The sequence below is a fragment of the Paenarthrobacter sp. UW852 genome, from assembly GCF_024608385.1.
In the GTDB taxonomy this organism is placed as follows: domain Bacteria; phylum Actinomycetota; class Actinomycetes; order Actinomycetales; family Micrococcaceae; genus Arthrobacter.
In genome coordinates this window covers 169,734-226,044 of sequence record NZ_JAMSGY010000004.1, presented here as the reverse complement: position 1 = coordinate 226,044, position 56,311 = coordinate 169,734, and the positions used below count along the sequence as shown (strand labels likewise).

Genomic DNA, 56,311 nt, shown 5'->3' with positions numbered 1-56,311 from the left:
TCCAACGCAGCTTCCAGGCCGGCGATGATGGTGACCGGTGCAGTGTGGTGGTAGGTCCGGGCACCGCTGGCCGCGCCGACGTAGCCGCCGAGCAGCCCAATATCGAGGTACCAGGAACGCGGATCCTTGACGCGGCGTTCGAACGCGCGGTCGGACACCGTGAACGGCGACAATCCCGGCGGGACGCCCAAGCACTTCTGCGTGCCGGCGTATCCGACGTCGATCCCCCAGTCGTCCGCCAAGAGCTCCAACCCACCGATCGATGTGACGGCGTCCGTGATCAGCAGGGCGTCTCCCTTGCCGGCACCGAGGGCTGCGATGTCGGAGATCACGCCTACGGATGTCTCAGCGTGGACCGCCGCGATCACTTTGGGATGAGGGTGTGCCGAGAGCACCCGGTCGGCGTCGATGGGCTGGCCCCACTCATGGTCCACGCGGACCACCTCTGCGCCGCAGCGCCGGGCGACCTCACACATCCGCGCCCCGAAAAGGCCGTTGACAGCGATCACTGCCACGTCGCCGTCGGACACGGTGTTCACGAAAGCCGCTTCCATCCCGCCAGAACCGGTAGCACTCAACGGCAAGGTCCGCGCATTGGTGGTCCCCCACACGGTACGGAGGCCCTCGCAGGTGTGGTCGAGCCGCTCGATGAACACCGGGTCCAGGTGGCCTAGCACGGGGTACGCCAAGGCGGCCATGGCTTCGGGGTAGCAATTGCTGGGGCCGGGACCGAACAGGAACCTGGACGTCAGAATGTCTGGCATGTGGAACTCCTTCCGCTGGTAGTGGTCATTCTGCCCCAGCGTGGTGGGAGGCGCGAACCGCACCTGCCGTGGAGCCGGAATTGGCCGATCGGAGCTGGTCGGCACCCCAAATAGCCAGCGCTCCGAACGCGAATGCCGCCCCGAGCACACTGGCACCGGCCCAGCCCCATGCGGCGTAAACGGGCGCTACTGTCGCGGCCCCAGCGGCGCTGCCCACGGAGTAGAACACCATGTAGCTGCCGATGATGCTGCCGGCCGACTCCTCGGCCCCCGCGACAATCAGCGTTTGGCTGCTGACGTGGACAGCCTGCACGGCGGCGTCGAGCACGACGATTCCGACGACGAACCACAGCAGCGACCACTCTCCCAACCACAACGCGATCCATGAGCCAAGCAGCGCGATTAAGCCCGCACCGGTGACCCGTTGGCCCCAACCCCGGTCCGCCGCTGCTCCGGCTTTTGACGCGGCCAGTATCCCCACCAGGCCGGCCAGCCCAAAGAGTCCAATGACCCGGGGCGGCAGGTCCCAGCCGGGGCCACCCAGCAGCAGTGACATCCCGCTCCACAGCACGCCGAAGGACGCAAAAAGAAGCATGGTGATCAGGGCCCGGGTCCGAAAAACGGGATTGCTGCGGGTGAGGACCACAACCGACTGGACTGCCTGCCGGTAGCTGACGCCGCCTCGATCCGGCCGGTCCTGGGGCAACGCCCTGAAAAGGGCGGCGGAGAGGATCACCGCAACCGAAGCCGCCAGGATATAGACCGACCTCCAGCCCCACGCATCCGTCAAGCCACCCGCTACGGTCCGCGCAAGGATAATGCCACTCACGACGCCGGCAGTTACGGTACCGATGTTGCGCCCCCTTTGGTGGGGGCTACTGGATGCGGCGGTGAACGCCACGATGGTCTGCACCACGGACGAGGCACCTCCCAGGAGAACGAATCCAAGGAGCAAGAGGGTGGGCGATGACGCCAAGGTGACAGTGCATGCTCCCACGGCACTGGCCCCGACTTGAAGGGCCATCAGCTTTCGGCGATCGGTTACGTCTCCCAGTGGAACCAAAAGAACCAGCCCCACTAAGTACCCGGCTTGGGCTGAGGCCACAATCCAGCCGATGCCTGCCACGGGTATCCCGACGTCCGAGCCAATGACTTCGAGGAGCGGCTGCCCGTAGTAGAGGTTGGACACCATGAACCCGGCAGCGACTGCGAGCAGCAAGAGTAATCCAGGGCTTAGGCCCTGTGCAGATTTTGTGGCGTTACCCATGGGGCTTACCTCTTTCGTTTGGTTTCGATATGAAACCAAATGAGCGTATGGCAGAATGGTTTCATGCTGCAACCAACCGACGTGGACTGGACAGATCCCGAGTGCCCTGTCGCCAGGGCTACCGACCTTGTTGGCGACAAATGGACCCTGCTGATCATCAGGGATTCGCTGGATGGCAAACGTCGCTTCTCCGAGTTTGAGAAGTCCCTGGGCGTCGCGAAGAACATCCTTTCGGACCGGCTTCGACTCCTGGTTGACAGAGGCATCCTGACGCGGATCCCCAACCCCCGCGGCACGCGGAGCGAGTATGAGCTCACTGATGCGGGGCGCGACCTCTTCACGCTGATCCTGAGCCTTCGGCAATGGGGCGAACGCAACGCTTTCGGCCCCGACGAAAGGCACTCAGTCCTCATCGACACGTCGACCGGACAGCCAGTCCCGCAGCTTCACCCCTTCGGATCCGGCGGAAAGGAACTCGACCCCCAAGAAGCACAGGTGGCCAAGGTGGGCCAGCAGCTTCCCTGAACGCATCCCCAGGATCACCCAAGGTGAAAATGCTAAGGTTGCTCACCAAATACCGAGGCCGCCACGGATAGGGGACAAGAGTGACGACTGAAGGGCAGAAGCAACCGGAAGCCGGCGTCCAGGGCGAAGTAAGCCAGGACCGCTTCGTTGCGGGCCAGGATCTGACGCGCTGGAAATCCCCGATCGGGCGCACCTTGGCCAGGGGCGCCGAGTGGATCACCAGGCTCCTCGGCCCCTATGCAGCGCTCATCATCACGCTGGTCGTGGGCCTAGCGGTGGCATTGTCGTTGGCCCTGGTTTTCGGCGAAGTTTACGAGTCCGTCACGGAAGCTGACGGCGTTGCGGGCCTGGACCATCCAGCACTTGATGCAGCCAAGACGGTCCGTTCCCCCGCCTTGGATGTTGCGATCACTGCTTACACAAACATCGGTGGCACTGTGGGAATGCCCATCATTGCCGTGGTGATCATGATCTTCCTGGCCGTGCGCAGGAAGTCCTGGACACCGGTCATCCTGATGCTTGCCGCCGGGCTCGGCTCACTGCTCATCACCGTCCTCGGCAAGCCACTCTTTGGCCGCACCCGGCCGGACCTCGCCGACGCCATCCCGCCCTACGAGCACTCCCCCTCCTTTCCCAGCGGACACTCCCTGAACTCCCTGGTGATTGCGGGCATCGTGGCGTACCTGGTCATCCTGAGGCTAAAGACCCTGCGCGCGCGGGTCATTACCGTGGCGGTGGCGGCGGCATTTGCCATCACCATGGGCCTGAGCCGTGTCTACCTCGGCCATCACTGGCTGACCGATGTCCTGGCCGCCTGGGCTATTGGCATCTCATGGTTGGCGCTGGTCATCACGGCCCATCGCCTCTATCTGACCGTGCGCACGAGACGCCACACTACGATAGTCTCTTGACACCAGAGTGATCTCTCGGCTTAACTAAATTACGTATGCTGAAATAACAGTTCCATGATGCGGAAGCAGAAGTATCGCGCTTCCTCCTGCTGAACAGCAGGAGTTCCGCATAGCCCACACCATGGATGCCAGCATTTGCCTGAGGATGACAAGCATGGAGCTTGCAGTATTCAACAGCCTTGAGCGGGATGAGGCCGTCAAAACCCTGACACCCTGCCTGGATATCAGCCGCTGGGTCGAAACAATCGTCGACGCCCGCCCCTTCGCAAGCGTGGACGACTTGTTGGCCCACGCCAACAAAGCCGCGCACCCCTTCACGCCGGCCGAAGTGGAGTCTGCCATGGCCCACCACCCCCGGATCGGCGAACGCCCCAAGGCACAAACCACCGAGGCCGCAATGTCGCGTTCGGAGCAAGCCGGAGTTGACCCCGGCGACAACCAGACAACAGCGGCCCTGGCCGAGGGGAACCGTGCCTACGAGGAAAAATTCGGCAGGGTTTTCCTGATCCGCGCCGCAGGCCGCAGCGCCGAGGAAATCCTCGCCACGCTGCAGGAACGCATTACCCACACACCCGAAGAAGAAGACACAATCGTGGCCGGCCAGCTGCGGGAGATCGCATTGTTGCGCCTCTCCGGACTGGTCAGCGAAGGAGTCAACGCATGAGCGTTTCGCAGGTAACAACCCACATCCTCGACACCGGTTCCGGTCGCCCGGCGGCTGGCGTCGCCGTCGTACTTTACGTCCGCGAAGGCGACGACTGGACCTTGGTGGCGAAGGGCGAAACGGACGCCGACGGCCGCATCAAGACCCTTGGCCCGGAGCGGATTCCCGGCGGAGCGTACCGGCTGAACTTCGCCACGGGCGCCTACTACGAAGGCCTTGGCACGGAGACGTTCTTCCCCGAAGTGGACCTGAACTTCACAGTTTCCGATGCCGGCGAGCACTACCACGTGCCCCTGCTGCTGAGCCCGTTCGCGTTCTCGACGTATCGCGGCAGCTAACCCACCCCGCCGAGTTGCCAGCTAATGCCAATGTTCCCTAGGAACATTGGCATTAGCTGTCGTATCGGCGGGGAACGGTAGGCTTTAACACATGGCTTCAAAGGACACCACCCCCAACTCCGCCCGCCGCGAAATCACGGTTCGGCGGGCACCCAAGTTCGTACCCTTCATGATTCTGGGCGCGGTGGTGGGCGCAATCGTGGCCGCGATCATCGCTTACGGCCGCCCGGCGGACCCCGCCTTCGACGCCAGCACCGTCTTTGGTTTCTTCCTGATCGTTTGCGCCGGCGGCGGCGTCATAGTGTTCTCGATCCTCGCCCTGGTCCTGGACCGGGTCAGCGTCAAGCGCTCACAGCGCGCCGTGGTGGAAGCCGTTCCGGACTCGGTTCCGGATGAAGGCCCAGAGCACGACGACGTCCGGTAAGTCGGGCGTTAAGACCCACCTTTCGCGCGGGAGGCACTGTGAGACGTGTCGCATTTTGCCCGTATCGGCGCTGTTCGCGGGGTCACATAGGCTGCGGGGGGACCTACCACGGCCACAACATGAGACAATCGACCAGTGGCACGTGGCGACGGAAAACTTTCTCATGATCTTCTCCCTGGCGAAAAAGGCCCCCAGGACGCTTGTGGCGTCTTCGGGGTTTGGGCTCCCGGTGAAGAAGTAGCAAAACTCACCTATTACGGGCTGTATGCGCTGCAGCACCGCGGACAAGAATCGGCTGGTATCGCTACCAGTGACGGCAAGCGCATCAATGTCTATAAAGACATGGGCCTTGTGTCCCAGGTCTTCGACGAGACAACCCTTAATACCCTGACCGGGCATTTGGCCGTTGGCCACTGCCGGTACTCCACCACCGGTGCAAGCCACTGGGCCAACGCGCAGCCAACCCTGGGTGCGACCGCAACCGGCACGGTTGCTCTGGCCCACAACGGCAACCTGACCAACACCGCTGAACTCCGGGAAATGATCCTTGAGCGCAACGATGGCCAGCTGACCGGTGAGATGAAGCAGGGCAACACCTCTGACACCGCCCTGGTGACCGCACTCCTTGAGGGTGAAGAGGGCAAGACCCTGGAGCAGACCGCACTGGAGCTGCTGCCCAAGATCAAGGGTGGCTTCTGCTTCGTCTTCATGGACGAGGGAACCCTCTACGCAGCCCGTGACACATACGGCATCCGCCCGCTGTGCCTGGGCCGCCTGGACCGTGGCTGGGTGGTCGCTTCCGAGCAGGCCGGCCTTGCCACCGTTGGTGCGAGCTTCATCCGCGAGATCGAACCCGGCGAATTCATTGCCATCGACGAGGACGGCGTCCGTTCGCAGCGCTTCGCTGAGGCTACCCCCGCCGGCTGCGTCTTCGAATACGTCTACCTTGCCCGCCCGGACGCTGCCATTGCCGGCCGCTCCGTGTACGAGGCCCGTGTTGAGATGGGCCGCCAGTTGGCCCGCGAAAACACGCACGAGGCCGATCTGGTCATCCCCGTTCCGGAATCGGGTACCCCTGCGGCTGTTGGTTACGCCGAACAGTCGGGCATCCCGTTCGCTCACGGCTTCGTCAAGAACGCCTACGTTGGCCGTACCTTCATCCAGCCCTCGCAAACCCTGCGCCAGCTGGGTATCCGCCTGAAGCTCAACGCCTTGGAATCGGTGATCCGTGGCAAGCGCATTGTGGTGGTGGATGACTCGATCGTCCGCGGCAACACGCAACGCGCAATCGTCCGAATGCTCCGCGAAGCCGGCGCTGCTGCGGTGCACGTGAAGATTTCCTCCCCACCGGTGCAGTGGCCCTGCTTCTACGGCATCGACTTCGCGTCCCGCGCGGAGCTGATCGCCAACGGCGCCACCATCGAGGAGATTTCGCAGGCCATCGGCGCTGACTCGCTGGCCTACATCTCCGAGGATGGCATGATCGGCGCCACCCAGCAGCCGCGCGAACGCCTGTGCACGGCCTGCTTTACGGGCAAGTACCCGATTGAGCTGCCGCACGCGGACAAGCTGGGCAAGAACCTGCTGGAGCGCACGGACCTGGGCGGCCTGGAACCGGCCGCTGAGTCCGAGTCCGTGGACGACTCCGAGGATCCGGCCGAGAAGCCCGGTGCCACAGGCTGCGATCCGGGACCCGACGCCGAATTCGAAAACCTCCTTACCGACGCTGATCGTTTGACCGACGCCGACAAGAAAGAGTCTGTATGACCTCCGCAACCCCCGCCGCTGACAGCACCCAGAATGCAAACGCCATCACTTACGCTTCTGCAGGTGTCGACGTCGAAGCGGGAGACCGCGCCGTCGAACTCATGAAGGACGCCGTCAAGGCGACCCACAACAACTCGGTGATTGGCGGCGTCGGCGGTTTCGCTGGCCTGTACGACGTCTCGAAGCTGCTGACCTACAAGAAGCCGCTGCTTGCCACGTCCACGGACGGTGTTGGCACCAAGGTGGCAATCGCCCAGGCCATGGACATCCACGACACCATCGGTTTCGACCTGGTGGGCATGGTGGTGGACGACATCGTGGTGGTTGGCGCTGAGCCGCTGTACATGACCGATTACATCGCCTGCGGCAAAGTTGTTCCGGAGCGCATCGCCGACATCGTGCGCGGTATCGCAGCTGCGTGCTCCGTTGCCGGCACCGCCCTTGTGGGCGGCGAGACCGCCGAGCACCCGGGCCTCCTGGGCGAGCACGAGTACGACGTCGCCGGTGCCGCTACCGGTGTTGTCGAAGCCGATGCCCTGCTTGGCCCGGACCGTGTCCGTGCCGGCGACGTCGTGATCGGCATGGCATCCTCCGGCCTGCACTCCAACGGCTACTCCTTGGTCCGCCGCGTCATCAACCACGCCGGTTGGGCCTTGGACCGCCAGGTTTCCGAGCTCGGCCGCACGCTGGGCGAGGAGCTCCTTGAGCCGACCCGCGTCTACGCAGCCGACTGCCTGGACCTCGCACGCACCTTCCCGCTCACGGGTGGCGCCGCAGTTCACGGCTTCAGCCACGTGACCGGTGGTGGCCTGGCCGCCAACCTGGCCCGAGTCCTCCCGCAGGGCCTGGTTGCCACGGTTGACCGCAACACCTGGGAACTCCCCGCGATCTTCAAGCTGGTCTCCGAGCTGGGCAACGTCCCGCTGGCCGACCTGGAGCGCACGCTGAACCTCGGCGTGGGCATGATCGCCATTGTGTCCCCCGAAGTTGCCGACGCTGCTGTTGCCCGCCTCAACGACCGCGGACTGCCGTCGTGGGTCATGGGTACTGTTTCGGCTGACTCGGACTCGATCGACAAGACCGGCCCGGACTACGTCCAGGGTGCCAAGGGTGTCGACGGCGGCGCTGTCCGTTTGGTGAACGCGTACGCCTAAGCGGTCTATCACCTCTTAAAAAGAGCGGCCCTGCAGTTTCGAACTGCAGGGCCGCTCTTTTGTTGTTCGCCAGCTTCCCAACTAGCGTGACGAGACCTGGATCAGGCTCAGGACGCCGCCCTGTGGGTCCTGAATGGTGGCCAGGGATCCGGTCTCGGTGGTTTCCTCGGGTTCCACCAGCACCACTCCCCCGGCAGCTACCGCAGAGTCAACGGCCCGGCGCACGTCCGCGACACCGAAATAGATCTGCCAGGCGGCATCCTCGCCTTCGTCGGCGGGAACGACGCCGGCCACCTCGTCACCGTTGACCATCAGCGTGCTGTAGCTGCCGCCGTCGTCCTGCGGGTATTCGGTGACCTCATGCCCGAAAAGCTGCTGGAAGAACCCGACGGCGGCCTGCGGCTCAGGCGTCAGCAGCTCGGCCCAAGCCAACGCACCGGGCTCGTTGAAGAGGTGGCTGCCGATGTGCGTGCCAGCCTGCCAGACCCCGGTGGTTCCGCCGCCAGGGGGTTCGATGAACGCCAACACCCCGGTGTCCGCCACGGCCTCGGGCCCGAACTGGAGCTTCCCACCGGCATGAACGGCGTCTTCCCCGATTTCTTCGGTGTCCGTGGCCGCAATGTAGATGTTCCACTGGCTGTGGGTCCCTGCGGCTTCCTGGAGGGGGTTCTGCGGGGCGATGACGGCCACGAGATGCTCCCCGATGAAGGCCTGGGAGTAGCTGCGGCCGTCAGGGGTAGGCAGGTCCTGATAGCTCCAGCCGAAAAGGTGCTGGTAGAACTCCTTTGCTGCGGCCACGTCCCTGGCCTGCAGGTCGGCCCAGCACGGCTCACCGTTGGTGTAATGCTTCCGGACCGTCATGCTGTAACTCCTGTCATGATGCTGAACGCTGCCCCTGCCGGGTCCATGAGCACCGCCATGCGACCTATGCCCGGCACGTCGAAAGCAGGGGCGATGACGTGGCTGCCGAGTTCCACTGCCATGTCCACACCGGCATCCACGTTAGCCACGGCAAAGTACGTCATCCAAAACGGCGAGAGGCCCTCGATGGGGAGTGTGAGCGCGCCGGCGATCCGCTTTCCGTCCACCAACAGTGATGTGTATTCCTGCAGGTCCCCTGCCGGCTCTGTCCGGCTGTCGCATCCGGTCACGGCCTTATAGAAAGCCACTGCCTTGGGGACGTCGTTGGTTTGAAGCTCGTTCCAAATCATGGTGCCAGGCTCGTTCACAAGACCTGAACCGGGATGGTTCAGGGCCTCCCAAAAACCGATCTGGGCTCCGGTGGGGTCTGTGGCGAAGAACATGCGGCCGCTGCCGTTGGGAACCGATTCGGGCGGCGAAAGCAACGATCCTCCGGCGGCCTCCACGCCCCGGGCAGCAGCGTCCGCTGAATCCACGGCAAGGTAATTCGCCCAGTACGACGGCATCCCTTGCGGCGCGTCCGGCGACTGCTGCATCAGGCCGGCAACGTATCGCCCGCGAAGCTTCGCCATGTAGTACGTCATACCGTCCCCGGCGTCGCGCGCCTCCAGCTCCCAGCCAAAGAGGTCGCTGTAGAACTTTGTGGACACGTCGATGTCATTGGAGGACAGGTCCACCCAACACGGTGTCCCCTGCTTGTAGCTATCGACCTCCGGCATGGTTCTCCCTTTCGATGCACCCGAGCTCAAGACTACGCAGAAAAGGGCCCCCGGGGTACGCCAAAGATCGGCGTGCCCTGGGGGCCCTTTTCAAAAGATTTACGGCATCCGAAGATGCGCGTTGACCTTGATGTACGACGGCGGTCCGCAACTCAGTGCCAAAGGCACCTGTTGGTCACGACAGCTATCCGATACGGCGGGTGTCTACCTCGTCGTCATCGTCTTCCGCGTACTTGTCCTCGTAGGCCGAATAGTCCGGCTCCGGGGGATCTTCGGGGAAGTGGCTCTTTACACGACTGGACGGACCCGTGAGCTCCCGCTCAAGTGCCGAATAGTCAGTGTTCGGGGAGTAGTACTTGATGTCCCGAGCCTGCTTGGTAGCTTTTGCCTTTTGACGGCCGCGCCCCATGGCGTGACCCCCTTTTGTACTTGGACCGGAGGTGGTCACCTTGGCTATCGGTGAGGCCCCGGAATGTTTGGTCAATTTGTCGTATGTCTAGATTACATGCTTTCGGAGGTGCCTGCGTGCCAACACAACGCGGCGGCACAGCCAACCACAAGCAAAACCAAGGCTGGGCACCTCCAACAAGGGTGAAAATTCGGTAGAGTCTGCCTCAATGCGACCCCAGAGCAGGAAGGCACTCACCGGAATATGAGCCAGGACAACACCCCACCACGTGACGGTTCACCACGCGAACAGGGCGAGAACGCCGTGGACCCTGCGCCCACCGCACCCTCAGGGCTCCCTCCTGCACCGTGGGCCTCACCTTCCGGATTGCAGCCAGACCCTGCGCCCGAAATGGATCCCGACTTCGTGCCCAATCCCGGCGAACAGCCGGACCCCGCGGCCCCGCCGACGGACGGCCAGCAGCCCAGCTACCCCAGCGCATATCCGGGGCAGCAACCGAATGGGTCCGAAGAGTGGCAGCCCGAGCAGCACGGGGACCCGGTCAAGCGGCAGCGGCTGGTCATCGGCGGGATCGTCCTGGGTGTCCTTGTGCTCATCGGCTTGGTGATCTGGGTGCTGCTCAACCTGCTTGGCACCCGCCCGGAAGCGGCAACAACCAGCCCCAGCGCTACAGCAACACTTGGCCCCCTCCCCCGTGATACCGAGGCCAAGGATTTCCAAGTCGGTGACTGCTTTGCCGACTTCGATCCCAATGCTTCCAAAGCGCGGGCCGTGGCGTGTGATACTGAGCACTCGGCCCAACTTGGCGCTGTTTTCACTTACACCGGAGACGAGTCGTTCCCCGGAACCAATGCGTTGCGTGACAAGGGCCGCGAAGTGTGCCGGACAGTGAAGCTCAACGCGGCGGCCGACAAATACGTCCTGCTTCAGCAGAATGTCTACCCCAGCACCACCAGCTGGGACCGTGGCGACCGCCGCGTTGATTGCTTCATCGTGGTGGATTCCGGCAACACCATCAAGGAAAACCTCCTCGAAAAGTAGCTGCCGGGTCCCCTACTTCCTGCGGACCGTCAGGCCGGCACCCACCGGCATTCCGCCGTCGGGCCCTGTCAGCGCCTCAAAGCCCTCAATGGTGAGCTCGTCCAGGTCCGCGGCAGTGTCCACCAGCACGGTGTCACCATCGCTGATCTCCCCTGCAAGGATCTCCTTGGCGAGCCGGTCGCCGATCTCGCGCTGGACAAGCCTGCGGAGCGGGCGTGCGCCGTACGCGGGGTCGTAGCCGGACATAGCCAACCACGCACGCGCGCCGTCGGTGACTTCCAGGCTCAGGCGGCGATCGCGAAGGCGGTTGCCCAGCTCTGCCACATGCAGTTCAACAATCCGGGCCAGTTCCTCAACGGACAGCGGATCAAACAGGACGATTTCATCCAGGCGGTTCAGGAACTCAGGCTTGAAGGATGCCTGCACCACGGCCATGACCGCTTCCCGCTTGGCCCTTGCGTCCAGTGACTGGTCCACCAGGAACTGGCTTCCGGAGTTGGACGTCAGCACCAGGATGGTGTTGCGGAAGTCCACGGTGCGGCCCTGGCCGTCGGTGAGGCGACCGTCGTCGAGCACCTGCAAAAGGATGTCGAAGACCTCGGGGTGGGCCTTCTCCACTTCGTCCAGCAGCACCACCGAGTAGGGGCGGCGGCGAACAGCCTCGGTCAGCTGGCCGCCTTCCTCGTAGCCCACGTATCCCGGAGGGGCACCCACCAGCCGCGCTACAGCATGCTTCTCGCTGTACTCGGACATGTCGATCCGGATCATGGCGCGCTCATCATCAAAGAGGAAGTCTGCCAGCGCTTTGGCCAGCTCCGTCTTACCGACGCCCGTGGGGCCCAGGAACAGGAACGAACCCGTGGGTCGGTTGGGATCGCTAATGCCTGCGCGGGCCCGGCGGACGGCGTCAGACACGGCCTGCACAGCCTTGCTTTGGCCGATCAGGCGCTTCCCGAGTTCCTCTTCCATGTGGAGGAGCTTCTGCGATTCCCCTTGGAGCATGCGCCCCGCCGGGATGCCCGTCCACGCGGAGATGACCTCGGCGATGTCGTCCGCGGTCACCTCCTCGGCCACCATGAGTTCCGGCTTGTTGTCGGCACTGGTGCGGGCTTCTTCTTCGGCCGCGGCACTCAGCTCCCGCTCCAGGGCGGGCAGCTCTCCGTAGAGAATGCGCGACGCCGATTCCAGGTCGCCTTCGCGCTGCGACTTGTCCGCGGCGGAACGCAACTCGTCGATCTTGGCTTTGAGGTCACCAACGCGGTTCAGGCCCGCTTTCTCGGCCTCCCAGCGAGCATTGAGGGCGCTGAGCTCCTCTTTCTTATCGGCCATGTCGGCACGCAGCGCAGCCAACCGCTCCACCGAGGCCGGGTCGGTCTCCTTCTGGAGCGCCAGTTCCTCCATGGTCAAACGGTCGACGGCGCGGCGGAGCTGGTCGATCTCTTCCGGCGCGGAATCGATCTCCATGCGGAGCCGGGACGCGGCCTCGTCCACAAGGTCGATTGCCTTGTCCGGCAGCTGCCTGCCTGAGATGTAACGGTTGGACAGGGTGGCCCCAGCCACGAGTGCGGAGTCGGCAATGGCTACCTTGTGGTGCGCCTCGTAGCGTTCCTTCAAGCCACGAAGAATGCCGATGGTGTCCTCGACACTGGGCTCGCCGACGTAGACCTGCTGGAAGCGGCGTTCCAAGGCCGGGTCCTTTTCGATGTTCTCGCGGTATTCGTCCAGGGTGGTGGCACCAATCAGGCGCAGTTCCCCACGGGCAAGCATGGGCTTGAGCATGTTGCCGGCGTCCATGGCACTCTCGCCGGTGGCCCCGGCACCTACGACTGTGTGGATTTCGTCGATGAACGTGACGATCTGGCCGTTGGAGTTCTTGATTTCCTCAAGGACAGCCTTCAGCCGCTCCTCGAACTCGCCACGGTACTTGGCCCCGGCCACCATGGAAGCGAGGTCCAGGGCGATCAGGGTCTTGCCGCGAAGGCTTTCAGGGACGTCGCCGGCTACCATGCGTTGGGCCAAGCCCTCCACGACGGCCGTCTTACCGACGCCGGGTTCGCCGATCAGCACCGGATTGTTCTTGGTGCGGCGGCTGAGGACCTGGATAACGCGGCGAATTTCGCTGTCGCGCCCGATGACGGGGTCGAGCTTGCCGGACCGCGCTACTGCCGTGAGGTCGGTGCCGAACTTCTCCAAGGCCTGGAACGTGTTTTCCGGGTCGGGCGAATTGACGTTCCTGTCGCCACGGACACCCGGGAGTGCGGCGAGCAGCGCCTCATGGGAGGCACCGGCGTCGCGCAGTAGTTTCCCGACGGCGTCACTTCCGGCCGAGAGCCCCAGCAGCAGGTGCTCGGTGGACACAAAGGAGTCGCCGAGTTTGTCGGCCTCGCCTTGGGCGGCCTGGATGGCCTGCATGGACTGGCGGGAGAGTTGCGCCTGCTGGACCGAACTGCCCGAGGACGACGGCAGCGCCTTGATGGCAGAGCTTGCCTGGACGCTGACGGCATCCGGGTCCGCGCCCGTGGCACGCAGGAGCGCCACTGCGACGCCTTCGCGCTGGTCCATGAGTGCTTTGAGCAAGTGTGCGGGCTCGAGCTGCGGGTTGCCCGCGGTTGAGGCGTTCATGGCGGCCGCAGAAAGGGCCTCCTGGCTTTTGGTAGTGAATTTGACGTCCAAAGAGTGCACCCTTTCTGGTGAGACCGATTCTTTCAAGTTGAGTCTACTACGCTCAACTTTGAAATATGGGGCCCTGTCTTCCATGTTTGCCCACGGCGAAACCAGTGTCCAGAGCCTTTGGGTTGGGGAGGCGCTTAGGCTGGGGGCATGGACACTATCTCCAGCGCGGAGGAACTCGAAGAACTCATTGGACGCCCCTTGGATCGCGTACGGAAGAAGGTGCGACGGCAGCTCAGCGCTTTCGACCGGCAATGGCTCGCCGCGAGCCCCTTCTGCGTGATCTCCACTACCGATGCCCAGGGCCGTGTGGATGCCTCACCCAAGGGTGACCCCGCCGGCTTCATCCACGTGCTGGACGACAACACCATCGCCATTCCCGAACGGCCCGGCAACAAGCTCGCCTTCGGCTTCCACAACATCCTGGAAAACCCGAACGTCGGCATTCTGTCTGTCGTCCCGGGGCGCACCGACACCTTGCGGATCAACGGGACCGCGCGCATCGTCAGCGACGCAGACTTCTTTGAACACATGGTGGTCAAGGGGCACCGCCCACGGGCCGCCGTCGTGGTGACCGTGGAGGAAGTGTTCACGCACTGCGGCAAGGCGTTCATGCGCAGCGGACTCTGGCAGCCGGAAACCTGGGAGAGCGGCGATTTGCCGAGCATTGCCGTGCTCGCGAAGACCTACACCCAGCCCGAAGCCCCGCTGGAGGAACTGGAGTCCTACTACGGACCGTCCTACGCCGAGGGAATGTACCGGGACTGACCCGTTACGCCGGGTAAACCGACACCAGCGCGGACTTGACCACGAACCGCACGTTCATTCCTGGCACAAGGCCGAGGTCTGCCGACGCCGCGGGCGTGATGTCGGCGGACAAGGCTTGGGCTAACGCGCCCGCACTGGCCCGGACGCGGATCTGGTCTCCGTGCGGCTCAAGGTCCGTGACGGTGACGGGGAACGCGTTGCGCGGACTCCCGTGGACGTCGCCCAGGAAGACGGAAACGCTCGACGGCGGGAAGGCCGCCACGCCAGCGTGGCCGGGCACAGGTGACCAGTCAGGATCGTGCTGGCCGGCGAAAACCCGGCCATCCGGCGTCGTGATTCCATCCCTGGTGATGATCCCGGAAACGAGGTTGAGCCCCGCGAGGCCAGCCGCGAATTGGCTTCGTGGGCGTTCCAGGACTTGGCGCGTGGGCCCTTCTTCGGCGATGCAGCCCTGCTCCACCACTATCACCCTGTCGGCGAGCATGTAAGCGTCCAGGACGTCGTGCGTGACGATAATGGCCTTCCTATCCTTCAACACCCGTTTGAGCACGCGGCGGAGCAACGGTGCCGCATGGATGTCCAACGCCGCCATGGGTTCGTCGAGCAAGAGGAGTTCGGGCTCGGCAGCCAACGCACGGGCCACGGCGACGCGCTGCGCTTGCCCGCCCGAGAGTTGGGCGGGTTTTCGATGGGCAAGCGGCAGGGCGTCCACCTCCGTCAGCCAATGTTGGGCCGCTTCCCGAGCAGCCGCCTTGGATGTTCCGGCACTGCGGGGACCGAAAGCCACGTTGTCCAGCGCGTTCAGGTGCGGGAAAAGCAGCGCCTCCTGGGCAAGCAAGGCAGTCCCGCGCTGGTGCGGTGGGCTCCAGTGGCGGGAGCCGCCGTCGAGGTTGAACAGTTCTTTATCGCCGATCCGTGCGGCGCCGGAATCGGGCCGCAGCAGTCCCGCGATCACTCCCAACAGAGTGGATTTGCCCGCCCCGTTGGGACCAAGGATGGCCACGGTTTCGCCATCGCGGAGGCTCAGGGACATGTCGAAATTCCTGGCGCGGAGACTGGCCTGCAGCTCGAAGCTCATGGCTGGACCGCCACAGGTGCACTGCTCCGGCGGGCACCATAGCTGAGCCCCACCACCGCAACTGCCACCGCCACCAGGACCAAGGACAGCGCGACGGCGGCATCGGCGTCGGTTTCCCGTTGCAGGTAGATTTCCAGCGGTAGCGTCCGGGTGACCCCTTCAAGGCTCCCAGCGAAGGTCAGCGTGGCCCCAAATTCACCCAGGCTCCGCGCGAACGACAACACGGCCCCGGAGGCCAGCCCGGGCAGGACCAGGGGAAGGGTGACCCTCCGGAGAACCGTGGTGGGCCGGGCACCGAGTGTCGCAGCCACGGCTTCATACCTGTTTCCGGCCGATCGCAGGGCACCCTCCAGACTGACCACCAGGAACGGCAAAGCTACGAACGTTTGGGCCAGCACCACCGCGGTAGTGGAAAACGCAATCTGGATCCCGGCCACTTCCAGCGACTTCCCCAGCAGGCCCTGGCGCCCGAACGTGTACAGGAGCGCTATGCCTCCGACGACGGGTGGCAGGACCAGCGGCAACAGCACAAAGGAGCGCAGGAGCCTTTGTCCGGGGAAGTCGCCACGGGCCAGCACCAACGCCAGCGGGACACCCAGCACGACGCAGAGGACGGTGCTCGCCGCCGAGGTCCGCAAGCTCAGCCCCAGTGCGGCCAACGACGAATCGGACGTGATGAGCGGAATGAACTGCGGCCAGTTCACTTTGGCCACCATCGCGAGCAACGGAAGGACCACCAGCAGACCGCCCACAGCTGCGACGGCAAAGATCCAGCGCGGGATGCCTTGGTAGCCGGTGGCGGTCTTCATGGTCTCCTCAAAGTGGTGCGGCGTGGTGCTTAAGGGCTCGGTGCTTAAGGCGCGCCGAATCCGGCGTTGCCCAGTACCTTCTTACCCGCCTCGCTGGTCACCGAGCCGATAAATGCCGCGGCCAGTTCCTTGTTCTGGCTGGAGCTTACCGTGGCTATGGGATAGGTATTGACCGCCTTGTCCGACTCCGGGAAGGCGATGCCCTTGACCTTGTCTCCGGCGCCCTTGACGTCCGTGACGTAGACCAGCCCCGCATCGGCCTCGCCCGAGGTGACTTTGCCCAGGACATCGGTCACCGATGACTCTTCGCTGACCGGATTCAGTGAGACTCCCGCAGCCTTCTCCACGGTGTCCGTGGCCGCGCCGCAGGGAACCTGGCTGGCGCACCTCACAACCTTTACGCCGGGCTTGGCGAGGTCGGCAAATGAAGAGATCAACGCCGGGTTGCTGGGTGGGACGGCGATCTCCAGGACGTTGGTTGCGAAGTTGGTTGCGGTACCGTCCAGCAGCTTGGCATCGGCAAGCTTGGCCATGTTCTTGGTATCGGCCGAAGCGAACACGTCCGCTGGCGCCCCTTGGGTGATCTGGGTGACCAGGTCCGAGGAACCGGCGAAGCTCAGTGTCACCTTGGTGCCGGGGTTCTTGGCTTCGAAGTCCTTGGCCAGCTGGGTGAAGGTGGACTTGAGGGACGCCGCAGCGAAGACGGTCACTGTTCCGCTCAGCCGGGACGCGCTGCTGCTGCCCGATGGAGTGGTTGCGGGGGCCGTTGTGCCGCAGGCTGTCAGGGCGCTGGCCAATCCCACAGCGACAGCCGCGGCCACAATGCCCTTCTTCATGCGTGTCCTCATATGATGCTCTTTCCCTGCGGGGTTTCGATAATGACGGTGGTTGCCTTAACCACGGCGGTGGCCACGGATCCGAGTTCCAGGCCGAGTTCCCGGACGGCCTCGCTGCTCATGAGCGACACCACCCGGAAAGGCCCGCATTGCAGCTCAACCTGGGCCATGACCTTGTCCATGGTGATCCCCGTAACCAGGCCGACGAAGCGGTTCCGTGCCGAACTTCCCGAGCGGGAGGGGTCGTCAGGGAGATGGGACTGGTCCCTGGCAAGCGTGGCGAGCTCAAGCCCGTCCACAGCAAGGCGGCCCGCTCCGTCCTTCTGCGGTGTCAACGTTCCATTCTCGGTCCAACGCCTCACGGTGTCGTCACTGACTCCGAGGAAGCGGGCGGCCTCGGAAATTCGTATTTGCGGCATGGAGCCAGTGTACTTCCGCAGATACGGTTCAGATCTCCAGATTGTTCCGCAAACCAAATATGACGCATGGCCGCCCCCCACACCCCGAAGGCGGCAGGCCGCCGTCGAACTCTGGCCCATCGGCGGTCCTCAGCCGTACCCTGTTCTTGGGGAGCCTGAGCCCGCCAACGGTCCACCGCGCTCCTTCCCGGTTGCCGTGATAACCACGGGCACTGACGCCCGTTTTCCGGGACGGCAAGCACGGCGGTAGACGTCCTGATGACCGGCAGCCGGGAAGGATCGTTTCGGTACACTTTGGCCATGGCCATCTACGTCGATCCGCCTCTTTGGCCGGCTCATGGGACCGTTTTCTCGCACCTCGTTTCAGATAAGTCACTGAAGGAGCTCCACGCGTTCGCGGCCGCTGCCGGAGTTCCGGAACGGGCCTTCGACGGCGACCACTACGACGTTCCCGAACGCCGTTATGACGACCTCGTCGCAGCCGGCGCCATCCCCGTGGAAGCACGGATCCTGGTCCGCAAACTCATCGCCAGCGGGCTCCGCATCCCCGCCCGTGAGCGAAGCAAGGCACTGACGGTGCCACTGATGGAGCGTTGGAACAGCATTTACCCCGGCCACGAAACCCTGGGACTTGAGCTGCTGGAACGCTGGGGAGAGGACGGCCGGAAGTACCACAGCCGCACCCACCTGCTAGCGGTCCTCGAAGCCTTGGACACCCTCACAGAGCCGGCCCTCCCGGCCCGAACGGTATCCTTGGCGGCCTGGTTCCATGATGCCGTCTATGAGGGCGTGGCTGGCCAGGACGAGGAAGAATCCGCTCTCCTTGCCGAGGCCCGACTATCCGCGGAAGGCTTGGCTCCCGACGACGTAGCTGAAGTTGCGCGGCTTGTCCGGCTCACCTCCACGCACGACCCCCAACCCGGCGACCACGCCGGCGCCCTGCTCTGCGATGCCGATCTCTCCGTGCTCGGCGGCGACGAATCATCCTACGCGCGCTACCTGGCCGCCGTCCGGGAAGACTACGCGCACGTCAGCGACGACGACTTCGCGAAGGGGCGCGCCGCCGTCGTACGCCACCTGCTGGGCTTGGAGCCGTTGTTCCACGGCGAACGCGCCAAGGCGCTGTGGCTCGAAGCAGCCCACCGGAACCTCACCAGCGAACTTGGGTGAACAGCGTGCTGAGCGAACCCCGGGCGCCGCAACGTCAACTGCCGTACTCGGTACGGTTCGAATGGGGGCTCGACGGCGCCCGGTCGGTTGTTCCGGGAGCTGACCTTGCGATAGTGGTTGACGTCCTTTCATTCACCACGTGCGTCAGTGTCGCCGTGGATCGCGGGGCACTGGTTTTTCCCTACCCTCAGCGGGATGCGGGGGCCAGCGAGTTCGCCGCCCATCACAGGGCTGCGTTGGCGGGGGCGCGGGGGTCGGAGGGCCTCAGTTTGTCCCCTGTAAGCCTTCTCTCTGCCCACCTGCTGGACCGCGTGGTACTGCCCTCTCCGAATGGTTCGGCAATCAGCCATGAGCTCGCAGCCTCGGCCCGGCAGGTGGTGGCTGTGTCGCTGCGGAACGCCGCCGCTACAGCCGACTGGGTCCACTCCACCCTGCCCGAGGGCGCGGTCATCGCCGTGATCGCAGCGGGTGAGAAGTGGGCTCACGGGGCACTGCGGCCGGCGTTGGAAGACCAACTCGGGGCTGGCGCGTTCATTGCAGGGCTAGCAGCGGCCGGGCGGCACAATTTCTCCCCGGAGGCGGCAGCGGCGGCGGCGGCTTTCGACGCCGCTGAACCGCAGCTCGCAGCTGTTCTGCGTGGGTGCTCCAGTGGGAGGGAACTCGTGGATGCCGGTTACGCGGACGACGTCGAGATCGCCGCCGGGCTGGACGCCAGCTCTACTGTGGCCCTCCTGCGGGACGGGGCTTTTCAAGGCGTCTAGCCGAGCCCCCTTAGACTGGGAGGTATGACCTCCTACCTCCAACCGTCACAGGGCCATTCTCCACTAGCGGAACCGTCGGTGGAGCACGTTCTGGCTGTTCGCGGGGTGGGCGGATACCGCCAGTACCGCATCCCGGCACTTGCAGTGAGCACCCGGGGAACAGTCCTGGCTGCCTACGACGGCAGGCCGAACCTGGACGACCTGCCCAACCCCATAGACCTCCTTCTGCGCCGCAGTGAGGACAACGGGAACACCTGGGGCCCTCAGCAAGTGGTCCGCACAGGATCTGGGCTCCAGGGTTTCGGTGACCCCAGTTTGCTGGTCGACGCAGCGACAGGCCGCATTTTCATGTTCCACGCGGCAGGAACGCACGCGGGATTTTTTGAAGCGGTCGCCGGTAAGGAGCCGGACGACGACGTCCAGCACGCCGATCTCAGCTACTCAGACGACGACGGCGACACCTGGCAGCACCGCAGGCTCACCGCCCAGCTCAAAACAGGCCGGATCACGGGGCTTTTCGCGGCCGCCGGCCAAGGAATCCAAATGCATACCGGCCCCTACAAGGGCCGACTGGTCCAGCAGTTCGTCGTGCTGGTGGACGGTGCCATCATGGCCGCCTCGGCGTTCAGTGACGATCACGGTGAAAACTGGGCCCTGGGAGAACTGATCGGCCCTGGCGTTTCAGGCATAGGACCCAACGAAAACAAGGTTGTCTGCCTCGACGACGGCCGACTGCTCCTACACTCGCGGGCAACCCCCCACCGCTTGTCTGCGTTTTCGAAGGACGGCGGGGTTTCCTGGAGCCCGCTCCAGCCCATCCCGGATATGCCGGATCCGAGCGACAACGGATCTGTTGCCCGCTTTGACGGACTTCCCTCTGTGGTTTCCGTTGCCGAGCCATCCGCTTCCCACCCGGAGCATTCCCGGTGGCTGATCGCGAGCAACAACCAGGATCCGCATCTTCGCCGCAACACCGTCCTGAGCCTCTCCCCGGATAACGGTGCCACATGGCCGGCAAAGCTCGTCGTGTGCCCCGGAAGCTCGGCGTACTCGACCGTCACCCGGCTACCCGACGGAAATGTCGGGGTGCTCTACGAGCGGCAAGGGTACCGGGAGATTGTTTTTGCTTCGATTCCGGCCGGGCAACTGACGCAGCGGCTGGCTGGCCGGGTCCGGGCCCGGCTTTGGTGGCTGCTGGGGCGTCTGCTGCGGAGGTGTCCACTGCTGGTGAGTCCGCGGTGGAATCCGGCGGCTTGGTCTTTCACATGGAACTGCGCTCCATCACTCCGGGCCGTCCCGCTGTCTGGCAGAATGCCGGCGACTTTCATGTGGTCCCTTCCAACAGTGACGGCCAATGGGATGTCCAAACGTGGAAGGAAATCGGCCAGGGCTATACGGACCAGGACCAGGTTTTGGGCACACGAGAAGCCCAGGACCTGAACTACGGGGCCATCATCCCCGGCTATAAGGCCGGGGACATCCTGGCCTTCACCGGACGGGTCGGCAACGTGGGCACACAGCCGGCTACCGGCGTCGAACTTCTTGGACCGCACGGCAACGCCGAAGATTTCCCACCCACGAAGCTGCCGCCAGGCGGCCATATCCTGTACTTCACGCCGACGTACACCATCACCGATTCAGACCTGCTGCGGGAGACGCTGGACCTCGTCTTCACTGTAGAGGCCGACGCCGGGTCCGGACCTTCGGCAGGCCCGGTGCGTTTGGACCGGACGTTCAGTTTCGATCTGCGCACCGGTGCCGTGAAGGTGTCCTAGCGGTAGTTGCTGACGAACGGCTGGTTGGTGGGCACGATCTGCTTGCCAAGCGGCATCAGCGAAACCGGGATCAACTTCAGGTTGGCGATGGCCAGGGGTATTCCGATGATGGTGATCGCCATGGCGAAAGCCGTAAGTACGTGGCCGATGGCAATCCAAATACCCGCAACCAGCAGCCAGATGACGTTTCCGAGGAGCGCGAAAACCCCTGATCCGCCTGACTTCTCCACCACCATCTGCCCGAAAGGCCACAGGCAGTAGGCGCCGATCCGGAACGAGGCGATGCCCCACGGTATGGTCACGATGAGCACACAACAGATGATGCCGGCGGCGAAATAGCCCAGGGCCAGCCAGAACCCACCGAAGACAAGCCAGATGACGTTAAGGATCGTTTTCATAGTCCTCATTCTCCCCTCTGGGTCAGACAAAACGCCTAGGGGTCTGCCCTGAATCTTCCCTGACTTGTGGTGCAGCCCCATACCGGGCCGGGATGTGAGGGAGGGTTGGCCTCAAGCGGGTGGGATGTGAGGGAGGGTCAGGCTTTGGCGGCCTCGACGAACGCGCGGATCTTCGCCAGATCCTTCACGCCACGCGATGCCTCAACACCCGAGGAGACGTCCACACCCCATGCTGCGGCCGCGGTGGCAGCGAAGGCCACGTTTCCGGGTTCGAGGCCTCCTGCGAGCAGCCAATCCCTGCCGTCAAGCCCCTTCTCCTGCACGGACGCGTAATCCCAGGCCTCCCCGGACCCCGGAACTGCGGCATCGACCAGGAACAGGTCCTCGCCCAGATCAGCGAACTCGTCCTGGCCCGCACCCATGGTGACGGCCCTGATGAGCCGCATCCCGGCGTCGTGCACTGTTTTGACGTCGTCGGCGGTCCGCCGACCGTGCAACTGGACCCAATCGAGCCCGGCGGCGCGTGCCGTTTCCACGGCGTCAGCGGCGGACTCGTGGCGGAACACTCCGACGGCCTTGACCGAGGAAGGAACCAACGGCAGCAGGACGCGGACCTGGTCCGGGCTGACTTCGCGGGGACTCGAGGTCAGGACGAAACCAACCGCATCCGCTCCGGCGTCCACGGCTTCGCGCACGGACTCGGGCGTGCTCAGGCCGCACACTTTGACGAACATTCCCGCGCCTCCAGCCATTTTCGCAACGTTTTCCACATATGACGTTAGCAAGCCGGATCGTCAACGAAGAAGCGCTGTCCACCACTAGGCTGGTCGAATGGAGATCATCCGCTTTGCCGACATCCGTCCTGAACCGTGGCGCAACGGAGGCGGGGTGACGCGCGAACTCGCCAGCCATCCGAAGGCCGCTTCGGCGCAGGACGGCGCCTGGGATTGGCGCGTCAGCATCGCCGATGTCGCAAAAGCCGGTGAGTTCTCCACCTTTCCGGGCATGGAGCGGGTCATCACCATCATCGACGGCGAACTGCTGCTCCTCACGGTCGATGGCGCCGAGCACCCCTTGGAGAAGTACCGGCCATTCCGCTTCTCCGGCGAGGCTGCCTCCGCGGCGACGCTTCCCACCGGCGACATCCGGGACCTCAACGTCATTGCACGGACCGGGGCTTTCAAGGGCTATACGTCCATTGTCGAAATTTCCAAGAAGCGTGCGCATCCTGTCTTCGAGGGCCAGTTGGCTGTCTTGTTGGAGGGAAAGGCCACCGTTGCTCCCGGCGCCGCTGCAGAGGCAGAGTCCGACGGCGACGCCCCGGCAACCGCCGCCAGCGAACCTGTCGAGTTGTCCCGCTACGACACCGTAGTGGGCTCGGACTCACGCAGCCCGGAGATCTCGGGCAGGGGCTTCGTTGCAGTCATCTCTATCGACCACGTCGAACCGTAACTGGTGACGTTAACCACCAGAAGTGGCCACCCTGCGCGGGAGTTGCTAGCCTGAAATGAAGGTTCCGCTCTGGAACCTCCGGACGACGGTTCAGTACCCGGCACGCGACAAGACTGGCCAAAGGAAATGTCATGTCGTGGTTAATTCTCATTTTCTCCGGTGCGCTTGAGGCCGTCTGGGCCGCAGCACTCCACCGTTCCAAGGGCTTCCGTAAACCCATCCCAACTGGTGTGTTCCTTGTGTCCGTGATTGCCAGCATGGCCGGACTCGCGATCGCCATGCAGTCCATTCCCACGGGCACTGCCTACGCGGTGTGGGTTGGTGTTGGTGTGGTACTGACAGCGACGTACGCCATGGTCACCAAGGTAGAACGCGCGACGACCGCCCGGCTGCTCCTGCTCGCCGGCATCGGCGCGTGCGTGGTGGGCCTGAAGGTGGTGGCATAGCCATGACTAACACCAAGAACACCGGCATCTTCTGGGGCATCCTCCTGGCATCGGCCATCCTTGAAGCCGTCTGGGCCACCGCTTTGGGCCTCTCCAACGGCTTCACGCAGCTCGCACCCACCATCGTCTTCGCTGTTACTGCCCTCCTGAGCATGCTCGGACTGGGCTTCGCGGTGAAACGCATCCCCCTGGGTACCGCCTACGCAGTGTGGGTTGGCATCGGCGCAGCTCTGACCGTGGGCTGGGCCATGATTACCGGCGTGGAGTCCGCGAGCCCGCTGAAGCTGCTCTTCATCGCGGGCATCGTAGGCTGTGCTGCTGGTTTGAAGGCCCTGCCTACCGAGAAGCCTGTGGCCAAGCCCGAGTAGGTGCCCCTGCCGCACCGCTCCTTCCCAGTTGCCTCCCCCCGCACCCCGCCGACTGCACGCGGAAACCCCGGAATGACGGGAGCCCGCGTCCAAGGTGACCGGGCATCACCGGACCAACTGGGAGGGAGCGCAGGAATACCCATGCGTCGCGTCAGGTTCATGCCAAGGAGAGCACTGATAAAGAGCACCCCCACGCATTGGAGACGTTCATGACTGCAGTTCAACTAGGCGATGGCTTCACTGTCAGCCCCCTCGGTTTCGGCGGGATGGCCCTGACCCCGGTGTATGGGGGCATCGATCCTGAGGAAGGCCTCAAGACCCTCAGACACGCGGTGGATGCGGGGATCACGTTCATCGACACCGCAGATGTTTATGGCGCGGGCAGCAATGAGGAACTTGTGGGCAGGCTGCTCAAGGATCGCCGGGACGAGATACAGCTGGCCACCAAGTTTGGAATTGAGGGCAACCCCGCGGACGGGTACACGGGAGTCCGCGGGGATGCGCCCTACATCAGGCAAGCGGCGGAAGCGAGCCTCCGCCGCCTGGACACTGACGTGATTGACCTCTACTACATGCACCGCCGCGACCTCCGCGTTCCGATAGTGGAAACCGTGGAGGCCATGGCAGAGCTTGTTCGTGAGGGCAAGGTCCGGCACCTTGGACTGTCCGAAGTGACAGCCGAGGAACTCAGGCAGGCCAACGCTGTCCATCCCATTGCCGCGGTCCAGAGTGAATGGTCAATCTGGAGCAGGGATGTTGAACTCAACGTTGTTCCAGCAGCCAAGGAGCTTGGCGTTGGGTTCGTGCCGTATTCGCCGCTGGGCCGGGGATTCCTCACCGGCACCATCAGCGCGAGCGACCTCGGCGAGAACGATTTCCGCCACAGGGTCCCCCGTTTTGGTGGCGAGGCACTTGATGCGAACCAGGCCGTCGTGGCCGCGGTTCGCGAGGTAGCCAGTGGGCTGGATGCAACTCCGGCCCAGGTAGCCCTGGCTTGGCTGTTCACCCAAGGTCGGCGCCTTGGGATTCCGGTGGTTCCCATCCCCGGCACGCGCAAGGCGCACCGGATCGACGAGAACCTGGGCGCACTGTCCCTGCAACTGGGAGCAGCGCACCTTGAGCTGCTTGACCAGGCCGCGTCCGCCGTCGTCGGTTCACGATCCGCCGACCCCAACTGGGTATCGGAAGGCCGCGAAGCCGGCAACGTAGGCTGAAGGCATGGACTCGCTTATTCATTCACTCCGTGACGTCACCATCCGCAGCATTTCGGTCAGCGAGATGAACAATAACGTCTACCTGTTGACCTCAAAGTCCACGGGAACACAGGTGCTGATCGATGCCGCCGATGACCTTCCCGCCATCCAGCAACTCCTGAGGGACAGCGCGGCTGATTCGTCGGCCCCCACCAAACTGGCGAGGATCGCCACCACCCACCAGCACTGGGACCACGTCCGAGCGCTGGAGGAATTGGTGGCCGCCACCGGGGCAACCACCTCCGCAGGAGCGGACGACGCCGATGCGTTGCCCGTTCCGGTGGATGTCCGGCTCGGTCACGGCGACGTTGAGCGGTTCGACGACCTGGAGCTCACAGCGGTCCATTTGCGTGGACACACCCCGGGCTCGATCGCTTTCGTTTACCAGGATCCGGACGGGCCGGCCCACATTTTCAGTGGAGACTCGCTGTTTCCGGGAGGCGTCGGCAACACACAGAAAGATCCTGCACGCTTCACTTCTCTGTTGAACGACGTGTCGGAACGACTGTTCGACGCCTATCCGGACGAAACCCTGGTGCACCCCGGCCATGGATTGCCCACGACCCTCGGAGCCGAGCGGCCACACCTTGAGGAGTGGCGCGCCCGAGGCTGGTAATTGTGGGGCCTGCTCTGCGTCCTAAATCTCAGGAATAGCGCGCAGCGCGGGCCTCGCAATGCCAGAGATTAGCGGCCGCGACGCTCGTTCGAGGCCGGAGCAGAAGCACGACGCGGGCCGCTGCGTGCCGGACGACCTGCGCCCGAGCCACCGCGACCGGAGTTGCCGGAACCCGAACCGTAGGATCCCCCGGACGTAGCGCCCGTAGCAGAGGACCATACGGCCTTGTTTCCGCCGGTACGCGTAGAGGTAGTGGACGCCGTGCGCGGAGCCGAGGCTGAGCGCTGGCCGGTAGCCGGACGGCCACTGCGGCCACCCTGCCCCTGCGAGCCGGGAACGTCGTTGCGGTGAGTGGAGGCAGACTTGCCGCGACCGCGTGAGCTGCGGGCGACGTCGTCGTTCATTGCTGCGCGGCGATCCGCACGGTTGGTGTCCGTACGAACCGGCTCAGCAGCAACCTTGCCGCGTCCGTTGCGACCACCACGGCCACCCGCGGTGGGTGCGCCCTGGGTGGAACGGCGGGCGCGCTTGCGCTGGGCGTTGGCCCCGGTGGAGGTGCCGCCACCCTGCGGGGCTTTTGCCGCGAGGAGGGCCGCACGGGTGCGGGGATCGACCTTGTCGGCAATGTCGCCCACAAGCTCGGCTACCAGCGGCGAGTTGGCGGTAACGCGTTCAAACGAAACATCAACGCCGGCGGCCTTCATGAGCTTCTTGACGTCGCTCTGCTGCTCGGGAAGCGTCAGCGTGACCACGGTGCCATCGGAACCGGCGCGGGCCGTACGGCCCGAGCGGTGCAGGTATGCCTTGTGCTCTGTGGGCGGGTCCACGTGGATGACGAGTTCGACGTCGTCAACGTGCACGCCGCGGGCTGCGACGTCGGTGGCCACCAGGACGCGGACGTCACCGTTGGAGAACTCGGCAAGGTTGCGGTCGCGGGCGTTCTGCGAAAGGTTGCCGTGCAGGTCGACGGCGGGGATGCCGGCGTCGGTGAGGGTCTTGGCAAGCTTGCGGGCGTGGTGCTTGGTCCGCATGAAGAGAACGCGGCGGCCGGCGCCGGAGGCCAGTTCAACGATGAGCTGCTTCTTGACGGTCTGGTCGTTGACCACCAGGACGTGGTGTTCCATGGTGGTGACAGCGGCCTGGGGATCGTCCACAGAGTGCGTCAGCGGGTTGGACAGGTAACGGTTGACCAGCTTGTCAACACCGTTGTCCAGCGTCGCGGAGAAGAGCAGGCGCTGACCCTGGGTGGGGGTCATGTCCATGAGCTTCTTGACTACGGGGAGGAAGCCGAGGTCGGCCATGTGGTCTGCCTCGTCCAGCACGGTGACCTCAACGGCTTCGAGAGTCAGGATGCGCTGGCGGATCAGGTCTTCGAGGCGGCCCGGGCAGGCGATGACGATGTCGACGCCGGCGCGCAGCGCCTTTTCCTGGCGTGCCTGGGAGATGCCGCCGTAGATGACCGTGGTGTTCAGGCCCATGGCCTTGGCCAACGGCTCGATGGTGGCGTTGATCTGGGTTGCCAGTTCACGGGTGGGTGCAAGGACCAGGCCCATGGGGCGGCCCGGCTTGCGGAAATGCTTTGCTTCGCGCTCGGCCAAGCGGGCCACGAGCGGGATGGCGAAAGCGATGGTCTTACCGGAACCGGTGCGGCCACGGCCCAGCACGTCGCGACCTGCGAGGGTGTCCGGGAGGGTCTTCACCTGGATGGGGAATGCCTCTTCGATGCCATCTGCGGCCAGGGATTCAGCAATGGGCTTGGGCGTGCCAAGGGCAGCAAAAGTAGTCATAAACTTCATGTCTTTCGGGCGGTGTCCAATTGCGGACATCGGCCCCCGACGCCGGTTGGGCCAGGGGTTCGCCGAGGAAAAGTCAGGTGGTCTACCGATTCGCTTCAACAGCGGTGGCCGGGACCAAATAGAACGCGTTCATCGACGCAGGATGTGCCTCTCACATGAAAAATGCCCCGCCGCGTAGCCTTTCAGGCCACCTGCTTCAGGGCGTCACCGCACATCAAGTAAACCCATCTTAGCAGCATCCGGGCGCGGGACTCGCATCGGGGCAGGTCAGGGGTGCGTTGCGAGGCCCGCTTTGCACGCTTCCGGGCTCGAATACCGTGCAGAGCAGGCCTCACAACGCGTCCTCTCGGCGTTGCGGGGCCCGCTAAACAGGGTTAGCGGACGGAACACCCTGCAGAGTAGGCCCCGCAACGCGTCAGGGGCGGCGTGTGAGCTCCGGTTGGGGATCCGCGGCGCCCGGAGCGTCGGAGGAGCCCGGGCGGGCGGCGACCCGCGGGGCCATGACAACCCCGACGACGGCGATTACCGCCGTCAGCGCGAAGACGGCAGCGAAGGGGCTGGCTGAGAACGCCGCGAAGACCAGCCCGGTGGCGGCAAGGGAGAGCGCCCCGCCCAAGGAGTCGGAAATAGACATGGCCGCGCTGTTGAAGCCCTGGTTCTCCGGCGTGGAGAGGGCCAACGTCATGACGGAGAGCCGCGGGTACATGAGCCCCATGCCACCACCGGCAAGGATCCACCCGCCGATGGCTACAGCTGCGGGCAACGCGAACGCCGCCGTCGCCAGGGTCGAAAGAATAGCGACCAAGACCAGCGAGGCACCGATCTTAATGGCGAGGTCGTCAGCCAAGCGGCCGCCAAGCCGGCCTTGGATCGCCGACGCCCCCGCCCACGCGAGCGCAGCCCCGGTCAGCGTGAGGCCCGCGAACGTGGGCGTGAACGCATACCGCTCTGTCAACAGGTACGGCAGGTACACCTCGGCACCGAAAAACGCGGCCGACGCCAGCCCACGAACCAGGATCACGCTGGGCAATCCCCGGCGGGCCGTGAGGGTCCCCTGCGGCACCAAAGGTCGCAAGGCAACCAACGCAAGGACAAGCGCGACGGCGGCAATCACCCCGCCAACGCCCGGCACCCCTGCGGACAAGTTCAGTCCCAGAACGGCGACGGCCGCCAGGGCTGCCCATCCCATGCGTCCGAAGGCCCACGGAACGGGGTCCCCAGGGGGTTCGGAGTCCATTCCTCGCACTGCGGGAACCACCATCAACAACGCCGGGACAACCAGGCCCACCACGCCAAGGAACACCCAGTGCCAGCTGCTCAGCTGGGCGACCACACCAGCAGCGAAGGGACCCACGAGGGAAGGCACCACCCAGGAAGCTGCGAAGGCCGCGAAGATTTTGGGGTGCAGGGCAGGCGGGTAAACGCGCGCTACCAACACGTACAGCGCCACTGTCATTGCGCCGCCACCGAGTCCCTGGACCAACCTGCCGAGCACCAGGATCTCCATGGACCCCGCGGTCCCGGCAATAAGGAGGCCGAGGACAAAGAGCGCCACCGAGGAGTACAGCGGCGCCGCCGGGCCACGACGGTCGGACCAGTTTCCGGCACCCACCATGCCCATCACGCCAGTAGCCAGCGGGCCGGCGAAGGCCAGCGCGTAGAGGGCGGCTCCGTCCAGGTCGCGGCTCACGAGCGGCATGATGGTGGTCACCGCCAGGGACTCGAACGCGCTGAGGAAAACGAGCGCGCAAGCCCCCACGGTGGCAAGCAGGTATTGACGGCCGAGTATCCCGGCCGTTTGAGTGTCAGTGGTCATGCACGCTACCCTAGAACCTCAACTATTGTTGAGGTCAATCCACCACACCCTTTCCCCGGAGCAACACATGACACCCGTTGAGACGCACCGGCCCCTCAGCATCGGCGAGCTTTCAGAACGAAGCGGAGTGTCGCCGTCGGCCCTGCACTTTTATGAACGCAACGGGCTCATCCACGCCGAGCGGACCGCCGGAAACCAGCGGCGGTACCGGCGCGATACGCTCCGACGGGTCGCGTTCATCAAGACGTCCCAGCGGGTCGGTCTGCCACTGAAGGACATCCTTGAGGCGTTGAATTCGCTGCCGGAGGGCCGCACCCCCACCAGGCACGACTGGGCCAAACTGTCGCTGCGCTGGCGGAAAGAACTGGACGAACGGATCGCGGCCCTTCAACATCTGCGCAACGATCTGGATGGCTGCATCGGCTGTGGCTGCCTCAGCCTGAAGTCGTGCACGCTGCAGAACCCGTCCGATGAACTCGGCGCTTCCGGTGCGGGAGCCCAGCGCTGGAGTCAGCTCGTCAAACCAGAGCCGTCATAACATTCCAACCAACACCTGCCCGCTGCCTGGGCTGATAGCCGCCATAAAGAGTTCCTGGGTAAAGCCACAGGACGCCTGCCGAGTCCCGGGCCAGGATGTCCGGCAGGTCATCGCCGTCGAAGTCGCCGGGTGTGGCCATCGCCGTCATGACGTTCCACTCAACGCCCACCAGCAGCCGGAAGGGCACCCACCCGCCCGAGTTATCCCCCTGATATAGCCACAGGGTTCCCCACTTGTCCCGGGCGACTACGTCACGTCCTTGCTGGTGCGTATCGCCCGGACCCAGGATGGCCGTCATGTCGTTCCAACCTGTTCCTACCTTGGTTCTCGGAAGCAGGGCCCCTCTACCGTTACCCGGGTAGAGCCAAAGATCACCTTGGGCATCGCGCGCCAGAATGTCGCCGTGACCGTCACCGTTGAAGTCGCCGGGGGTCACGACGGCGGTCATCACGTTCCAGCCACCGCCCACCTTTGAGCGTGGCAGCCAGTCAGAGCGACCGTTCCCCGGGTACAGCCACAGATCGCCTGCTTGATCCCGGGCAAGAACGTCCGATGACCCATCGCCGTTGAAGTCGCCGGGGGTCATGATCAAGTTCATGGTGTTCCAACCGGTTCCAACCCGCGAGCGGGGAAGCCAGTCACCCCGGCCATTGCCGGGATACAGCCACAACTCACCTGCGGTATCACGGGCGAGGACGTCAGTGCGGCCATCGGAGTTATAGTCCTTCCAAATATTCGCCGACCGCGGAGTGGGAATCACCCAGAGGTAGTTCCCTTGATCCGCCGGCGCCACATATCCCTTTTCCCCGTTCGGAAGAACTGTCAGCAGACCCTGCAAGTAGTCGCCTTGAGGGGAAATATGCCTTGCCACTACAAGCGTTGGGACGTTGACCACCATGATGTAGGTGCTGACGACGAAGAGACGCGAACCATCGTGGCTCAACCGGACCGTAAAAGCTCCCAGGTTCATGGTCGGCGGTCCCGAGGGTTGAAGATCCACCGTTGTCAGCGAATTGCGTTGGAGATCGATTTCGGCCAACGAATACTCATCACCAGTCTGGTCAACGGTGAAGGCACGGGACCCGTCGGGAGTAAAGATCGGGGCTGTGGCCACGGCGCGCGTCGGAATTTCACCGATCACAGCACTCTTGAGCGCTGACACCACGGCGATGCCGCCATCGCCCTTGGGGTAATACAAATGACTTCCGTCTGGAGATATAGCCCCCTCCATCGGAGCACCGCCCAAGGGAATTTTGCTTCCTACGGTGCCTGTCGAGGTGGCTATGACTGTGACGGACCGGTCGGTGGCGCTGAGGATGTAGATCTTGTCCCCGGCCGGGGCAACAAGGATCTGTGAAGGGTCGTGGCCCACCGGAATTGTCATGCGGATTCGTGCCGTAGCAACATCGATAACGGCAATGGAGCCGAGAGGGGACCCAGACACGGCGGCATACAAGGAGGAGCCATCAGGTGAGACGGCCAGACCACGCACAGGGCCTTCCGTTGGTATGACGGTTGGCTCTTTCCACGGAAGGGTCACAAGAGTCACGCCATACTTCTGCTGTTGGCTCGTGGCGAGAAAGACTCTCAAACCGTCAGGACTGACCACCATGGAAGACACGTTTCCCACTTTGAGGGTCGCCGAGACCTGGTCCGTGGGCACGTTTATGACAGTGAAGTCACCTTTTTCGGACGCTGCGAAGAGCCGAGAGCTATCCGCGCTGGGTTCTACGAATCGGGGGCTGGTCACATCAATCTTCACAGGATCAAGATTCGGAACAGCGGCCGCACGCACCGCGTCCTTGGCACTGGTCCAAGCCTGAGCAGGCACTGCCGCGCACGGGAGTCCGGACGCCAAAAGTCCGCCGACCGCCAAGACACCCACGATTCCCGTCCGTCCGCGGAACCAACGCAATTTTCGCCTAAGAAACATCATGAATCCCCCGGTTCATGCGCCGCGAGACCAACAGGGGCGCTGTCCACCTGAGGGTAGCCACCATCGAACCAAAAAACCATGCTTTGGGGTAGCTTGCCGATTCGGCAACAGGCGTTGCCTTCGGGACGCGGCGCACGGCACGCTTGTCCCATGACTGAAAACCTGCACGACGCCGACACCCACCAGCACGGGCATTCCCACCCAAGCGCGGAGCAGCGCGGGCTCAACCTCCACGAAGACGCTGACAATGCCGTGGACACGTGGGACGGCATGTACCGGGAGCGGGCGAAAATCTGGAGCGGGAACCCCAACCCGCAGTTGGTTGCCGAGGTCACGGGTTTGCAGCCGGGCAAGGCCTTGGATCTGGGCTCCGGAGAGGGCGGGGACGCGATCTGGTTGGCAGCGCAAGGCTGGACCGTTACGGCACTGGACGTGTCCGCCGTCGCGCTTGATCGGGCAGCAGCCCACGCTGCGGAAACCGAGTATGCGGACCGCATCAGCTGGCAGCAGCAGGACCTCACGGAATGGGCGCCGCAGCCTGAATTCGATCTGGTGTCAGCCCATTTCCTGCACTCCCCCCTGTTGCCGTGGCAGGACTCCGCGGCAAAGGCCGCAGCTGCTGTGGCGCCCGGCGGAACGCTGTTGATCGTGGGGCACCATCCGCAGGGGCTGCCGGAGTGGAGCCATCAACACGATTCCGGCATGTTCTTCACCCCGGAGCAACTGGCCGCTGAGCTCGGCATGAACAACAGCGACAACTGGCAGCTAGAGGTGGTGGACGAAAGGAAGCGCGCAGTGTCCGGGCCCAACGGCGAAGCCGGAACCACCTCGGACGCCGTCCTCAAGGCCACGAAACTGGGCCAGGGACGCGGCTGACAACGAAGCCAGCGGGCTAAACGCTTATACGCCCGAGAGAAGGGGTGGACGTCGCATCACTCTCGGATCTGTGGACTCACGAGAAGGTGGATATGGAGGCCCATCCGGCTGTCAGCAGCAGGAGGGCGCTGGCCGAGAGAGCAATCGCGGTCAGCCTGCACCGATTCAGCACAGAGGGAACGCGCGCTGTCGGAGGTTCTACTTTCCAGTCTCAGTGGGCGCGGCGCTTGCTTCCTGCCTATCGAGCTCTTTGTAGATGGCGTGTTGGTCTCCTGCGACGCAGACGGTGTCCATCCCCAAACTGGAGCCCAGTACGTTCGCGGTGAAGGACACCAAGTGTCCGCCGTTCTGATTGGCGTAGAGGTCGATGAGACCCGGGTCCTTGGGGTTGGTTTCGACTCGGGTGGTGAAGCCCCTGGATTCCCAAAACTTCTTGACAACTTCTACGGACGCTTCCAGATCCACGGGATCGAGGGTTTGACTCAGGATGCGGTAATTCACCCCGTCTTTGCCGTCATCGGTGGTGCACGAACTGTTCCGGAGGTTTTTGTCTTCCCATTTCTGGGTTCCGATGGTTTGTTGGGTTTCGGTTTTGAAGGCGTGGAGGTCGGTGAGGGCTTGTTTGAGTTCTTCGACTTGGGCTTTGACGGTTGCGGGGTCGCTGGGGTTGTTTGAGCCGGTCATGGGGTTCTCCGTGGTGGTGGGGGTGCAGGCGCTTAGCGCGATGGCCGTGAAGACCACTGCGGCGAGGATACGGCCGGTCTTGTGCCGGTTTTTTGGTTCGTGGGGCATGGGGTTCACTCTTCCTGGGTTGTTTATCGGCCGGCAAATCCGGCCGGAGGCGTTACGGGTCGTGCGCCTGGCAGGATACGGTCGCCGTTGCCGGTGGTGGTGAGGGCCGCTTCATAGAGGGCGGTGGTGTCTTTGTCGAGGTAGCCGTAGCCGCTGTTGTCTGTTCCGTGTACCAGTGTGTTGTGTTCGGTGGTGCCGTGGTATTCGGTTCCGTCGATGATGGCCGTTTCTGATGAGAACACTTTGGCGTCGAAGGATTCCATCCGCGGGTCCTGACGTTGGAAGCGGCCCAGGTCAGCCAGCCCGTCACCTGCGGCTTCGGTGGCGTAGACCTGTCCGGCGGGGACGTGGAGGTCCGAGGTGTTCCGGATGTCCTTTTCGATGCCGGCGGAACCGAGCATCGTGAAGGAGGCGACGTTCAAGTGCGCGGACGCGAGGGCGTTGGAGGTCACGGTGGTGCCGTAGGAATGGGCCAGCACGTTCAAGGTCTCGGGGGTTCTGTTGCCCAGACTGTCTCTGACGGCGTTGAACCCTTGCAGGTCTGCGACGAATCGGTCCGCACCGGCATGGGCGGCATCGCCGCTGTTCACGGTCGGGACTGTTGGTGGTTCGTAGTTGATCCACGCCACCACAGCGAACGATTTCCTCGGGTCGTGTCGCCCTTGTCGCTCCTGGAGGTTGGCGGCGTTTGTTGCCCAGTCGTTAAAGCCGCTTTGAGGGGTGATGAGCATGCCGGACACGGCGTAGGTAACGTTGTCAGCCGTGTCGGGGTTACCCACAGAGACCTGTGCCTTCGGGGAACCGTTGGTGAGGTCAAAGCCGAGTAGGACAGCGTTGACGCCGCCCGCGTTCCTTACAGCGTCGGTGATGCCATCAAGGGCCTTCTGCTGCGTTTGCAGCCGTGTCCACGCCGGGTTGGTGATGGACAGGCCTTGACTGACGGGCAGAAGTTGAGGCGTCCTGGCGAGCTCGGCTTTGATACGTTCCTGCTCAGTGACGAGGCGTATCCGGTTGGCTTCGTTCCGGGCGGTGGCCGTGATTCCGTTCAGGTTCCCGATTATTCCGGGGAAGGTCTCGATCAGAAGCTTCTGGCTTGCGCCGGGTTCAAGAGAGCCGTCTTTGGCGATGGTGTGGCCGAGCCCAGCCCACCAAGTCGCTATTACCGCGGGGTCCAGTCCTGGTTGCTGCAGGAGCCCTTGGAGCCGGTCTTTGTTCGCGGGGGTGGCGAGCCAGGCTTTCAGCTGTGCGTTGTTCAGGGCACCGATGTCATTCAACCCGATTCGCCCCGGCGGTGCGTACCGGATGAGGGCGCTGTTAAGCACGGTCTCGGTCAGGGTGCCGCTGCCGGCTGATTCGAACGCGCCCGCTATCTGCTCGATCCAGTCAGAGTCGGCGGTGTTCTCGGCCAGCAGCTGCTCGCAGCCGGCCACGAATGTCACCGCGCCGTGGTTCACCCAGGAACACGCTGCGGCGAATCCGGCCCACGCGTTCCGCACGTGGCCGAGTTCGTTGTTGAGGATGTTCGAGGAGGCACGGGACTGGGCTGCGAATCCCCGCAACGCTGCGGGGTCCGCTGAGCTTATTCCGTTCCCGGATCCGCCGGCGAACCGGTTCCTGTCCCTCGGAGAGAACACCGCGGTGATGCTCGGTGCCGGGACAGGGGTTTCCTCGGGTCTGGGATCGTGCGCCATCTCCAGCATGGCCGCGGACTGCCGTGCCGCGTCCAGAGAGGCCAGGTCCTGTTGACGGGCATCGGCACGTAGCCGCCGAGCGGTGAGATGTTTTTCCCGGGCTTTTTCTTCTCTTGCCCGGACTTTCGCGCCGCGGACGTCTTCGGCGAGCCCGGCGAGGACACCGGCCAGTGCGCCGCGGTCATCAGCTCTCGTGGCGCAGGCTTCGATGAACAGCTGCGCGTAACCGCCTTTGAAGTCCTGCATCGCCTGGTCAATGGCACCGCCCAGGAACCAGCCCTCGGACCGCAGGATCTCCTCCGCGGCCTCGGCGGCACTGATCAGAGCATCGGCCGCACCCTCATCAAAGGCAATCCCCACTCCGCTCCCCTTCACCACCTTGGTTAATCCAATGATTAGCATAAACCTTCGCCTGATCCGCCTTTGGCGCGTCAAATCCTGATTACCTGGTGCACTGCATAAGCGGGCTACAGCAACAGAACGGAACGCCCGGCGATGAAACGACGGAACATTCTGCGCATATCCGCGTTGGTCCTCGTGTTCGCCGCCTCTTCCTCCACGACATCGTGCTCGGCTCCGATTCCTCACGTACCGATCGTGAACAAGTGGTGGGGATATGGAAGTTCTCCCCGTCTGAAAGCGATCCCCTGAGGAAGACCGACTTATCCTCGGCCATCGTGGATCTACGGTCCGAGGGAACGGTGACCATCCAGGATTTTCCTAATTCCAGCTTCTCTGAAGATGCGATCTTTGGCGCAGGACACTCCACCCCCGGAACCTGGGAGACAGTTCCGAGGCTGGGCAAGTACATCGCCGGGCGTTCCGTTCTGTTAGCGGCGCCGAGGGTCGAGACTGACTGCGGGACCAGATTGCCGGACCGCGGACTGGACCGAACCGTTGGCAGCAGGGAGTGCTCGCTCGGCACCCGCTGAGAGATGCCTTATCGTTCAGCAGGCCCTTGGTACTCTGGCGCCATGACTCATACGTTGCTCGAGCTTGAGCGAGCATTCCGCCTATCTTGGGGCGCAGATACGACCTGCCTCGACGCAAAGGGCCTTGCGGAGTGGAACCCTGACAACCCGGCACACGGCCAGTGCGGACCCACAGCTCTCATCGTTCAAGATCTGCTCGGCGGTGATCTCCTCATCGCGGACGTCCACGGCGGCAACGAGGAGGACGAAGTCCATTACTGGAACCGATTTTCTTGCGGCCTCGAAATCGACCTCACCCGAGAGAACATCTGATTCATTCGCTTATTGAACGCCCGGTTGAGCATCCTCAAGCATGCAGCTGCCTTGATAGTTGTGGCGGGTTGGTATGGCAGCATTTAGTTATGAGCGCAGCTTGAAGTTCCAAGGCTGTGCGTGCACGCCAAACAGCGCTGCAAAAGACCGCCATTTATCGCCGAAAGTCACAGCTAAACGCCGCCCGGAAGCAGCTCTCCATAGGCCGGAACCACTTGCCCGGTGGCAGTGGAGTCGGGGTTGAGCATCCAGCCGACGCGCTTTGCTGTGTTCAACATGACCACGCTTTCCACCAATTCAATGCCCGGAATGCGCTGTTGGATGATGAGCTCCAACTCCATGACATCGGCCAATGAACGCAGCCACATGATCATGGTGAAGTTGGTGCGGCCCGTGGTGGATGCCGAAAAGCGGGTGTTCCTGATGGCCCGGAGTTCCGTGGCGGCGGCTTCGTGTTCTCCCGCTGGAACGTTCGCGAACCATTGAACCGTGACAGGGAAACCGGAGAACTGCTGGGCAATTTCGCAGCGGAAGGACAGCATCCGGCTGGCCAGCACACGCCCGAGTTGTCGCTGGACGGTGGCTGGATTCCGACCCAAGGCGCGGGCGATTTCCGCCGCGGTAGCGCGTCCGTCACGTGCGAGGAACGGGATGAGGGCCAGGTGGCTTTCCGGGAGCGGGACCACGATCGCATCCTGCGCTGAGGGGTTGGCCGACTCGGGCCCCGCGAGACTCCGCAGTGCCTGTTGCTCCGCCTTGGTCAAGACGTTGAGCCGCCAAGCGTAGCCGCTGGTGTGGATCCGGGTGCAGAGGGCCGTTTGGTATTTGGTGAGCCCCTGGATTTCCTTGAGCTTGGGCAGCAGCAGCGTACTGAACTGTTCCAGGTCCTGGGTGATGACGGTGAGCGTAAGATCCCGGTTGCTCGCCGCCTCTTCCACGGTGATGACCTCGGGGAGCTGGGCAACGGCGGCCGTGACGTTGGGCCTGAGGTGCATTTCGCAGTCGATGTCCACCATGGCCAGGCACATGTCCTTCGGATCACCCATGAGGTGGGCCGTGGTCCAGGCTGCTCCCGCCGCCCGTAGGCGCTCCCATCGGGCAGCCAGCGTGGTCCCGTGGACGCCGAGTACCTGACCGGCGTCGGACCAGCTGATCCGGGGCGAAATCTGGAGTGCGTTGACCAGGCGCAGGTCTTCCTCGCTGAGTTCCATGAGTCCATTATCCAGAACCAGTGCATGATTCCTGCAATTTGGTGCGATTCGGTGCATATTTTCAGATGTTTAGAAGCATGTGAACCACGTCACCACACAATGGCTTAAGGAACCCGCCCCCAAGCACCCAGGAGCACAAATGACCATCGTGGCCGACGCCAAGGAAATGCAGGACGACATCGTCCGACTCCGCCATGACCTCCACCGCGAACCTGAGATCGGCCTGCATCTTCCCCGCACCCAGGAAAAGGTGCTCAAGGCGCTGGACGGACTCCCCTACGAGATTACGCTCGGCAAGGAAACGACGTCGGTCACCGCGGTTCTGCGCGGCGGCGCCGCCCACGCCTCAGCCGAGAAGCCCGTCGTGCTGCTGCGTGCGGACATGGACGGACTTCCGGTGCATGAACGCACCGGCGTTGATTACACGTCCCGGGTGGACGGCGCCATGCACGCCTGCGGCCACGATCTCCACACCTCCATGCTTGCCGGCGCGGCAACAATCCTCGCGGAGCGTCGCGACCAGCTGGCCGGAGATGTCATCCTCATGTTCCAGCCCGGCGAGGAGGGCTACGACGGTGCAAGCTACATGCTGAAGGAGGGAGTCCTGGACGCAGCCGGCCGTCGTGCGGACACCGCCTACGGAATGCACGTCTTCTCCTCCCTTGAACCCCACGGCCAATTCGTCACCAAGCCCGGCGTCATGCTGAGCTCCTCCGACGGCCTAGTGGTCACGGTGCTGGGCGCGGGTGGCCACGGTTCGGCCCCGCACTCGGCCAAGGACCCCGTGACCGCCGCGGCCGAGATGGTCACCGCACTGCAGGTCATGGTCACGCGCCAGTTCAACATGTTCGATCCCGTCGTCCTGACTGTCGGTGTCCTGCACGCCGGTACCAAGCGCAACGTCATCCCCGAGACTGCCCGCATCGAAGCAACCATCAGGACCTTCTCCGAAGCGTCCCGGCAGAAGATGATGGAAGTGGTACCCCGGCTGCTCCAGGGCATCGCCGTAGCCCACGGCTTGGAGGTGGACGTGCACTACCAGGAGGAATACCCCCTCACCATCAACAACGAGCACGAAACCACCACTGCGGAGAAGGTCATCGCCGGAATGTTCGGCGACTCCCGCCACACCCGGATGGCCACACCGCTCAGCGGCTCCGAAGATTTCTCCCGGGTTCTCGCCGAAGTTCCCGGGACATTCGTGGGGCTGAGCGCCGTTGCCCCCGGCGCCGACCACACGACGTCGCCGTTCAACCACTCGCCTTACGCAATGTTCGACGACGGCGTCCTCACCGACGGTGCCGCGCTGTACGCCGAACTCGCCGTGTCCCGCATCGCTGCCCTCGCCGGCAACTGACTCCCAGCCCCTCCCCCACTTGGAGAATGACATGACCGCTACCGTAGGAACGACCCCCGAGGTCAAAGTCCACAAGTCCCATGTGCGAACGCTCGTCGGAACGGGCATTGGCAACGCCGTCGAATGGTACGACTGGGCCATCTACGCCACATTCTCGCCCTTCATTGCGAGCGCTTTGTTCAGCCAGTCGGACCCCACGTCAGCCGTTCTATCCACCTTGGCGATCTTCGCCGTCGGGTTCGTTGCCCGGCCGTTCGGCGGTTTCGTCTTCGGCTGGATCGGCGACCGCATTGGCCGTAAAACCTCCATGACTTTCGCAGTGGCATTGGGAGCCGTGGGCAGCCTCATGATCGGTATCGCACCGACGTTCGCAGCTGTGGGCGCGTTCGCTTCGGTGATGCTCCTGGTGGCCCGCCTCATCCAAGGCCTGGCGCACGGTGGTGAGTTGCCGTCGTCGCAAACGTATTTGTCTGAAATGGCTCCAAAGGAAAAGCGCGGCTTCTGGGCCACCCTCATCTACACCTCCGGCACGGCCGGAATCCTCGCGGGAACGTTGCTGGGCGCTATCCTCACCGCTGTCCTGAGCAAGGAAGAGATGAGTGCGTGGGGCTGGCGGATCCCGTTCCTCGTTGGTGGTGCGCTGGGTGTCTACGCCCTGGTTATGCGGGCCAAGATGAAGGAAACCGAAGCGTTCGAAGCCGAGGCCCCCAAAGAGAAGCGACTGCCGGTCTGGCCGCAGATCGTCAAGTATCGCAAGCAGGCGCTGCAGGTTATCGGCCTCACCGTTGGCCTGACCGTTGTGTACTACATCTGGGGCGTTGTGGCTCCGAGCTATGCGGCGACTTCATTGAAGATGGACCGCGGTGCGGCCCTGTGGGCGGGTGTGATCGCGAATGTTGTCTTCATCGCAGCCCTGCCGTTCTGGGGCAAACTGTCCGACCGGATCGGCCGTAAGCCCGTCATCATCGCTTCGTCCGCGGGCGCCGCACTGCTGCACTTCCCCATGACGTGGCTGCTGAAGGATTCACCATGGCAGTTGGCAGTGTCCATGTCCGTGATGTTGTTCTTCATCGCAGGCAGCGCAGCCATTGTTCCTGCTGTCTACGCGGAGCTGTTCCCGACGCACATCCGCACCATCGGCGTCGGCGTCCCGTACTCCATCTGCGTGGCCGCCTTCGGTGGCACGGCTCCGTACCTGCAGACCTGGCTCGGCAGCATCGGGCAGGGCTACCTGTTCAATGTCTACGCGGTGGTCCTCTTGCTGGTGGGCATCGTGTTCGCCTTCTCGATTCCGGAAACGAAGGGCAAGGACCTCACCGTCTAGGCTCTCTTTCGTTGCGAGGCCCGCTCTGCACGCTTACCCGAGGTTTTGGGACGCAGAGCGGGCCTCACAACATTAAACGAAGCGGTCGCGGCCAGCGCGGTAGCCGAAGAAGGCGGCGAGTGCCCCGATCACCAGGAAGAGGATCCCCGCTGCAGCAAAGCCGCCCGTGGCCTGGTGAAGCTGGCCCACCATCAAGGTCCCAACAGAACCCACTCCGTAGCCCACGCCCTGCATCATCCCGGAAAGATTCGCTGCCGTGTGGGCGTCCCGGGTGCGGACCATGATCATGGTCAGCGCCACGGCAGTCAGGGAACCTTGACCCAGGCCGTTGAGCCCGGTCCAGACCCAGATGAGTTCCGTCGGGCCAAAGATCGTCAGCGCAAACCCGCCACCCGTCATGAGCGCCACCACCGTGTTGATGATCCGTTGGTCCTTAAAGCGTGTAGCCAGGGCCGGGGCAAACAGCGAGCCAAGCATCTGGAGCACGATCGACACCGACACGATCAACCCGGCCGTTCCGCCGTCGACTCCCCGCTCACGCAGAATCGGCGCCATCCAGGCGAACACGCTGAAGGACATCATGGCCTGCAGCACCATGAACAGGGTGACCTGCCATGCCACCGCTGAACGCCAAACGTTCGCGCCACTGCGAACGGCCTGGTGTTTTACCGTGGGCTGGCGGATTGCCAACGGCAGGAAAAGCAAAAGCACGACGGCGGCTGGAACCGCCCAGAACCACAGTGCCGACGTCCACTGCCCGGTAGCCGCAAACACCGGATACGTGAAGCCCGCACCAAGTGCGGCGGACGCGCAGATGGCCGTTGTGTAGAGCCCACCCATCAGGCCCAGCCGGTGCGGGAAGTCCCGCTTCACTACGCCGGGAAGAAGCACGTTGCACAACGCGATGGCGGCACCGCACGCCGCCGTGCCGATCAAGAGCGTAGGGAGATGGCCCGCGCTTCCTATGTCGGCCGGACGCAGGAGCAACCCCGCGGTGAGGACAACCATGGCCCCGAGCAGCACCCGCTCCGCCCCGAACCTGCGGGCAAGGATGGGAGCCAGAGGCGCGACGACGCCCAACAAGGTGACCGGCACGGTGGTGAGGACAACCAGCGCCCAGCCCGGCAGGCCGACGTCGGACGTAATTTCCGGAAGCACCGCAGAGAAACTCGAGAAGACCGTCCGGAGGTTCAAGCCAATGAGCACCAGGCAGATGGCCAGGTAAACCAGGCCTCTCTTGCCGCGCAACTGCGTGGGGTCAGCGGGTGGTTCTTCGTTGGTTTCGGCGTCCACCGCGATTGAAGGCGGGACTTGATCCTTGGGGTAGCCGAACTTCTGGGAGGAGGTCACACGTCCTATTCTGTCAGCCGGCGCTTACTGGGCCTCAGCTGGCAGCCATTGCCCGTGATGTGACCCGATCTCAGGGGACAACTTCCAGTCCGTGCCAGGCGCCGTCGTCGCGGGTGAACTGCCAGCGGATGTGGGGGTCGCCCGAGAGGTCCAACCAGTCCAGATCCGTCATGTCGATCCTGATCCAAGCGAAACGCTCCATTGCCGTCTCATCATCATCGGGGCCATCAGCAGGCCGATCCGGGAGGGGAGTTCTCGGAACCAGGCGGGACGCATAAAGGTGACGGCTGCTCGGGCTGAACCGCTCCCAGGCCCGGCGTCGTTCCTTCTCATCGTCGACCACCGCAGCGTCACCTCTGATGCGCAACTGAACTCCGCGGTCGTCGTCGTAGAAGGTCAGTGCCACCCGTGGCTGGTGGTCAATCTCGGCGACCTTACGGGACAGGGAATTGGTGGCCACCATGAGCCGGCCAGCCGCGCGGTCCACCTCCCGGACGATGACCGCACGGACCCGTGGTCCTCCATCCGCTCCCGTGGTGCCCAGGAAACCGAGCGTAAAAGGGGTGCGCCCTTTCGTTGCCGCCACCAAGGATCCCAGGACCCGCTCCAGCGTCTCCTCGCTTGTATTCATTGCCCTGGACAACTATGAGACGCAACGCAGCATTCACAGTTCGGGCGGATCTCCAGCATCAGGCAACTCTACCCACAGGGGCACAACTCCCCATGGCAAGACGGCGGAGCGGCGCTGGTGGTCTGATCCGGAACGCAGAGAATCCTCGCATCCGAACCAAAGTATTCTGGAAGGGATGAGTGAAACCCCAGATTCCCCGCGACCAGTCACGCCCGGCACCCAGGCTTCGTTCGGCACATACGGCGGCCGCCCGGTCAGCTTTGTGCGCCGGGGCACCCGCTTGCAGGGCCGCAGGCAGGCCGCTTGGGAAGAGCACGCCGAGCGCTGGGCCATCCAAGTGCCCCGCCACGTCGCCAACACCTCGGTCCACCCGGATTACACGTTCGACGCCGAGGCCGTGTTTGGTCGCAAGGCTCCGCTGATTGTGGAGATCGGTTCGGGACTGGGTGATGCGGTGGTTCACGCAGCCGAGCAAAACCCCGATAAGGACTTCCTTGCCGTCGAGGTCTACACGCCAGGACTGGCCAACACCATCATCAAGATCAACAGCCGCGGGCTGACCAACGTACGCGTGGTGGAAGCCAACGCTCCCGAGGTTCTCGAGTCCATGCTTCCACCCGGGTCGGTCAGCGAACTCTGGGTGTTCTTCCCGGATCCCTGGCATAAGGCACGGCACCACAAACGCCGCCTGATCCAGCCGGCGTTCGCGACCGTCGCGGCCAAGGCGCTGGAAAAGGGTGGCTACTGGCGCATCGCCACGGACTGGTCCAACTATGCCGTGCACGTCCGGGAAGTCCTGGCCGATTCCAAGGAGTTTGAGAACATGCATGACGGCGAGCGCAGTGGCGAGGAAAGCCCACTGACGCAAGTCTGGCAATCCGGCGTCGAGTCCGTTGTGGGTGGCGCTCCGGTCCGGGAGGGCCGCGCCCCGGTCAGCACGGAGCACACGGGCCCGAACGAAGGCGTGGACCAGGAGGGCGGCTGGGCTCCGCGCTTCGAGGGCCGCATCCGGACGAGCTTCGAGAACAAGGCCCATGAGGCCGGCCGCATGATTTTCGACCTCACATACCGCAAGATCTAGCCAGGACTTATTGGGGGAACCATGAGCTACCAGCCACCGGTCGATTACTACCAGCAAACCCAACGGTCCGGTAATCGTGGCCTGGGTGCCGGCATCACCAGCATCATCTCCGCAGTCCTTTCACCCATCGCGGCGGTAGTCAGCATCCCCCTGGGTATAGCAGCCGTCGCTTCGGCGGTGAGCCGCTACAACCAGGGCAACGATGCCTGGTGGTTCGGCGCGTTGGTGCTGGCTGGTGTCGCTGTCCTGCTCGCCATCGTGGCCGTGGTCTGTGGGCTGATCGCTGTGTTCCGGGCCGGGCGAATGAACGCGGGCCGCATTACCGGCATCATCGGGCTTGCGATCATGGCGGTCAACATCTTTGGTGTGGTCTTCATGGTGTTCCTTGTGGTCGGCGCGGGGCAGGGGAACTGAGATGCCGCAGGTCCGCGCCGAGCGCCTCATCCGCTTGGATCCCGAAACAGCTTTCGCGCTCTCCCAAACCACTGGCGCCTTCCGTCTCAAGTGGGACCCGTTCATCTCGGCGCAAGGCTTCCTGGACGGCGCCACGACGGCCGGCAAGGGTGTGCGCACCAGGACTGTGTCACGCATGGGCCTGAAAATGGTCAGCGAATACGTCTCGTACACGCCACCGCGCAACGTGGGCATGACAATGGTTTCCGGGCCTTGGTTCTTTGAGAACTTTGGTGGTGGTTGGCGGTTCACAGCGGACGACGGCGGAACCCGGGCAGTCTGGAAGTACACCTTTTCATGCCGCCCGGCACTGGTGAAGCCGGTGGCAGAGCGGATCGGCAGCTGGCTGCTGGGCCGCGAAATCGAGCGACGCATCGAGGCATTCGCCAAGGCCTGCGAGGATCCCGTCCTCGTGGCAGAACTCCGATCGCAGGAGGCCCCGGAGCGCTGAGGCCTAAGGCACCGAAATCGATGCCACGGTCTTCTCGGTATCGTCGCGCAACTCAACACCGGCAATGCCCGCCAACTGCACCGGGGTTGCGCCGGTGATCTTGATCCGGCCGCTCGGTGTCGCTGTCCAGCCACAGGTTCGTTCCTCGGCCCCGTCCCTGCCCTTCACCCACAAATACAACGTCCCTTGGAGGGGCATGCTCCGGCCCTCCACCTCTAGCTCGGTGCCCCAAGTTTTCTTCACCATGCCCACCGTCAGCTGTAATCCGCTGTCCGACTGGACCGAGTAGCTCGCATCAGGCTTCGGTGCCTGGTTCAGCAGCGGCCCGGCAAGGAACCCAACTGCCAGGCAAGCAGCGGCGACTGCACTCACCAGAGCCGCCCACCGGCGTCGTGATTTCCGCCTGCGGACCGACAAATCGACCAGCACCTTCTCCGGAAGCGCTTCGGGCAGTGGTTCCAGCGGCGCGAGGGCGCCGGCACCCCCCGCCGCGGTGAGGGCGACAGCGTCAGCCGCGGGGACGGCGTCGAGCAAGGCGGGGAGGCTTTCCAGTTCCTCCAGCTCGTGACGGCAGTCGGCACAATGGGCGAGGTGGTCCCGGAAGGCGGCCTCCTCTACGGGGTCGAGCCCGCCCAAAAGATAGGCGCCCAGCAATTGGTGGACGGAGTTGCCGTTCATCGTTCCACCCCCATTTCGTCAAGGATTGTTCGGAGGGCTTTCACAGCATAGAAAGCCCGGGATTTTACGGTTCCCGCCGGGATGTTCAGCTGCAGTGCTGCCTCACTGACGGTGAACCGTTGGTAGTGCAAGGCCACGAGGACCTCGCGGTGTTCGTGGCTGAGCCGGAGCAGGGCCTCCTCCATGAGGACCCGGTTCAGCAGCTCATCGACGCGTTCGGTGGCGGCATGGTCGGGAAGGTCGTGCTCTCCGGTTTCGGCAGGACGGCGCTGCGCCTTCCGATAATTGTCGATGATCACGTTGCGTGCCGTCCGGAAGAGGTAACTGCGGAGGCTGCCCGTGATTTGTGGGGCATGCTGCCACACCTTCAGGATGGTCTCCTGCACAACATCGTCGGCTTGGTGGGCGTCCGGTGTGCAGCTGAGCACAAAGCGCTTCAGGGCCGTGCCATGGTCGCGATAGATCGCAGCCACCACGTCCTCATCCAGCGGCATATCCACCCCTTCCCGGTTGCCCCTTCGCTCATACGACGCCTGCCGCGCAGAAACGGTTCAGTCCCGTGAACCATTCTTCCCCCATCCGCGTCGTAGGGGTTAGCGCCGACTCATCCCGGCCGGCCGAGCAAAGGAGCTAGAGATGACAACACGACTCAGCCTTGGAATCGGAGCGTTGCTGTTGAGCGCTGCACTGGCGGGGTGTGGCGGAAGTCCAGGAACCACCACGTCGTCCGCTCCCCCGCCTGCTTCGTCCGCGGCGCCGTCGTCCGCCTCCTCGGGATCAGCGACCGCCTCCTCCATGGCCACCTCCGCGGCTGCGGAGATGAAAACCGCCTCGTCCAGTGCCGGCCAGATCGTGGTGGACAGCAAAGGGATGAGCCTCTACTTCTTCACCAAGGACGTTAAGGACTCAGGTAAGAGCGCCTGCGTAGACGCTTGCCTTACTGCGTGGCCGATCTTCACCACGACGTCGGACGCGCCCGCCGTTGAAGGCGTCACGGGCAAGGTGGGAACCATCAACTCGCCGGACGGCAAGAAACAGGTAACCCTCAACGGCATGCCGCTCTACTACTACGCCAAGGACAAGGCTCCCGGTGATGTGACCGGCCAAGGTGTTGGCAGTGTCTGGTACCTGGTCAGCCCTACGGGTGAGATGGTCAAGGGCGCCGCGGCCTCCGGTTACTGAGTTTGGTGCGCCGAAAGCCGGGGAATCGTGCGAGATCGCTGGAGCCGCTCCGCGATCTCGCACCGTTCCAGCGAATTCGGGGTCCGTTAGACTGCAGGCTACTCATTGGGGAGGGAAGATGGCACAAAACGGCACCAAGAATCCGCCCAGCCCGGCGTTCCTCGTCGTACAGGAAGTGGCCTGGGCCCTGGGTTTCACTGCGATGGTAATCAACGCCACGAACGGTGGCCTCGACTGGATCTGGGTCGGCTTACTCGCCTTCTGGCAGGCGACGATCATCTGGGGCTTCATCCAACTGAAACGAAGGCCCTCCAGCTAACCCAAAACCCAGCCGGCCAGCGGGCTATGCGTCAGCGAACTCGTCGGACTCCTCGAACTCCACGGCCGCGATGATTTCCTTCGTCTCGGGGTGGATCATGAAGGCCTCGTCGTCGTCCTCCACCATGATGTAGTCGCCGTGGTCGGTGGAGAAGTGCCAGGCGAGGGTGGTGACGCCGTCGTGCTGGTAGTTGGGGTCGCCCATGGTGATCTTTTCCAGGGCGTAGCCAGCCACGTCGCACAGCTCGCGGATGATGATCTCGAACTCGGGGGCGTTGGCGAGGGCTTCTTCCTCGGCTTCGGCCTGGCGCTCGGCAAGGTCAGGAACCTGCGCGATCCGCTCGGCGATGTGTGCCTCGATGTCCTCTTCAGAGAGGACCAGCAGTTCGGACTGGTCACGGAGGTAGGTGGCGTTGAGGTCGATGATGTCCTCCTCTTCGAGGAGGGCTTCGAACTCGCCGTCCAGTTCATCAAGGAGCGCGACAGCGGGAACCGGGGCTTCGGATTCGTCCAGTTCGCCGTCGAGGTAGGCCTCGGCTTCGTCCTCGGTCAGTGCATCGAAGGCGGCCGCAGTGCGGTTGAACAGGTCCAAGTGACGGACCGCGCCCATTTCCGAAAGTCCTGCCCGGACGTACCCGTCCACTTCTTCACGTTCCGGTGCGGTGAAGACGTACTGGGCGAAACCGCCGGCCAGTGCCTGGGTCAGGTAGAAGTCCACGAAGTAGCTGTTGAGCGCAGCGGTGGCGATTTCGTCGCTGTTCAGGAGTTCCTGGTACATCTCGTTCACGACATTGACGTTGGAATCCACAACATCCGCATTGCCTGCTTCGAAGCTGGTCTTGTTCAGGACGACGGGGTACTCGTTGGTAGTCATGGGGAATCCTCACTGCTGAAAGCTGATGGTGCTCCGGACTCTTTCAACGTACGCGTGGGAGCTGCGCCGCAATCGAGGTTGAGGTTAACGGAGGGCGAAGTTTGGGAGCCGTTTTCTGCTGACTAAGATTGAGCAGATAACCTCCTGCCGAAAGTAGCCCGACGCATGCCGTCCCACACAGACGAAACCTGGGAACTGGCCATTCAGACTCCTGCCATCAACGACCGCTCCCTGGCGGCCGGATTGGCGTATGCCATGGGCAGCCGAGTGAGCGGGATTTCTTTCGACGCGGCTACGGGGCTCCTCCTCGGCAAGGTCCGCGGAAACGGCCCCCAGCCCTATTCGACGTCGGCAAAACTGGTCCGTAAGCCCAGCGGCTGGAGCTGCACGGTAGGTATCTGCAGCTGCCCGGTCCGCAAGGATTGCAAGCACGTCGCCGCGTTGCTCTTCACTGCCGAGGATCACCCCACCATCCGCGCGCAGCTCCTTTCCCAGGCACCCGGCATCCAGACATCGCGTCTGGGCTCGGGCCAGCAGGGCGGCACCGCCCGTCCGGCTTGGGAACAAGCCCTCAACAGGCTGATCACGAAGCCAGGCACTGCTCCGAGCGCGGCAGGCATTCAGCTCGCGCTCCAGTTCGAGGTGGAAGAGCCCGCCGCGCACTTCTCCTACACAGGCCGGCGCGACCCCATGCGCAGCGTCCGCCAGCTCAAGGCCCGCCCCGTCATGATGGGCGCGAAAGGCAAATGGATCCGCGGCGACGTCTCCTGGAACAACCTCAGCTACATCAGTTTCCGGCGCGAATTCAACGAGATCCACGTCGAATGGCTGCAGACTTTCCTCGCGGCCCACGGTTCCAGCAACGGCCGCCAGCAACCGTCGGGCGCCATGTGGCTGAGCCTGAACGACTTCGCTGCCAAGAACCTGTGGACCCTCCTTTCCGACGCCGCCAAAGCCGGCATCCCACTCATCCACTCGGCTGGGAGCGAGCCCGTCCGCGTCGAGACCCAACCCGCCGTCGTCGGCCTGAGTTTGGCGCGCTTGGACGCGGGCCGCAGCGGCACAGAACAGGACACGCACGACGGCGGCCTGCAGCTCGCGCCGTCAGTGACCGTGGGCGGGGAGCCCGTTGATGCCGGGACTGTGGGCTTCCTGGGCAAGCCAGCCAACGGGATTTTCTTCACGCATTCGGGCGCCACCCTGCCGGGCGTGCCGCAGCAGAATAACCTGATCACCCTGGCCCCGATCGAGGGCGATGTCAGCGATGAGCTCCTGGAGTTCGTTACCGATGGCCAAACCCTTCAGATTCCAGCCGAGGATGAGAGCCGCTTCCTGACCTCGTTCTACCCGAAGCTGCGCCAGTCCACACCGGTCAAGGCCGCGGACAAATCTGTGGAACTGCCCACGTTGGCTGTCCCCACCTTGTCCCTGCTGGCAAACTACGGCAACGACCACAAGGTCCGGCTGCACTGGGAGTGGCACTATAAGTCCGGCACGCTGGTGACCGCGCAGCCCCTGTGGCGGCATCCGGACGACCGCGGCTACCGCGACGATCCCGAGGAAGCCCGGATCCTCGAATCGCTGGGCCGTCCATGGGATGTGGTGGCTGCGTTGGCGGAGTCGGCAACGGGTGGTTGGGGTGCTCCACGGCTCGCGGCCTCTGCCGAGCTCAGCGGTTTGGACACCCTTGCGTTCACCGAGGAGGTACTGCCCGCGCTGAAGGAACTGCCCGACGTCGTGGTGGAAACCTCCGGTGACATCGCCGACTACCGTGAAGCAGCCGAAGCTCCCGTCGTTTCGATTTCCACGAAGGAGACTGCCAGCGGCGACTGGTTCGACCTCGGCATCGTGATCACGCTCGAAGGCGAACCGGTGTCCTTTGCCGCGGTGTTCTCGGCCCTGGCCGCGGGCATGAGCCGCATGTTGCTGCCCAGCGGCGCCTACTTCTCGCTCGACCTGCCCGAACTCCACCAGTTGCGCGCCCTGATCGACGAAGCGCGCTCCCTGCAGGACAACCCGGACAACAAGGACGGCACCCTGCAGATAAGCCGCTTCCAGGCCGGGCTCTGGGACGAGCTGGCGCAGCTCGGGATCGTTGACGAGCAGGCCGCCGCGTGGCGCGAAGCTGTGGGCGGATTGCTCGACGACGGCGTGACCGGGCTCCCGCTGCCGGCCAGCCTTAACGCTGAGCTGCGTCCGTATCAGCTCGAAGGATTCAACTGGCTGAGCTTCCTGTACAAGCACAGCCTCGGTGGTGTGTTGGCGGACGACATGGGCCTGGGTAAAACCGTGCAGGCGATCGCGCTGATGTGCGCGGCCAAGGACCTGGCGGCGGAGAGCGTTACTGCCGCCCAAGGGCCTTCCGCGGACGTGACTCCCCGTGCGCCGTTCCTGGTGGTCGCGCCCACAAGTGTGGTGAGCAACTGGGCCTTGGAGGCGCAGCGGTTCGCGCCGGACCTCGTGGTCCGCACCGTCGGTGAAACCTTTGCCAAGAGCGGCCTGTCACCGGTGGACGCGTTGGCGGGTGCCGACGTCGTCATTACCTCCTATGCGCTGTTCCGGATCGATTACGATGCCTACGCGTCGTTCCAGTGGGCCGGGCTGATGCTGGACGAGGCACAGTTCGTGAAGAACCACCAGTCCAAGGCGTACCAGTGTGCACGCAAGCTGCCGGCCCGTTTCAAGCTGGCCATCACGGGCACGCCCTTGGAGAACAACCTCATGGAGTTCTGGGCCCTGACCTCCATTGTGGCGCCGGGGCTGTTCCCCAGCCCCAAACGGTTCGCCGAGAACTACCAAAAGCCGGTTGAGAAGAACGGTGACTCCGCGCAACTGGGTAAGCTCCGCCGTCGTGTCCGTCCGCTCATGATGCGCCGCACCAAAGAGCAGGTCATCAAGGACCTGCCGCCCAAGCAGGAGCAGATCCTGGAGGTCGTGCTGAACCCGCGCCACCAGAAGGTCTATCAGACCCACTTGCAGCGCGAACGGCAGAAAATTCTCGGCCTGATCGATGACGTGAACAAGAACCGCTTCACGATTTTCCAGTCGCTGACGTTGCTGCGGCAGCTGAGCCTTGACGCGTCCTTGGTGGACTCTTCACTGTCCGCCGTGCGGTCGTCCAAACTGGATGTGTTGTTCGAACAGCTGGAAGACATCATTTCCGAAGGCCACCGGACCTTGATCTTCAGCCAGTTCACCGGCTTCCTCGGCAAGGTCCGCGACCGCATGGACGCCGAGGGCATCGAGTACTGCTACCTCGACGGGTCCACCAGGAACCGCGGAGACGTGGTGAGCGAGTTCAAGAACGGCTCGGCCCCGGTGTTCCTGATCTCGTTGAAGGCCGGCGGATTTGGGCTCAACCTCACTGAGGCGGACTACGTGTTCCTGCTGGACCCGTGGTGGAACCCGGCGTCCGAGGCCCAGGCCGTGGACCGAACCCACCGCATCGGCCAGGCCCGCAACGTCATGGTCTACCGGCTGGTTGCCAAGGACACCATCGAGGAAAAGGTCATGGCGTTGAAAGCCAAGAAATCGCAGCTGTTCGCGGACGTGATGGAAGGTGACGCCCTGGCCGGTGGTTCGTTGACGGCGGAGGACCTGGCGGCGCTGTTCGCGGAATAGGTTCAGCTCAGTCGTCCAGCCGCACCCCGCGGAGCAACAGCATGGTTCCGCCAACAGCCACGGCGGATGCCAGGAACACCCCTGCCGCTCCAAGACCTACCGCCACCACCCCGATGGCACTGGGGAGGACCACCTGGCCCACCCTGTTTCCCGCGAGCCTCAAAGCCAGTGCCCGTCCGCGCTGCCCTTCCGGCGCCTGGGCTGAGAGCCACGACATGGTCAGGGGCTGGCCAATTCCGAGCCCCAGGCCCAGGAAGGCCATGACCACAAAGAGCAGCCACACGGGCATGGGAATGGCAGCCACGGCCAGTGCAACCGTGGAAACGGCCAGGCTCAGGATCAGCAGTTTCATGCGCCCCAGTTTTCGGGTCACGCTGCCGAGTCCCAGCCGGGAAATCATGGAGAACACCGCCCGGACGGTCAGCATCAGGCCCACGGTGGCGGCCGTGAGGCCGCGTTCGGCGCCGAGTGCAGGCAGATAGACCACGGTCAGGTCCACTACTGCCAGGACGGTGGCGCTGGTGGCCAACGCGCGGACGACGCCGGGAGTCCGGAGAAGGGCCAGTGAACTGCCCTTGGTACCCGTGCCCTTGGCTGTGCGCCTGCCCCGGCTGACCTTCGAAGAGATCACGAACGTGGTCAGGAACATCACCAAGCTCATGGCGGTCGCGAGGAGGAAGATCGCCTGCGTGTTCGGTCGAACGGAAGCACCGCCCACCACGGAGATCGCCAACGGTCCGAGGGCTTGGCCCAAGGACGCGGCGAAAGTCAGGTAACCAAACGCCGAGTCGAGCCGGGAAGCCGCAGCATTGTTGGCCACCACCGCCTGCTGACCCACCACGCAAGCCAGCTGGCCTGCGCCCAACAGCGCCGTTCCAGCCACCAGCGCGGGGACTGACGTCCCCCAAAACAACAGAAAAGCCGAACAACCCAGCACGACGGCGGCTCCGATCGCCATGAGCCGACGCTCACCAAGGCGGTCCACCAGTCCGCCGATGGGCAGGGCGAGCAGCAGGGGAAACACTGCGTAGCTGGCGGCGAGAAGGCCAAGGGCGAACCCGGGAACATCCAATTCGAGTGCGCGGTACGTGGTAGCCGGGCGGACCAGGAATGTGACGGCTTGGATGAGCGCCGAATGGACCAGGAGTGCGGTGGACGAGCGCCGTCCGAGTTCGCCGATCATTCGATGACGAGGCCGGAGGCGGAAATGACCCGCAAGGTCTCCTCCCGCGCGCCGATCACGTGGTCGAAGGCAACCTTTGCTGCCTTTTCCGCGTCCTTGGAACCGATCGCCTCGACCAGGAGCCGGTGATTGGCGAGTGCTTCGTGGCGGCGTTCGGGAGCGTTGTTGGTGAAGTACCGGTAGCGCTCAACCTGGCTGGCGATCTGGCCATGGAAGCGTTGGGCCCAGGAGTTTCCGGCGATTCTGGCGATCGCGGCGTGCAGGGCAACCCCGTACTTCATGGCTTCGTCGGGAAACTCCACCATCGCGGCATTCCGGGCGACGATTCCCTGAAGTTCTTCCAGATCTGCCGCGGTGGCATTGGCGCACGCTTCGCGGGCCATCAGGGATTCCAGGGCGGCCCGGACGTCGTACAGCTCTGAAATCACCTTCTCATCCAGCGCCGGCACCAGCACTCCCCCGGTGGGCTGCTGCTCAAGCAGGCTCTCCGAAACCAAGCGACGCATGGCCTCGCGGAGTGGAGTGCGGCTGACCTTCAGTTCAGCCGCCATGGCTGGTTCGTAGATACGCTCACCCGGTTTCAGTTCGAGGCTGAGGATCCGGCGCTTCAGCTCGCCATAGACCAAGTGAGCCCCTGTGTTGCGTGATTGTGGATCTGCCAAGTGATGCCGCCCTGCCGAGAAGAAGGTGTACTTGTATACATCTATACATGGTTGGGGAAGTGGCGGGCAATCTTGTTACCCCTCTGACCACATCCGACCAACCCCGTTCGAGCCTGTTCGAGTGCCTTGTTTACCACCCCAAGAGCCTCATAGTCTCGGCTTGCCCGGCCTTCCCCGAAGCCCGGACAGCACCCAATGAAACCCCGACGATGAGGTCCACCCATGGCGTTTTCCGCGCGAAGAATCCGACGGCCAGTGGCAGTCCTGGCGGCAGCCGTTACAGCAGCCGCGAGCCTGGCACTCATGCCCGCAACCACACTGCAAGCACACGCAGACGATGCAACAGCCGTCACCATCACCCCGAACCCCGCCACCCGCGGCGAAGCGTTCGAAGGGTGGGGAACCAGCCTGGTGTGGTTCGCGAATGCGACGGCGGGCTACTCCCCCGAGCTGCGGGAGGAGCTGTACCAGAAAGTTTTCGGGGAGGACGGACTCAACCTCAACATCGCCCGATACAACGTGGGCGGAGGCAACGCGTCAGACGTAGCCAACTACCTCAACGATGGCAGCGCTGTGGAGGGATGGTGGAAGCCGGTGGCCGAAGCGCAACCCGGCCAGCCGGCGTCGAACCTGTACAACCCGGATGGAACCGTCGACAAAGCGCAGGCCAACAAGCTCGCGTTCCTCAAGGCATGGAACCCGGACGATCCCGCGTCCTACAACCCCGACGCCGACCAGAACCAGCGCTGGTGGGTGGAACGCCTCGCCGCGGATCAGCAGATCACCCATTGGGAAGCGTTCAGCAACTCCCCGCCGTGGTTCATGACCAAGAGCGGATATGTTTCCGGCCAGGTCAACACGGCCAAGGGCGAAAATCTCCTGCCCGAAGCCGAAGCCAAGTTCGCCGCCTACATGAGGAACGCCGTCGAACTTCTCGAAAAGGGAAGCGGCATCAAGGTCAATACCATCGATCCCTTCAACGAGCCGAACTCGGGCTACTGGGGCACGGACATCAACGCCACCACCGGCAAACCGCCCACCACCTACACGCAGAAGCAGGAGGGTGCGCTGATTTACCCCGCGGCCCAGGACCGCGTGACCAAACTGCTGTCCGCTGAGCTGGAGAAGGGCACCACGGGCGCCGTCATCTCCGCGATGGACGAGACCGACCCCACCAAGTTCATGACCAACTGGAACGGGTACAGCCAGGAAGCCAAGGACGCCGTAGCGCAGCTCAACGTCCACACGTACGGCACCAATGACCGCCGCCGCGTCCGGGACCTGGCCAGCTCCACGGACAAGCCGCTGTGGATGAGCGAGGTGGGCGGATTCTGGCCGGGCAACCCTGCGCTGGGCGACTCCACCAGCGGCTGGGACCGCTCCAACATCACCAACGGCCTGGGCATCGCCAGCCGCATGGTCAACGACCTCCGTGAGCTCGACCCCAACGCCTGGGTCTTCTGGCAGCCTGTGGAGGACACGTACAAGCAGGAGAAGGCTGATAAAGGCTGGGGTTCCATTTACGTGGACTTCGACTGCAACTACGCCGGCCGGGAAGGCTACTCAAACCGCAGGATCAACGACGGCGCCACCTTGGATAACGCCAAGTGCAAGGTCCTGACCAACCAGAAGTACAACACCACCCGCAACTTCACCCACTTCATCCGGCCCGGCGACTTCCTGATCCAAAACGACAACGCCAAGACCGCCAGCGCCCTCCGTGCCGACGGCAACGGCGCCACGCTGGTCCACTTCAATGACACCCCGACGCCGGAAAAGGTCACCATTGATCTCAGCCGCTTCGGCAGCATCGCGCCGGGTGCCCAGGTCACGCCCGTGGTCACCACCAAGTCGCCGCTGGATGACATCGAGAAAAATGCGCTCGTGAAGGGTACCCCGGTTACAGTCGACGCCGCGGCGAAGTCCGCGACGCTCGAGGTTCCTGCCGCATCAGTGGTGACGTTCGTCGTCGACGGCGTCAGTGGAGTTTCGGACGACGCCGCACCGGTGCAGGACGGCCACAGCTACCACCTCAGCGGTGAAGCGAGCGGCAAGTACCTGACCGGGCGTACGGATGGATCTGCCTCGATTGAAGGACTGGGCACGGACGCTGCCGGGGTGGCTCCGCAGATGTGGACGTTCAACGCCGTGAATGGCAAGGATGGGGTCGCCAACGATCGCCGCTGGGTTGTCACGAACAAGGATGGCCGGGTGCTCACGGGCAATGGTGGCGTGCTGAACGGTAGCCAGAGCGGTGCGGCAACACTGGCTTCCCTGACATTGGACCAGGCGAAAGCCACTCCTTCTGCACAGTGGATAGTGACCACTGAAAACGGCAAGCAGTGGTCCTTGGTGAACGCCGGCGCGGCGATTGCGCTGCAGGTTTCGGGCAATCAAACGGCTGCTGGAACATCGGTGGCCCTGGCGTCGTCTACCGGAACTACGGCTACCGCTACCGCCAGCCCACATCAGGCGTGGGCCTTCACGGATATCGCTGACTTAAAGCTCTTGGGTGTTTCGCCCGTTGACTTGAGCACACTCACCGGCGTTGCGCCAACCCTCCCTTCGACAGTGACTCCGCTGTATAAGTCGGGTCCGGGCAAGCCGCTGGCCGTTACCTGGTCCGCAGTTGATCCGTCGGTCTGGCAGAAGGACGGCAAGGTAACCCTCCGCGGTTCCGGCGTTGACCCTTACGGGCAGGTTTTTGACGACGCGCTCCTCACTGTGACGGCGGGGCAGTACGTCGCCACGGATCCCGCCACCGTGACAGTTGGTGTTGGCTCTACCGTCGCTGCCGTGCAGGCTGCTGCACCTGCAACCGTCCCCGGACAGATCGGCGACGGACCTGCCCGCAACCCGATTCCTGTGGTGTGGGACTGGGCTTCCTTGTCTGACTCTGCGTTGGAATCCGTTGGTTCCGTGACCGTTCCTGGCAAGGCCGGCTCCCTGCCCGCGACACTCACCATCGTGGTAGTGAACCGGGTTCCCAGCATCAACATCTGCAAGGAGGACCCCACCACAGCCGCCACCGCCAGCTACACCGAAGGCTCGTACATCGCGAAGAACACGTGCGACGCCAATGCCTCTACGCGATGGTCCAACTGGGTGAGCGGCGGCCGGGCCGGTGACAGCCTGAATTACGCCTTTAGCCGCGACTACACCGTTTCCTCCGTGACCGTCACGTCTGCGGAGAAAGCGGCGCAGAGCCTTAAGGTCCAGTACCAGGACGCGACCGGAGCGTGGAAGGACACCTCCGCGGGAACCATCACCGGCCTGTCCACTTCTTCACCAGCGACGGTTCGTTTCGACCCCGTCACCACCCGTGGGATCCGGGTGTCGTTTGTGACCACGGCTTCGTACACGAAGATCGCAGAGGTAGCCATCGCCGGATCCCGCTTGGCGGACAGCAGCCTTGCCGACCTCGGCCGCCTGCTGGTGAACCAGGCATCCGTAGTGGGCTTCGCTCCGGCGACCACCGACTACCGGGTGTTGTCGACGTCGGCGACTCCCGCCGTCGTCGGCT

55 protein-coding genes and 1 riboswitch (2 of these 56 only partly in view) are annotated in these 56,311 nt (G+C 63.8%); of the genes, 30 read left to right on the top strand and 25 right to left on the bottom strand.

All coding sequences use genetic code 11. The features are described 5' to 3' along the window. Window positions 1-764 carry the 5' portion of an alanine--glyoxylate aminotransferase family protein gene (locus NEK97_RS09230; RefSeq protein WP_257369539.1) on the bottom strand. Its footprint begins 331 nt before the window's first position, so the window shows 764 of its 1,095 coding nt (coding positions 1-764); its start codon is at window positions 762-764; its stop codon lies off the left edge, out of view. A gap of 25 nt (window positions 765-789) precedes the next feature. Continuing rightward, window positions 790-1,983, bottom strand: coding sequence for an MFS transporter (locus NEK97_RS09225; RefSeq protein ID WP_257369538.1), 1,194 nt, complete (start codon window positions 1,981-1,983; stop codon window positions 790-792). Window positions 1,984-2,094: 111 nt separating this feature from the next. Here NEK97_RS09225 and NEK97_RS09220 point away from each other — a divergent pair, with 111 nt between their 5' ends. The 7 genes from NEK97_RS09220 to purM all read left to right on the top strand — a co-directional run bounded on the left by NEK97_RS09220 (window position 2,095) and on the right by purM (window position 7,814). Then, entirely contained in the window at window positions 2,095-2,556 is a 462-nt protein-coding gene (locus tag NEK97_RS09220) for a helix-turn-helix domain-containing protein (protein WP_257369536.1), read from the top strand. 80 nt (window positions 2,557-2,636) lie between these two features. Continuing rightward, the gene (locus NEK97_RS09215; protein WP_257369535.1) at window positions 2,637-3,467 is read left to right on the top strand and encodes a phosphatase PAP2 family protein; all 831 of its coding nucleotides are present in this window, start codon (window positions 2,637-2,639) and stop codon (window positions 3,465-3,467) included. 154 nt (window positions 3,468-3,621) lie between these two features. Then, window positions 3,622-4,131: a 2-oxo-4-hydroxy-4-carboxy-5-ureidoimidazoline decarboxylase gene (gene uraD / locus NEK97_RS09210; protein WP_257369534.1), complete on the top strand. Its 510-nt coding sequence runs from the start codon at window positions 3,622-3,624 to the stop codon at window positions 4,129-4,131. Beyond that, window positions 4,128-4,469, top strand: a complete 342-nt coding sequence (uraH, locus tag NEK97_RS09205; RefSeq protein WP_017199951.1) for a hydroxyisourate hydrolase — start codon at window positions 4,128-4,130, stop codon at window positions 4,467-4,469. The genes uraD and uraH overlap by 4 nt, the downstream gene beginning before the upstream one ends. A gap of 91 nt (window positions 4,470-4,560) precedes the next feature. Then, the gene (locus NEK97_RS09200) at window positions 4,561-4,893 is read left to right on the top strand and encodes a hypothetical protein (RefSeq protein WP_235517714.1); all 333 of its coding nucleotides are present in this window, start codon (window positions 4,561-4,563) and stop codon (window positions 4,891-4,893) included. A 135-nt stretch (window positions 4,894-5,028) separates the two neighbouring features. Then, on the top strand, window positions 5,029-6,660 hold the full coding sequence (gene purF / locus NEK97_RS09195; protein ID WP_235517716.1) for an amidophosphoribosyltransferase: 1,632 nt from the start codon (window positions 5,029-5,031) through the stop codon (window positions 6,658-6,660). Further along, window positions 6,657-7,814: a phosphoribosylformylglycinamidine cyclo-ligase gene (gene purM / locus NEK97_RS09190; protein ID WP_257369529.1), complete on the top strand. Its 1,158-nt coding sequence runs from the start codon at window positions 6,657-6,659 to the stop codon at window positions 7,812-7,814. Before purF ends, purM begins: the two co-directional genes overlap by 4 nt. A gap of 81 nt (window positions 7,815-7,895) precedes the next feature. On the opposite strand, the gene NEK97_RS09185 is transcribed toward purM, so the two are convergent. From NEK97_RS09185 to NEK97_RS09175, 3 genes are all read right to left on the bottom strand, one after another. After that, entirely contained in the window at window positions 7,896-8,675 is a 780-nt protein-coding gene (locus NEK97_RS09185) for a VOC family protein (RefSeq protein ID WP_257369527.1), read from the bottom strand. Further along, complete coding sequence (locus NEK97_RS09180; RefSeq protein WP_257369525.1) at window positions 8,672-9,454, bottom strand: VOC family protein; 783 nt, start codon at window positions 9,452-9,454, stop codon at window positions 8,672-8,674. Before NEK97_RS09180 ends, NEK97_RS09185 begins: the two co-directional genes overlap by 4 nt. A gap of 184 nt (window positions 9,455-9,638) precedes the next feature. Further along, window positions 9,639-9,863, bottom strand: coding sequence for a DUF3073 domain-containing protein (locus NEK97_RS09175; protein WP_024818182.1), 225 nt, complete (start codon window positions 9,861-9,863; stop codon window positions 9,639-9,641). Between the two features lie 243 nt (window positions 9,864-10,106). Between NEK97_RS09175 and NEK97_RS09170 the strand changes: the two genes are divergently transcribed. Further along, on the top strand, window positions 10,107-10,904 hold the full coding sequence (locus tag NEK97_RS09170; protein ID WP_257369523.1) for a septum formation family protein: 798 nt from the start codon (window positions 10,107-10,109) through the stop codon (window positions 10,902-10,904). 12 nt (window positions 10,905-10,916) lie between these two features. Here the strand turns inward: NEK97_RS09170 and clpB are convergent, their stop codons facing one another. Continuing rightward, window positions 10,917-13,577: an ATP-dependent chaperone ClpB gene (gene clpB, locus NEK97_RS09165; protein ID WP_257369521.1), complete on the bottom strand. Its 2,661-nt coding sequence runs from the start codon at window positions 13,575-13,577 to the stop codon at window positions 10,917-10,919. 147 nt (window positions 13,578-13,724) lie between these two features. Here clpB and NEK97_RS09160 point away from each other — a divergent pair, with 147 nt between their 5' ends. Further along, on the top strand, window positions 13,725-14,342 hold the full coding sequence (locus NEK97_RS09160; RefSeq protein ID WP_235517724.1) for an MSMEG_1061 family FMN-dependent PPOX-type flavoprotein: 618 nt from the start codon (window positions 13,725-13,727) through the stop codon (window positions 14,340-14,342). Window positions 14,343-14,346: 4 nt separating this feature from the next. Here the strand turns inward: NEK97_RS09160 and NEK97_RS09155 are convergent, their stop codons facing one another. From NEK97_RS09155 to NEK97_RS09140, 4 genes are read right to left on the bottom strand one after another with little or no spacing between them, the layout of a single operon-like run. Then, window positions 14,347-15,420 (bottom strand): sulfate/molybdate ABC transporter ATP-binding protein, encoded by a 1,074-nt coding sequence (locus NEK97_RS09155; protein ID WP_257369520.1) that lies wholly within the window; start codon window positions 15,418-15,420, stop codon window positions 14,347-14,349. Further along, entirely contained in the window at window positions 15,417-16,229 is an 813-nt protein-coding gene (locus NEK97_RS09150; RefSeq protein WP_257369519.1) for an ABC transporter permease, read from the bottom strand. The genes NEK97_RS09155 and NEK97_RS09150 overlap by 4 nt, the downstream gene beginning before the upstream one ends. Before the next feature lie 44 nt (window positions 16,230-16,273). After that, on the bottom strand, window positions 16,274-17,077 hold the full coding sequence (gene modA / locus NEK97_RS09145; RefSeq protein WP_257369518.1) for a molybdate ABC transporter substrate-binding protein: 804 nt from the start codon (window positions 17,075-17,077) through the stop codon (window positions 16,274-16,276). After that, window positions 17,074-17,484, bottom strand: a complete 411-nt coding sequence (locus NEK97_RS09140) for a molybdopterin-binding protein (protein ID WP_235517734.1) — start codon at window positions 17,482-17,484, stop codon at window positions 17,074-17,076. Before NEK97_RS09140 ends, modA begins: the two co-directional genes overlap by 4 nt. Window positions 17,485-17,784: 300 nt before the next feature. Here NEK97_RS09140 and NEK97_RS09135 point away from each other — a divergent pair, with 300 nt between their 5' ends. From NEK97_RS09135 to NEK97_RS09120, 4 genes are read left to right on the top strand one after another with little or no spacing between them, the layout of a single operon-like run. Further along, window positions 17,785-18,654: a DUF4031 domain-containing protein gene (locus tag NEK97_RS09135; RefSeq protein WP_257369517.1), complete on the top strand. Its 870-nt coding sequence runs from the start codon at window positions 17,785-17,787 to the stop codon at window positions 18,652-18,654. Then, the gene (locus NEK97_RS09130; RefSeq protein ID WP_257369516.1) at window positions 18,651-19,415 is read left to right on the top strand and encodes a 2-phosphosulfolactate phosphatase; all 765 of its coding nucleotides are present in this window, start codon (window positions 18,651-18,653) and stop codon (window positions 19,413-19,415) included. Before NEK97_RS09135 ends, NEK97_RS09130 begins: the two co-directional genes overlap by 4 nt. A 24-nt stretch (window positions 19,416-19,439) precedes the next feature. Beyond that, entirely contained in the window at window positions 19,440-20,855 is a 1,416-nt protein-coding gene (locus tag NEK97_RS09125; RefSeq protein ID WP_257369515.1) for an exo-alpha-sialidase, read from the top strand. Further along, entirely contained in the window at window positions 20,828-21,190 is a 363-nt protein-coding gene (locus NEK97_RS09120) for a hypothetical protein (protein ID WP_257369514.1), read from the top strand. Before NEK97_RS09125 ends, NEK97_RS09120 begins: the two co-directional genes overlap by 28 nt. On the opposite strand, the gene NEK97_RS09115 is transcribed toward NEK97_RS09120, so the two are convergent. Together NEK97_RS09115 and NEK97_RS09110 are read right to left on the bottom strand one after the other, a co-directional pair. Next, a complete protein-coding gene (locus NEK97_RS09115; protein ID WP_257369513.1) occupies window positions 21,187-21,588 on the bottom strand; it encodes a YccF domain-containing protein in 402 nt (133 codons plus the stop codon). The two genes, NEK97_RS09120 and NEK97_RS09115, sit on opposite strands and share 4 nt — an antisense overlap. A 137-nt stretch (window positions 21,589-21,725) precedes the next feature. Further along, window positions 21,726-22,322 carry a phosphoribosylanthranilate isomerase gene (locus tag NEK97_RS09110; RefSeq protein ID WP_257369723.1) on the bottom strand — a complete coding sequence of 199 codons (597 nt, stop codon included), beginning with the start codon at window positions 22,320-22,322 and terminating at the stop codon, window positions 21,726-21,728. Between the two features lie 97 nt (window positions 22,323-22,419). On the opposite strand from NEK97_RS09110, the gene NEK97_RS09105 reads away from it, so the two are divergent. The 5 genes from NEK97_RS09105 (at window position 22,420) to NEK97_RS09085 (ending at window position 25,723) form a co-directional block, all read left to right on the top strand. Continuing rightward, window positions 22,420-23,040, top strand: a complete 621-nt coding sequence (locus NEK97_RS09105) for a HutD family protein (protein ID WP_257369512.1) — start codon at window positions 22,420-22,422, stop codon at window positions 23,038-23,040. A 56-nt stretch (window positions 23,041-23,096) separates the two neighbouring features. Next, a riboswitch (guanidine-III (ykkC-III) riboswitch) is annotated at window positions 23,097-23,162 on the top strand. Between the two features lie 9 nt (window positions 23,163-23,171). Then, complete coding sequence (locus tag NEK97_RS09100) at window positions 23,172-23,486, top strand: multidrug efflux SMR transporter (RefSeq protein WP_257369511.1); 315 nt, start codon at window positions 23,172-23,174, stop codon at window positions 23,484-23,486. A gap of 2 nt (window positions 23,487-23,488) precedes the next feature. After that, complete coding sequence (locus NEK97_RS09095) at window positions 23,489-23,854, top strand: multidrug efflux SMR transporter (RefSeq protein WP_284987583.1); 366 nt, start codon at window positions 23,489-23,491, stop codon at window positions 23,852-23,854. Window positions 23,855-24,063: 209 nt separating this feature from the next. Beyond that, entirely contained in the window at window positions 24,064-25,068 is a 1,005-nt protein-coding gene (locus NEK97_RS09090; protein ID WP_257369509.1) for an aldo/keto reductase, read from the top strand. 4 nt (window positions 25,069-25,072) lie between these two features. Next, the gene (locus tag NEK97_RS09085; RefSeq protein WP_257369508.1) at window positions 25,073-25,723 is read left to right on the top strand and encodes an MBL fold metallo-hydrolase; all 651 of its coding nucleotides are present in this window, start codon (window positions 25,073-25,075) and stop codon (window positions 25,721-25,723) included. A 68-nt stretch (window positions 25,724-25,791) separates the two neighbouring features. Here the strand turns inward: NEK97_RS09085 and NEK97_RS09080 are convergent, their stop codons facing one another. Next, complete coding sequence (locus NEK97_RS09080; RefSeq protein ID WP_257369506.1) at window positions 25,792-27,510, bottom strand: DEAD/DEAH box helicase; 1,719 nt, start codon at window positions 27,508-27,510, stop codon at window positions 25,792-25,794. Window positions 27,511-27,934: 424 nt separating this feature from the next. Further along, window positions 27,935-29,335, bottom strand: coding sequence for an MFS transporter (locus tag NEK97_RS09075; protein ID WP_257369504.1), 1,401 nt, complete (start codon window positions 29,333-29,335; stop codon window positions 27,935-27,937). On the opposite strand from NEK97_RS09075, the gene soxR reads away from it, so the two are divergent. Then, entirely contained in the window at window positions 29,334-29,873 is a 540-nt protein-coding gene (soxR, locus tag NEK97_RS09070) for a redox-sensitive transcriptional activator SoxR (protein ID WP_306672933.1), read from the top strand. The two genes, NEK97_RS09075 and soxR, sit on opposite strands and share 2 nt — an antisense overlap. On the opposite strand, the gene NEK97_RS09065 is transcribed toward soxR, so the two are convergent. Further along, window positions 29,854-31,317, bottom strand: coding sequence for an FG-GAP-like repeat-containing protein (locus tag NEK97_RS09065; RefSeq protein WP_257369502.1), 1,464 nt, complete (start codon window positions 31,315-31,317; stop codon window positions 29,854-29,856). The two genes, soxR and NEK97_RS09065, sit on opposite strands and share 20 nt — an antisense overlap. 642 nt (window positions 31,318-31,959) lie before the next feature. Between NEK97_RS09065 and NEK97_RS09060 the strand changes: the two genes are divergently transcribed. Then, window positions 31,960-32,685, top strand: coding sequence for a cyclopropane-fatty-acyl-phospholipid synthase family protein (locus NEK97_RS09060; RefSeq protein ID WP_257369501.1), 726 nt, complete (start codon window positions 31,960-31,962; stop codon window positions 32,683-32,685). A gap of 198 nt (window positions 32,686-32,883) precedes the next feature. On the opposite strand, the gene NEK97_RS09055 is transcribed toward NEK97_RS09060, so the two are convergent. Both NEK97_RS09055 and NEK97_RS09050 read right to left on the bottom strand, forming a co-directional pair. Beyond that, on the bottom strand, window positions 32,884-33,477 hold the full coding sequence (locus tag NEK97_RS09055) for a hypothetical protein (protein WP_257369500.1): 594 nt from the start codon (window positions 33,475-33,477) through the stop codon (window positions 32,884-32,886). 23 nt (window positions 33,478-33,500) lie between these two features. Beyond that, window positions 33,501-35,528, bottom strand: coding sequence for an alpha/beta hydrolase family protein (locus NEK97_RS09050; protein ID WP_257369499.1), 2,028 nt, complete (start codon window positions 35,526-35,528; stop codon window positions 33,501-33,503). Between the two features lie 614 nt (window positions 35,529-36,142). Between NEK97_RS09050 and NEK97_RS09045 the strand changes: the two genes are divergently transcribed. After that, window positions 36,143-36,412 (top strand): hypothetical protein, encoded by a 270-nt coding sequence (locus tag NEK97_RS09045; RefSeq protein ID WP_257369498.1) that lies wholly within the window; start codon window positions 36,143-36,145, stop codon window positions 36,410-36,412. Window positions 36,413-36,585: 173 nt separating this feature from the next. Here the strand turns inward: NEK97_RS09045 and NEK97_RS09040 are convergent, their stop codons facing one another. Next, entirely contained in the window at window positions 36,586-37,623 is a 1,038-nt protein-coding gene (locus NEK97_RS09040) for an Lrp/AsnC family transcriptional regulator (protein ID WP_257369497.1), read from the bottom strand. A 139-nt stretch (window positions 37,624-37,762) separates the two neighbouring features. On the opposite strand from NEK97_RS09040, the gene NEK97_RS09035 reads away from it, so the two are divergent. Next, the gene (locus NEK97_RS09035; RefSeq protein ID WP_257369496.1) at window positions 37,763-38,980 is read left to right on the top strand and encodes a M20 family metallopeptidase; all 1,218 of its coding nucleotides are present in this window, start codon (window positions 37,763-37,765) and stop codon (window positions 38,978-38,980) included. Window positions 38,981-39,011: 31 nt separating this feature from the next. Next, window positions 39,012-40,304, top strand: coding sequence for an MFS transporter (locus NEK97_RS09030; RefSeq protein WP_257369494.1), 1,293 nt, complete (start codon window positions 39,012-39,014; stop codon window positions 40,302-40,304). Window positions 40,305-40,376: 72 nt separating this feature from the next. On the opposite strand, the gene NEK97_RS09025 is transcribed toward NEK97_RS09030, so the two are convergent. Both NEK97_RS09025 and NEK97_RS09020 read right to left on the bottom strand, forming a co-directional pair. Further along, a complete protein-coding gene (locus NEK97_RS09025) occupies window positions 40,377-41,654 on the bottom strand; it encodes a CynX/NimT family MFS transporter (protein ID WP_257369492.1) in 1,278 nt (425 codons plus the stop codon). A gap of 70 nt (window positions 41,655-41,724) precedes the next feature. After that, on the bottom strand, window positions 41,725-42,285 hold the full coding sequence (locus tag NEK97_RS09020) for a pyridoxamine 5'-phosphate oxidase family protein (protein WP_257369491.1): 561 nt from the start codon (window positions 42,283-42,285) through the stop codon (window positions 41,725-41,727). Between the two features lie 175 nt (window positions 42,286-42,460). Here NEK97_RS09020 and trmB point away from each other — a divergent pair, with 175 nt between their 5' ends. Genes trmB through NEK97_RS09005 form a run of 3 tightly spaced genes read left to right on the top strand, consistent with a single transcriptional unit; the run spans window position 42,461 to window position 44,270 of the window. Continuing rightward, window positions 42,461-43,366 (top strand): tRNA (guanosine(46)-N7)-methyltransferase TrmB, encoded by a 906-nt coding sequence (gene trmB / locus NEK97_RS09015; RefSeq protein WP_257369490.1) that lies wholly within the window; start codon window positions 42,461-42,463, stop codon window positions 43,364-43,366. Window positions 43,367-43,387: 21 nt separating this feature from the next. Next, window positions 43,388-43,780: a hypothetical protein gene (locus NEK97_RS09010; RefSeq protein ID WP_257369489.1), complete on the top strand. Its 393-nt coding sequence runs from the start codon at window positions 43,388-43,390 to the stop codon at window positions 43,778-43,780. 1 nt (window position 43,781) lies between these two features. Next, a complete protein-coding gene (locus NEK97_RS09005; RefSeq protein ID WP_257369487.1) occupies window positions 43,782-44,270 on the top strand; it encodes a type II toxin-antitoxin system RatA family toxin in 489 nt (162 codons plus the stop codon). Between the two features lie 3 nt (window positions 44,271-44,273). On the opposite strand, the gene NEK97_RS09000 is transcribed toward NEK97_RS09005, so the two are convergent. Both NEK97_RS09000 and NEK97_RS08995 read right to left on the bottom strand, forming a co-directional pair. Next, on the bottom strand, window positions 44,274-44,948 hold the full coding sequence (locus NEK97_RS09000; protein ID WP_257369486.1) for an anti-sigma factor: 675 nt from the start codon (window positions 44,946-44,948) through the stop codon (window positions 44,274-44,276). Further along, on the bottom strand, window positions 44,945-45,442 hold the full coding sequence (locus NEK97_RS08995) for a sigma-70 family RNA polymerase sigma factor (protein WP_211713707.1): 498 nt from the start codon (window positions 45,440-45,442) through the stop codon (window positions 44,945-44,947). Before NEK97_RS08995 ends, NEK97_RS09000 begins: the two co-directional genes overlap by 4 nt. 142 nt (window positions 45,443-45,584) lie before the next feature. Between NEK97_RS08995 and NEK97_RS08990 the strand changes: the two genes are divergently transcribed. Both NEK97_RS08990 and NEK97_RS08985 read left to right on the top strand, forming a co-directional pair. Then, the gene (locus NEK97_RS08990) at window positions 45,585-46,130 is read left to right on the top strand and encodes a hypothetical protein (protein WP_257369485.1); all 546 of its coding nucleotides are present in this window, start codon (window positions 45,585-45,587) and stop codon (window positions 46,128-46,130) included. A 118-nt stretch (window positions 46,131-46,248) separates the two neighbouring features. After that, entirely contained in the window at window positions 46,249-46,449 is a 201-nt protein-coding gene (locus NEK97_RS08985) for a hypothetical protein (protein WP_257369484.1), read from the top strand. Between the two features lie 24 nt (window positions 46,450-46,473). Here the strand turns inward: NEK97_RS08985 and NEK97_RS08980 are convergent, their stop codons facing one another. Then, complete coding sequence (locus tag NEK97_RS08980) at window positions 46,474-47,322, bottom strand: hypothetical protein (protein WP_257369483.1); 849 nt, start codon at window positions 47,320-47,322, stop codon at window positions 46,474-46,476. A 165-nt stretch (window positions 47,323-47,487) separates the two neighbouring features. Between NEK97_RS08980 and NEK97_RS08975 the strand changes: the two genes are divergently transcribed. After that, on the top strand, window positions 47,488-50,943 hold the full coding sequence (locus NEK97_RS08975) for an SNF2-related protein (RefSeq protein WP_257369482.1): 3,456 nt from the start codon (window positions 47,488-47,490) through the stop codon (window positions 50,941-50,943). Window positions 50,944-50,950: 7 nt separating this feature from the next. On the opposite strand, the gene NEK97_RS08970 is transcribed toward NEK97_RS08975, so the two are convergent. Beyond that, the gene (locus NEK97_RS08970) at window positions 50,951-52,126 is read right to left on the bottom strand and encodes an MFS transporter (RefSeq protein ID WP_257369481.1); all 1,176 of its coding nucleotides are present in this window, start codon (window positions 52,124-52,126) and stop codon (window positions 50,951-50,953) included. After that, a complete protein-coding gene (locus tag NEK97_RS08965; RefSeq protein WP_257369480.1) occupies window positions 52,123-52,788 on the bottom strand; it encodes a GntR family transcriptional regulator in 666 nt (221 codons plus the stop codon). The genes NEK97_RS08970 and NEK97_RS08965 overlap by 4 nt, the downstream gene beginning before the upstream one ends. Before the next feature lie 303 nt (window positions 52,789-53,091). Between NEK97_RS08965 and NEK97_RS08960 the strand changes: the two genes are divergently transcribed. Continuing rightward, window positions 53,092-56,311, top strand: the 5' portion of a protein-coding gene (locus tag NEK97_RS08960) for a discoidin domain-containing protein (protein WP_257369479.1). Its footprint extends 221 nt past the window's final position; only the first 3,220 of its 3,441 coding nucleotides appear in the window; its start codon is at window positions 53,092-53,094; its stop codon lies off the right edge, out of view.

Coding starts and splice junctions, on each gene's coding strand:
- NEK97_RS09095 (WP_284987583.1), top strand. CDS start 23,489: ATGACTAACACCAAGAACACCGGCATCTTCTGGGGCATCCTCCTGGCA.
- NEK97_RS09110 (WP_257369723.1), bottom strand. CDS start 22,322: ATGTTCGTCAAAGTGTGCGGCCTGAGCACGCCCGAGTCCGTGCGCGAA.
- NEK97_RS09100 (WP_257369511.1), top strand. CDS start 23,172: ATGTCGTGGTTAATTCTCATTTTCTCCGGTGCGCTTGAGGCCGTCTGG.
- NEK97_RS09060 (WP_257369501.1), top strand. CDS start 31,960: ATGACTGAAAACCTGCACGACGCCGACACCCACCAGCACGGGCATTCC.
- NEK97_RS08970 (WP_257369481.1), bottom strand. CDS start 52,126: ATGATCGGCGAACTCGGACGGCGCTCGTCCACCGCACTCCTGGTCCAT.
- NEK97_RS08975 (WP_257369482.1), top strand. CDS start 47,488: ATGCCGTCCCACACAGACGAAACCTGGGAACTGGCCATTCAGACTCCT.
- NEK97_RS08990 (WP_257369485.1), top strand. CDS start 45,585: ATGACAACACGACTCAGCCTTGGAATCGGAGCGTTGCTGTTGAGCGCT.
- NEK97_RS09185 (WP_257369527.1), bottom strand. CDS start 8,675: ATGACGGTCCGGAAGCATTACACCAACGGTGAGCCGTGCTGGGCCGAC.
- soxR (WP_306672933.1), top strand. CDS start 29,334: ATGCACGCTACCCTAGAACCTCAACTATTGTTGAGGTCAATCCACCAC.
- trmB (WP_257369490.1), top strand. CDS start 42,461: ATGAGTGAAACCCCAGATTCCCCGCGACCAGTCACGCCCGGCACCCAG.
- NEK97_RS09080 (WP_257369506.1), bottom strand. CDS start 27,510: ATGACTACTTTTGCTGCCCTTGGCACGCCCAAGCCCATTGCTGAATCC.
- NEK97_RS09085 (WP_257369508.1), top strand. CDS start 25,073: ATGGACTCGCTTATTCATTCACTCCGTGACGTCACCATCCGCAGCATT.
- NEK97_RS09150 (WP_257369519.1), bottom strand. CDS start 16,229: ATGAAGACCGCCACCGGCTACCAAGGCATCCCGCGCTGGATCTTTGCC.
- NEK97_RS09045 (WP_257369498.1), top strand. CDS start 36,143: ATGACTCATACGTTGCTCGAGCTTGAGCGAGCATTCCGCCTATCTTGG.
- NEK97_RS09105 (WP_257369512.1), top strand. CDS start 22,420: ATGGAGATCATCCGCTTTGCCGACATCCGTCCTGAACCGTGGCGCAAC.
- NEK97_RS09040 (WP_257369497.1), bottom strand. CDS start 37,623: ATGGAACTCAGCGAGGAAGACCTGCGCCTGGTCAACGCACTCCAGATT.
- NEK97_RS09000 (WP_257369486.1), bottom strand. CDS start 44,948: ATGAACGGCAACTCCGTCCACCAATTGCTGGGCGCCTATCTTTTGGGC.
- NEK97_RS09020 (WP_257369491.1), bottom strand. CDS start 42,285: ATGAATACAAGCGAGGAGACGCTGGAGCGGGTCCTGGGATCCTTGGTG.
- NEK97_RS09125 (WP_257369515.1), top strand. CDS start 19,440: ATGACCTCCTACCTCCAACCGTCACAGGGCCATTCTCCACTAGCGGAA.
- NEK97_RS09140 (WP_235517734.1), bottom strand. CDS start 17,484: ATGCCGCAAATACGAATTTCCGAGGCCGCCCGCTTCCTCGGAGTCAGT.
- NEK97_RS09170 (WP_257369523.1), top strand. CDS start 10,107: ATGAGCCAGGACAACACCCCACCACGTGACGGTTCACCACGCGAACAG.
- uraH (WP_017199951.1), top strand. CDS start 4,128: ATGAGCGTTTCGCAGGTAACAACCCACATCCTCGACACCGGTTCCGGT.
- NEK97_RS08995 (WP_211713707.1), bottom strand. CDS start 45,442: ATGCCGCTGGATGAGGACGTGGTGGCTGCGATCTATCGCGACCATGGC.
- NEK97_RS08980 (WP_257369483.1), bottom strand. CDS start 47,322: ATGACTACCAACGAGTACCCCGTCGTCCTGAACAAGACCAGCTTCGAA.
- NEK97_RS09030 (WP_257369494.1), top strand. CDS start 39,012: ATGACCGCTACCGTAGGAACGACCCCCGAGGTCAAAGTCCACAAGTCC.
- NEK97_RS08985 (WP_257369484.1), top strand. CDS start 46,249: ATGGCACAAAACGGCACCAAGAATCCGCCCAGCCCGGCGTTCCTCGTC.
- NEK97_RS09035 (WP_257369496.1), top strand. CDS start 37,763: ATGACCATCGTGGCCGACGCCAAGGAAATGCAGGACGACATCGTCCGA.
- NEK97_RS09135 (WP_257369517.1), top strand. CDS start 17,785: ATGGCCATCTACGTCGATCCGCCTCTTTGGCCGGCTCATGGGACCGTT.
- NEK97_RS09220 (WP_257369536.1), top strand. CDS start 2,095: ATGCTGCAACCAACCGACGTGGACTGGACAGATCCCGAGTGCCCTGTC.
- NEK97_RS09055 (WP_257369500.1), bottom strand. CDS start 33,477: ATGCCCCACGAACCAAAAAACCGGCACAAGACCGGCCGTATCCTCGCC.
- NEK97_RS09180 (WP_257369525.1), bottom strand. CDS start 9,454: ATGCCGGAGGTCGATAGCTACAAGCAGGGGACACCGTGTTGGGTGGAC.
- NEK97_RS09155 (WP_257369520.1), bottom strand. CDS start 15,420: ATGAGCTTCGAGCTGCAGGCCAGTCTCCGCGCCAGGAATTTCGACATG.
- uraD (WP_257369534.1), top strand. CDS start 3,622: ATGGAGCTTGCAGTATTCAACAGCCTTGAGCGGGATGAGGCCGTCAAA.
- NEK97_RS09115 (WP_257369513.1), bottom strand. CDS start 21,588: ATGAAAACGATCCTTAACGTCATCTGGCTTGTCTTCGGTGGGTTCTGG.
- NEK97_RS09175 (WP_024818182.1), bottom strand. CDS start 9,863: ATGGGGCGCGGCCGTCAAAAGGCAAAAGCTACCAAGCAGGCTCGGGAC.
- NEK97_RS09090 (WP_257369509.1), top strand. CDS start 24,064: ATGACTGCAGTTCAACTAGGCGATGGCTTCACTGTCAGCCCCCTCGGT.
- NEK97_RS09200 (WP_235517714.1), top strand. CDS start 4,561: ATGGCTTCAAAGGACACCACCCCCAACTCCGCCCGCCGCGAAATCACG.
- NEK97_RS09005 (WP_257369487.1), top strand. CDS start 43,782: ATGCCGCAGGTCCGCGCCGAGCGCCTCATCCGCTTGGATCCCGAAACA.
- NEK97_RS09075 (WP_257369504.1), bottom strand. CDS start 29,335: ATGACCACTGACACTCAAACGGCCGGGATACTCGGCCGTCAATACCTG.
- purM (WP_257369529.1), top strand. CDS start 6,657: ATGACCTCCGCAACCCCCGCCGCTGACAGCACCCAGAATGCAAACGCC.
- modA (WP_257369518.1), bottom strand. CDS start 17,077: ATGAGGACACGCATGAAGAAGGGCATTGTGGCCGCGGCTGTCGCTGTG.
- NEK97_RS09160 (WP_235517724.1), top strand. CDS start 13,725: ATGGACACTATCTCCAGCGCGGAGGAACTCGAAGAACTCATTGGACGC.
- NEK97_RS09010 (WP_257369489.1), top strand. CDS start 43,388: ATGAGCTACCAGCCACCGGTCGATTACTACCAGCAAACCCAACGGTCC.